Consider the following 54,039-nt stretch of genomic DNA (forward strand, 5'->3'; position numbering starts at 1 on the left):
CTAAGCGACGGTCCAGCGCCAAGATTGTCCCCACAGACCGTCTACACAATGATGCCGGTCGAGGTCTCTCAACCCCTCGGAAACGCTCGGGAAATCGTCGTCGGGGCAATGTTTAGATGTGTCTAAATGCCTCCCGATAGGTTTCGATCAGACTGTCTCTAAATCTCAGACCAGCGTCTGCAGTCACCCGAGCTTTTTCGATAAGCAGCGCAGCAATGCTATTATCCTTCGAAGAGAAGCGCACATTATGAAGGATTGATGCACCGACAGACCGACCCATAACTGGTCCATTGGTCGGCTCTGATTCTGCGATGGTCGGGTAAAATCTACCCTTGTTGGATGCCAAAATTGCGAATGTCTCGGGGTCTTCAGTCCAGCCCTTGCTGTCGAAGTCGTCCACATACAGCCCTGAGTCGAACTCGCTCGCCAGTAAGCCAACTATCGGGGGGTGTTCACCTTCCCCCACATCGAACGGACGAGCGTGAATGGCGAACAAGAGATTGCTCCCATCAACATCAACATAGCGGGCTTGAGAGCGTTTTCCGACTGCTTCGGCGATTGCCGTCTCCGAGGCTGGCAGCCCGTTTTCCCAGAAATTAAATCCGATCCGGTTGTCATCTCCCCATGTTGCCACCTGCACACGCGGATCGCCGTTGTCGTCTGCCACGATCTCCAATCCGACCCAACGCATGATCGATAGGAAGCAGGGCTTCCATCCGTATCCAAGCGCCTCCGTGAAGGTAATCTCCGGAAGAGAGCCGTTTTCGTATCCTATGCCCGCAAGCCAGTCCTGCGCGGCCTCAGATATAACGCCCTCTTCTGTCTCGTTTTCCCGAAGAAACTCCACCGCAATATTTTCCGGTAAGACGAAAACGCGCGACTCCACCGGAAACCCGATGAGGCCGATGGCAAGAGTTGGATTGGCCCAGTCAGTGTCGAGGCCAAGCGTTCCACCAGCCGTGTTGAACCGGCCAGCAATGATGTGATCCCTGTAGAACGGGCGCAATAAGGATGGCGGAAAGTTTGCAGCATCACCGTAAGGTGACGGCGCGATCGTAAGTATCTCATCGGCATCAAGTGCATCGACGCCGAACGGAGAATCTCTCAGCGTCGTCCACAAATCTGTAATGCGGGTGCGTTCTGCAACCGCAGTGCACAAAGCCGACGAGAAATGATCGAGAAGCGATTTTGCTGTTCGGTCGGCGGGATCAGACGGCAAGAAAGTGGGCGCGAAGGTCGTGCCATCGGCCAACACCCTCACTGCTCTCCGCCTCTCAGCGACGAGCACGTCTTCTCGGTCTGAACTTCCTAAGCACGCGCCCGCTGCGTGCGCGAGGCTCACAAAAGTTCTTGGCCGAGCGCCATATTCGCCATCTTTGGAAGGAGCAGGCGCATCCTCGCCGGGAAGCCGGAAATAGCGCTTCCGCTTCTCCCACACCCCTTCAAGACCAGAGGTTAGAACCATTTTTTGGGCTCCCAGCATTGGGTTGGCCGGGTTCACCTTCGCTGCGAGCTTGCCTAAATTTTCTGCGAACTTCGCCTTGTCCGCACCGAGCAACCGGGCCTTTGCCAGAATCTCAGATTCGAGCCGGTCCTCACCTCCCATTGAATTGGCATGAGCCCGCGCTTTGAACCGCTCGCGGCTATCAATGATATTGTCGCTCATCGAGAATCTCACAGAGAGGATTTATAGTTGGTAACGATGCTCGCCCCATCGGTGATCACCGCGAGCTTACGGCAACGGTCGGCGATTTGGGCTGAGATAGCCCCTTCACGAACCAGTCCCATAAGCCGTTGTTGCGAGATGGACAGACGATAGCAGCCACCGCCCACCGCTCGTTCGATATCGCCGTGGGCAAAGACTGCCGCTTGATGTTCGCGGCGAATGCCGCGCTGCTGAGAGCGCTTCGTTGCATGAACTGTGAGAACGGGCGGGAATGACGGGGGGGTGATCAGATGTTGCATCGCAAGTCTCCTTGAATGCGAACATTCTGCACCGGGCCACCCTGCGCCGCATGTCCAATCTGGCAATTTGTTTGGCATTATCAAGTGCCGTATCTGGCATCTAATATGGCATCATCTGGCAGTCAATCTGGCTTACTGAAACCGACCTGCTGGCAGTGCAGGTGCGCAAGATCAAGCTTGCTAAACCCAACCGCGTTCACCGCCTCAGCCAACGCGCGCGGCTGATACCCGCTGCCGTAGTTATCGGCCACCGCCGTGCCCTTGCCATCGGTCGTCCAGCCACCGAGCAGCAGGGCGACATCGCGGTCAATTTTCGCCTCACGCAGGCCGTCGCGAAAGTTGTGGCGGAACGAGTGGAAGCAGGTGAGTGGCGCTGCGGCACCGGCGTTTTCGAGGAAGCGCGAGAACCAGCGCGATATCGCGGTAGAGCGGTAACCCAAATGCCCGAACGGAAGCTCAGGGAACAGGTTCGTCTCGCCACATAGGCGCTGAGATTCAGCGAATGCCAGAAAGCCGCACCGGGTCAATTCGTCGTGGATCGGCACGATGCGCTCGCTGGCGTTGGTCTTCACGCGCTTCTCGTCGCCGGTCTGGCTGAGCCCGGAGGCCACCCGCAAGCACGGGATGCCGTCGATCTCCCGGATGTCGGAAACCTCAAGCTGGCAAATCTCATTGAGCCGCAGGCCGCTGAATAGCGCGATCAGCGGCACCCAAAATCGAGCGCGACGGGGGCGCTGGTCGCCGGGGACGGCGTAGCCGTTCGCGTCATCCCGGCACCCAGTGTAGATCGGCGCATCGAAGATGCAGCGAAGCTGCTCGGGCGAAAAGGGATTGCGCTTGTCGCGCTTCTTTACCGGGTCGCGGAGTTTCAGCCCCTTGAGCGGATTGCGGTCGAGATACCCCTCGTTCATCGCCCAGTTCATGACCCCGCCGAACCGGTTGATGTAGGCATTGAGGTTCGCGGTGCTGATGAGACGGCGCTCGCCCTTGCCCTTGGCCGCAGCGATCACCTCCGTGATCGTCATGTCTGGAAATCGTTGATGCGCGCTTTTTGGCATCTCGCGCAGGAGAGCCACGAACTCGCGGCATCCCTCGCGGGTGATCTCAGTGAGCGGCGTTTCTTCGCCAAACACCTCAATGACCCATTTCCGGGTCGTGGCGTGGGCGATCTGGGTCCGCTTGCTCCATGTGTGTTTGGGATCGGCGATGAAGCGATCATAGACATCGCCAATAGTGCGCGTGATCGGCGGCGTTGTGGGCGGCGAGGCAACCAAAGTTGATCGCATCGAAATCGCCGGATCGCCGACCGTGGTGGCGAGCAGTTTGGGATCGACTGCGCCACCGATTGAACAGCGAGCCTGCTCGAACTCGGCTTCAATATCAGCGGCAACCCGGTGGATGCGCCGGAGCGCCATCGCATAACTATCGGTGTCGAGCGACCGCCACACTTCCCGACCTTCCCATACCGTCAGTAGGACGGTTGGCACTCGTCGTCGGTAATAGAAAATGCCACGCTTCGAACACATGCCAATTGGTCGATTGTGGAGACGCCTCGTGTAGACCCCATGACGACGATTTCCCGAGCGTTTCCGAGGGGTTGAGAGACCTCGACCGGCATCATTGTGTAGACGGTCTGTGGGGACAATCTTGGCGCTGGACCGTCGCTCGCTGGAGCGGGCGAAGGGATTCGAACCCTCGACCCCAACCTTGGCAAGGTTGTGCTCTACCCCTGAGCTACGCCCGCTCTGGCGCCGTGTGCCGATCGCTGCGAGAGCCACCGGCTGGGTGAGGCGCGCTGTTAGCCCGGGGTTTCGAATGTTGCAACACCTAAATGTAAAGGCTTGGCTTAAAGCATCGAGCGCCCACATAAGGCGTGCAGCAGATCACCGGAGAATCCCCCTTGGCTACGCTTGGAATGTCCCCCGCCGAACAACAGGCCGTCGAGGCGTTCCGGCGCGACGTGGTCGAGCCGTCGATGGGGGCGCTGGTCATCATTGATTTCTGGGCGGAGTGGTGCGGGCCGTGCAAGGCGCTGACCCCCGTGCTGGAAAAGGTCGCCGCCGCCTATGCCGACAAGGGCGTGGTGCTGGCCAAGGTCGATACCGACAAGAACCAGTTCATCGCCGCGCAATTCCAGATCAAGTCGATCCCGACCGTCTATGCGATGTTCCAGGGCCAGCTGGTCGCCGACCTGACGCCGGCGCGGACCGAGAGCCAGTTGCGCGTCATGCTGGACCAGTTGCTGAAGCAGCTGCCGATCCCAAGCCCTGAAGCGGATGTGACCGCGCAGGTCGAGCCGCTGATCGCGATGGGCGAGGAGGTGCTGGCGGAGGGTGACGCCGAGCGGGCGCTGGGCATCTTCCGCCAGATCGCCGAGATGGCACCGGGCCATCCGGCGGTCCATTCCGGTTTCGTCCGCGCACTGGTGATGACCGGTGAACTGGACGAGGCCGAGCAGTGGCTCGAAAGCCTGGACCCGGCAATTGCCAAGGATCCGGCAATCGAGCGCGCGCGTGCCGCGCTGGCCCTGGCTCGCTCCGCGCCGCCGGTCGCCGACCTGTCGCCGCTGGAGGCCGCCGTGGCGGCCAATCCGGATGACATGGATGCGCGTTTCGCGCTGGGCAACGCGCAGGTGGCGGCCGGCCAGCGTGACGCGGCCGCCGACACGCTGCTGGCGATGGTCGCCGACGACCGCGCGTGGAACGAGGGTGCGGCGCGGCAGCAGTTGCTGAAACTGTTCGAGGTCGTCGGGCTGGAGGACCCTTGGGTGTCGGCGCAGCGCCGGCGTCTGTCGGCGATCCTGTTCGGATGACCGAGGCACCCGCCACCACCCGCCTGTCGGTATTTCCACTGCCCGGCGCGCTGCTGTTTCCGGGCATGCATCTACCGCTGCATATCTTCGAGCCGCGCTACCGGGCGCTGGTGTCGGACGCGATGGCGCGGGACCGGCGAATCGGTATGGTCCAGCCGCGCGGGGCGGGCGAGCCGGCGCCGCTGTTCGATATCGGCTGCGTCGGGCGAATCGCCGATGTCGAGGCGCTGGAGGACGGCCGCTACAATGTGATCCTGGAGGGGCTGTCGCTGTTCCGCATCGTCCGCGAGCTGGATGTGACGACGCAGTTTCGTCAGGTGGAGGCCGAATTGCTGCCGGCGAAGGCGGACGACGCGCTGTCGCTCGGTCGCCGGTCGTCGCTGGAAATCGAATCGCGCCGGTTTGCGGACGCGCAGGGGTTCGCGGTCGACTGGGATGCGGTGACACGGCTGGACGACGAGGCGCTGGTCAACGGCATTGCCCAGATCGCCCCGTTCGATTCGGCGGCCAAGCAGGCGCTGCTGGAGGCGGGTGATATCGAAACGCGCGCGGAGCTTATCATCCAGCTGATGCAGTTTTTCGGGCGGCACGACGGCGAAGACCGGGTGACGTTGCAGTGAGTGAGACGACGACCGGCAACGGCATCGACCCCTGGCTGCTTGGCAAGCTCGTCTGCCCGGTGACGCGGCAGCCGCTGCGGTATGACGCAGCGGCGGCGGAACTGGTGTCGGAGGCGGCGGGGCTGGCCTATCCCGTGCGCGACGGCGTGCCGGTCATGCTGGTGGAGGAAGCGCGGCGGATCGCACCGTCACTCGAACGCGGCGCGTAACGCGGCGGCATCGCCATTGAAGACGTTGACGTCCATGTCTGCCTGGGTCCCCGGCACACGGTACAGGCACGACGCACCCGGCCTGCAGTTGATCTCGCTGGAAAACTGCCAGAGCGTATAGCGTGGCCAGATGCGATGATCGGTCATGCCGTGGGTCGGGCGGAAACGCGCGATCCACAGCGGCGTCCGGCGCAGCAGGGGATTGGCGGCATATCGGTCGCTGATATGCCGGTAGGTCGAGTAATTGACGTACAGCGTGGCATAGTGCCCGGTCCTCGCCTGGACCCGGTGCAGGAAACGAAGGGCGTCCGGGATCGTCATCGACCGTTTCGGATCAAGATTTTCGATGTCGAGGGCGAGGAATCTGGCGTTTATCGCCTTGCCGGCCTCGACCAGTGCGTCTGCCTGCGCGATCGGGTCGCCGGGCAGACCCAGCAGGTAGATGCCGTAGAGCAGCCCCTGACGCCGTGCCTCCACCGCGCGTTCGCGGTAGCGGGCATCGGGTCGCATGCCGTACAGGGCGCGGTGGATCACCGCCTTGACGTGGGGATCCGTCTTCACCGCCTTCCAGTTGACGGCATTGCCAGCATAGGGATCGATGACGATGATCGGGTCCGGCAGCAGCCAGGGGCGATCGTCGACGCTTTGCGCCGAAGCCGCCGCCCCGAGCAATGCAAGCACGAACGCGGCAGCAAGTTTCCCGGTCATGGCAGATCCCCCTTCAGCGATGCGTCGGATCATACGCACCGATGGGGTCGGTCGTGAGACAACCGATCCGGTTCGGATCAGGCAGTCCGGTTCGGATCAGATCGTCATCCCCTCCAGCAGCTTCGGCAGGTCGCCGCTTTCGCCGCGTGCCTCGGCCATGAACCGCGCTTTCAGCGGCGGGATGGCGTTAACCGCGCTGATGCCGAAGCGACGGACCGCACTGGCGGTTCTGCCCTTCACGCCGAACAGGCGGGTCAGCGAATCGGTCGCCAGCGCCACCATGAAGGTGTCGACACCGCGCCAGCGCTGGTACCGATCGAGCAGCGCCGCGTCGCCGAGGTCGAGGCCGGTGCGCTTGCCGTCGACCAGTACCTCGGCCAGCGTGGCGACGTCGCGGAAGCCCAGGTTCAGCCCCTGCCCCGCGATCGGATGGATGCCGTGCGCGGCGTCGCCGACCAGCACCAGGCGTTCGCCGGTGATTCGTGCAGCGTGGTGGAAGCCGAGCGGATAGGTCGAGCGCGGCGACAGATCCGACAATGTGCCAAGGAACCCGCCCATCCGCTTCTCCGCCTCGGCCAGGAATCCGCGATCCGACAGCTTCAGCATGCCCGGCGCATCGTCGGCCGCGACGGTCCAGACGATAGCCGACCGTTGGCCGGTCGCATCGCCGGGCAGCGGCAACAAAGCGAAGGGACCAGCCGGATAGAAAATCTCGTAAGCGGTATCGTCATGCGGATGTTCGTGATGAAAGGCCGCGATGATCGCTGCGTGGTCATAGTGCCAGCGGGCGATGGTGATTCCGGCGGCGTCGCGCGTCGGGGAATTGCGCCCCTCCGCCGCGACCAGCAGGGGCGCGCGGACCACCGATCCGTCGTCGAGCGTCGCGGTGACGCCGGCGGTGGTGCGATCGACGTGCACCGCGCGACGCTGCATCCGGACATCGACATGAGGTGCGGCAGCGGCGGCATTATGGAGCGTCCGGCGGAGCAGCTTGTTTTCGTACATCGTGCCCAGCGCGCCATCGTCGGCATCGGGGACGAAATCGAGCGCGCCGGGCAACAACCCGTCGCTGACCCGGATCGAGCGAATCGCGCAGCCCTGCCCGCGCAGGGTCGCACCGACACCGATCGCATCGAGCAGCCGGTGGCTGGCGCTGGCCACCGCCGAGGCGCGGCCGTCGAACCCCTCGGCCAGCGTCACCGCCGGATCGGCCGGGTCGACGACGATCGAGGTCATCCCATGCGCGTCGAGCGCCAGCGCCAGCGTGGCCCCGACCATGCCCCCGCCGAGAATCAGGACGTCGGCGCTTTTGGCCTCCGCCACGGCATCGCGGCTTTCGGCGGTGTCGGTTTGGGCGGAGGACGGCGCGCTGGCGGATGTGGTCATGGCACCAATGTAGGCGCGGCATCGCCGCCTGCCAACGCCGCCGCGCGACGGACCGAGCCTTGACGGACGCACCCGCGGGGACGATGCATATCACGGTTAACTAGCGACATCGAAGGAACGATCATGGCGAGCCGCGCGCAGCCGGTCTTGTGGCGTGAAACGGTAAAGGCCGGGGCCGTGCGCAGCGGCGCGGTGATCGCCGCCGTCGCGCTGATGCTGGCCGCGCTGGTCATGGCGCTGGCGCTGGCCAGCTATCACGCGGGCGACCCGGCGATGAACACCGCGTCGGGCGGTCCGGCCCAAAACCTGCTGGGCCTGCCGGGTGCGTGGTTCGCCGATTTCGCGCTGTGGCTGCTGGGGCCGGTCGTCGCGCTGCTGCTGCCGATCGTGCCGATCGTGGCGATGCGGTTGTGGCGCGACCTGCCAGCGGGGCGCTGGGGCCGGATGGTGCGGATGGCGTTGCTGGGCACCGCCCTGATGGCGACGGCGCTGGCGTTCGTGTCCCGTTCGGCGGTCATGGCGTTGCCGGCCGGCTGGGGCGGTGTCGTCGGCCTTGGCGTGTCGGGTGCGATCCGCGCGGCCATCGGCCTGATCGGCGACCCGGTCATCGAATTATGGAGCGCGCGCGCGATCGGGCTGGTCGCGGCGATCGCAGGGACGATCATCTGGGCGCGCAGCCTGGAAATCGACTTCGGCGAGCGGCGCTGGGCCAGCCGGGCATGGCCGCGCGGCCGGTTGTCGGTGCGACGGCAGGCTGATCCGGGCGTCGATGACGTGGCGGATGACGATGACGTGCCGCTGACGCTGACCGCGCGCCCCGTCCCCCGCGCGCTGGCCGAGCCGGACACGCGCCCCGCGCCGGTCATCACCGACCGGTCGTCGGCGCCGGTCGTCGCCAAGCCCAAGGCGCGGCAGGACCGGCTGGACCTGCGCGACAACTACACGCTGCCGAGTCTCGACCTGCTCAGCCCCGCGCCGGCATCGTCCAAGACGCCGATCGACAAGGCGGCGTTGGAGCGCAACGCCCGGCTGCTGGAAAGCGTGCTCGACGATTTCCAGGTGAAGGGCGCGATCGTCGAGGTGCGGCCCGGCCCGGTCGTGACGATGTACGAGCTGGAACCCGCGCCCGGCATCAAGGCGAGCCGGGTCATCGCGCTGGCCGACGACATCGCCCGCAACATGAGCGCGATTTCCGCGCGTGTGGCGACGATTCCGGGGCGTACCGTCATCGGCATCGAGCTGCCCAACGCCAAGCGCGAGACGGTGGCGCTGCACGAACTGGTCGGCAGCCAGACGTTCGAGGATCAGGCGGCGCAATTGCCGATCATCCTGGGCAAGAACATCGCCGGCGACGCGGTGATCGCCGATCTGGCCCCGATGCCGCATCTGCTGGTCGCCGGTACGACGGGGTCGGGCAAGTCGGTCGGGCTGAACTGCATGATCCTGTCACTGCTGTACCGGCTGACGCCGGACCAGTGCCGGATGATCATGATCGACCCGAAAATGCTCGAACTGAGCATGTACGAGGATATTCCCCACCTGTTGTCGCCGGTCGTCACCGATCCGGCCAAGGCGGTGCGCGCGCTGAAATGGGCGGTCGAGCAGATGGAGGACCGCTATCGCCAGATGTCCTCGGTCGGGGTGCGCAGCCTTGCCAGCTTCAACGACAAGGTGCGCCAGGCCAAGGTCAAGGGCCAGCCGCTGGGGCGCAAGGTCCAGACCGGCTATCATCCCGACACCGGCCAGCCGATGTACGAGGAAGAAAAGCTGGAATACGACGTGTTGCCGCAGATCGTGGTGATCGTCGACGAGCTGGCCGACCTGATGATGACCGCGGGCAAGGAGGTCGAGTTCCTGATCCAGCGCCTCGCGCAGAAGGCGCGCGCGGCGGGCATCCACCTCATCATGGCGACGCAGCGCCCGTCGGTCGACGTCATCACCGGCGTCATCAAGGCCAATCTGCCGACGCGCATCAGCTTCCACGTCACGTCGAAGATCGATTCGCGCACCATTCTGGGTGAGCAGGGGGCCGAACAGCTGCTGGGCAAGGGCGACATGCTCTACATGCCCGGCGGCAAGGGCATCGTCCGCGTCCACGGACCCTTCGTGACCGACGACGAGGTTCACGCGATCGCCGATCACTGGCGGTCGCAGGGGCGGCCCGACTATATCCAGTCGGTCACCGAGGAGCCGGAGGAAAGCTTCGACCTGGAAGGTGCGCCTACGGGTGAGGATTCGGCGGAGGACCAGCAGTATCGTTCCGCAATCCAGCTGGTGTGCGAGAGCCAGAAGGCCTCGACCTCGTGGCTGCAGCGTCAGCTGCGGATCGGGTATAATTCGGCGGCGCGGCTGATTGAACGGATGGAGAAGGACGGCATTGTTGGCCGGCCCGACCATGTCGGCCGCCGCGAGGTGCTGCGCGATCGGGACGGGCATCCGGTCTGAGGATGTGGTTGCAGCACATGCCGGGGCCGGGCCGCTCCCCTGTCCTGCGCACTTCCCTTGCTCTCCCCCGCCGGCGCGGGGAAACGGGCCTGGCGACGGACAATTTGCCCAGGTGACGGCACCGTCCCGAAGGCGGATCGTTGACCGGGAATGACCAACACCACATCCCCGCCGCTGACCGTCTGGCATGACGGCGACTGCCCGCTGTGCCGGCGGGAGATCGCGCTGATGCGGCGGCTCGACACGCGCGGACGGATCGATTTCGTCGATGCCAGTGACGGCGACGCGACCTGCCCGATCGACCGCCGCGACCTGCTCGCGCGGTTCCATGCGCGCGAGGACGGGCGGATGCTGTCGGGGGCGGCGGCGTTTGCGGCGATGTGGCGGGCAATTCCGGTGCTGCGGCCATTGGGACTGGCGGCGCGCAACCGGCATGTCCTGCGGGTGCTGGAGGCGGCCTATGTCGGGTTCCTGCGCGCGCGCCCTGCCCTGCAACGTCTTGTCCGGCGCGTGGAGCGGACGGCGTGAGCGTGACGCCGATCGTACCCGGTCCGGGTCAGGAGAGCGTCTGGGCCTTCCCACGTCCGGCCATCGCACAAGCCTTTGCCGGGCATGTCGAGATCGTCCATGCGGGGCACCATCTGGTCGATACCCGCGCGAGCGTCCGCACGCTGGAGACAAGCCACCCGCCAAGCTATTATATCCCGCCGGCGGACATCGACATGTCGCTCATCCGGTCGAGCAAGCGGACCTCGTTCTGCGAATGGAAGGGTGTGGCGACCTATGTCGATGTGGTGATCGACGGACGGGTCTTTGCCGATATCGGCTGGCGCTATGCCGATCCGACACCGGGTTTCGCGCGACTGCGCGACCACATCGCGTTTTATGCCGATCCGTTCGACGAATGCCGCGTAGATGGCGAACGGGTGACGCCGCAGCCGGGCGGCTTTTACGGCGGCTGGATCACGTCACGCGTGACCGGGCCGTTCAAGGGCGTACCCGGCAGCCGGTTCTGGTAGCCATCTTCTGGTAGCCATCGCGGCGTGCGGCCATATCATGCCGTCATCAGTTCACGGCGGGTTCAACCGGCGGGGACCAGGGTTTGCGTCGTTCAGGAGATTTTGATGCGTTTCGTCACCGCCCTCATCGCGGCCTTCGCCGTTGCCGGCCCAGCCGCGCTGCTGGCCCCGCCCATCGCCGCGCAGGCGACGGGCGATCTTGCCCGCGTGCAGCAGCACCTGCGCTCGGTCGAATCGATGACCGCGACCTTTACCCAGGCCGATCGCGGCGGACAGGTGCTGACCGGCACGCTGACGCTGAAGAAGCCGGGCAAGATCCGGTTCCAGTATCAGAAGGGTGTGCCGATCCTGCTGGTCAGCGACGGGCGCGCGCTTTGGTTCATCGATTATTCGGTGAAGCAGGTGCAGGGCTTCCCGATCAAGAACTCGCCGCTCGGCGTCCTGCTCGATCCGACGCGCGATATCTCGCGCTATGCCCGGATCGTGCCGGGTGACGGCCGCGTCCTGAGCGTCGAGACGAACGATCCCAAGCATCCGGAATATGGCAAGATCACGCTGGTGTTCGCGCGCGATGCCGCCGCACCGGCCGGACTGTCGCTGCAAGGCTGGGTCGCGCTGGACAGCCAGGGCAATCGTACCACCATCCGCCTGACGAATCAGCGGTTCAATACACCGGTGAGCGACGGGACGTTCCGCTGGAACGATCCACGGAAGGGGCAGCAGCGAAACTGACGATTCCATTCATCTGCCCGACAGGTTGGCTGCCCTAAAGACCTATTGGCGGGTGTGAGCCGGTCCGGGATTTTCCCCCTGTTGCCCGGACATCACGTTCATACCTTGCCTGCGTGACGAACGCTGAGTCGGCCCCCGTTCCATGCCCCCGGAACGGGGGTCTTTGCGTTTCGGGCGGCCCCCTCGTTCCCTTGGTCGCGCGTTCCCCTGATTGCTTGTTCCGGGGCCGCCGGGTCGCTACATCCGCGAGGCCTCATGAAGATCGTATCCTGGAACATCAATTCGGTGCGCTTTCGCATCGCCATCGTCGAACAGTTCCTGCGTGAAGCGGAACCCGACATCCTGTGCCTGCAGGAAACGAAGGTGGTCGATGGCGACTTCCCGATCGCGGCGTTCCATGCACTGGGCTACCCCCATGTCATCCTGAACGGCCAGCGGATGCATCACGGCGTCGCGATCGTGTCGCGCGTGCCGATCAGCGCCGACGACCGCTTCGACTGGCAGGCGAACAACGAGGCGCGGCATGTCGGTGTCCGGCTCGACAACGGCGTGCGGATCGAGAATGTCTATGTTCCCGCCGGCGGCGACGTGCCCGACCGGGTGGCGAACCCCAAGTTCGGGCAGAAGCTGGACTTTATCGAACGCATGACGCGCTGGTCGGCGGGGCTGGATTGCCCGGCGTTGCTGGTCGGCGATTTCAACATCGCGCCGCTGGAGGCCGATGTGTGGAGCCACAAGCAACTGATCGACGTGGTCAGCCACACACCGGTCGAGGTCGCGGCACTGGACGCGCTGCGCCGGTCGAACAGATGGGTCGACCTGGGGCGGCATTTCCACCCCGCGCCAGCCCGCCTGCATACCTGGTGGAGTTACCGCGCCAAGGACTGGCTGGCGTCAGACCGGGGGCGGCGGCTGGACCATATGTGGGCGACCGAGAGCGTGGCGAAGGTGGCGACCGGCCATACCGTGTTCGAATCCTGCCGTGGGTGGCTGAAGCCGTCCGATCATGTGCCGATCATGACGGAGTTCGACTTTTGAGCGAACCCAACCCGAGGTCGGTGGCGCGGGCGATCGACGCCATGCGGCGTGGCTGGCCGATTGCCATTGCCGGCGCGGGCGAACCGATACTGACGCTGATGGCGATCGAAACCGGCGATGCGGTGCGGCTGGCCGCGTTCGATCCGACCGGGACGGCCGCCGTCCTGCTGTCCGCCGGGCGCGCGGCCACGCTGAAGCTGGCGAACCAGCGCGATGCGGCCGTGCCCGATGCCGCCGTGCTGGTCGACCGCGCGCCGTGGCTGGACTTTGCCGCCGCGACCGCGCTGGCCGATCCCCAGCACGACCTGGCGACGCCGCTGAAGGGGCCTTTCCGCGCGATTCCGACCGCGTCGCCGGTGGCGGCCGCCGCCGCGATCCGGCTGGCGCGGGTGGCGGGGCTGCTGCCCGCCTTCTTCACCGGCGGCGTCGATCCCGACGTGACGATCACGCCCGCCGACATCGACACGCATGAGGACGCGACCCGGCTGGCCATCGCCACCCGCGCGCGGTTGCCGGTGGCGGGTGCCGAGGACGCGGAGATCGTCGCGTTCCGATCACCCGAAAGCGCCGACGAGCATGTCGCCCTCCTGATCGGCCAGCCCAACGGTGAACCGCCCTTGGTCCGGCTGCACAGCGAATGCCTGACCGGCGACGTGCTGGGCAGCTTGAAATGTGATTGCGGGCCGCAGTTGCAAGCGGCCCTCGCCCGGATCGCGGAGAGCGGCTGGGGGATCCTGCTCTATCTGCGGCAGGAGGGGCGCGGGATCGGCCTGGTCAACAAACTGCGCGCCTACCAGTTGCAGGATCAGGGCTTCGATACGGTCGACGCCAATACGCGGCTTGGCTTTGCGATCGACGCGCGCGATTTCGGCGTGGCGGCGCGGATGCTGACTCTACTGGGGCAGGACCGGGTGCGGTTGCTGACCAACAACCCGGCCAAGGTCGCCGGGCTGGCGACGCACGGCGTGACGGTGATCGAGCGCGTCGCCCACGCCCTGCCCGCCAACCCGCACAATGCGCGCTATCTGGATACCAAGCGCGACCGGACCGGGCACCAGTTGTAGGCTTTGCCCGACGGGCGACCAACGTAGGACCCTGCCCATCCCGGCGAAGGCCGGGGCCAAATTGGGCAAATGTTTGCGCGCTATTCCTGCCGCAAACCCTTTTGGGCTTCGGCCTTCGCCGGGGTGGTGCCCGAAGTGACGGGCGATGCTGTTATCCCCAGCAACCGCGCGACCTCGGCATAGTCGTTCGCGATGGCATCGACGCCGATATCCAGCAGGCGCGCGTCGTGGCCGACCGCGCAGTGGCTGCCGGCGCACAGGCCGATGACATAGGCCCCGGAGGCAACCGCGCCGGTCGCGCCGACGGGGGAATCCTCGATGATCGCCATGCGCGCGATGTCGATGCCAAGCGCGTCGGCGGCGTGAAGATACAGGTCGGGCGCGGGTTTGCCGCGCGCTACATGCTCGCGACCGCTGTACAGGTGATCGCCAAACACGTCGCGCAGGCCGATGTGGCGCAGGTGACGGTCGATCCAGCGGGTCGGGCTGGACGAGACGATCGCGCGCGGCAGGTCGGCGGGCAGCGACCGGACAAAGGCCACCGCGCCCTCGACCGCGTCGATGCCCGATTCCATCACCCGCTCATCCTCGGCCGCGCGCGCGACGTGGAAGGATTCCGGCACCGAGCCGCCAATCCGGCGTTCGATCGCGAGCAGGAAATCCGGGCCGGCCAGTCCCATGAAATGGGCCATCGATTCGGCGGGCGTCGTCGGATAGCCGGCGGCGGTCAGGGCCTGGGCGATCTGGCGGTTGCTGAGCGATTCACTTTCGATCAGGACGCCGTCGAAATCGAACAGCAGCGCGTCGTACGTCATGCCAGTGTCTCCATACGCGGGCCGAACAGCGCGCTGCCGATCCGGACATGGGTCGCGCCGATTGTGACCGCCGTTTCGTAATCGTCGGACATACCCATGCTGAGCGCGGGCAGGTCGTGGTCACGCGCCAGTTTCGCCAGCAGCGCGAAATAGGGGGCCGGTTCGATATCGGCCGGGGGCAGGCACATCAGGCCGATGACCGGCAGGCCGGCGTCGCGCGCGGCATCGACCAGCGCGGGCAGGTCGGCGACCGCGCAGCCGCCCTTCTGCTCCTCGTCGCCGATGTTCACTTGCACGAAACAGTCGGGGCGCCTGCCCGTCTTTTCCATCGCCCTGGCCAGGGCGGTCACGAGCGAGGCGCGGTCGACGACATGGATCACATCGAACAGGGCAACCGCCTCGTCCGCCTTGTTCGACTGCAACTGGCCGATCAGATGGAGTTGGACGTCCGGGTAGGTCGCGCGGAGGTCAGGCCATTTGGCGGCGGTTTCCTGCACCCGGTTCTCACCGAACATCCGGTGCCCGGCCTCCAGCAGCGGCAGGATCGCGGCGGCATCGCGGGTTTTCGACACGGCGATCAACCCGACCTCCTCCGGCTTGCGGCCGGCGAGCAGGGCTGCCTTGCCAATGCGGTCCCGGATGGTGGGCAAGTCGGTGCGGGTGGTGTCGTCTGGCGTCATGCGCGCTGCTATAGGGTCGGGCGTGCGCGACCGAAACCCTTTGCCGACGCTGTGGTTGATGACCGACGAACGGATGGGCGACGCGCTGTGGCCGGCGCTGCGCGCACTGCCGCCGGGGTCGGGGGTGGTGTTCCGCCACTATGCCACGCCGTCCTTCGCGCGCCGCGCGCTGTTCGTGCGGGTGCGGCGGATCGCGCGGGCGCGGCGGCTGGTGCTGGTGGCGGCGCGATCCGTCGGGCTGGGCCGGTGCGACGGGGTGCATGGGCATGGGCGGGAGCGGGGGCCAGGTATCCGTACTTGGCCGGCGCATCGGCGGGCCGAGGCGCTGGCCGGGGTTCGGGCGGGGGCGGATGCGCTGTTCGTGTCGCCGGTCTTCGCGACCCGGTCGCACCCGGGGGCCGCTGCGCTGCGGCTGGGTCAGGCGGTGCGGATCGGGCGTGGCCTTGGACGACCGGTCATCGCGCTGGGTGGCATGACCGCGATGCGGTTTCGTCGGATCCGGCGGTACGGGTTCGACGGTTGGGCGGCGATCGACGGTGTGACGCCGCAAACGGGCCGGACCCGAACCACGTCATGACCGGTCGAAAGGTTACAAAGGTTACACCCGCAGCAGGGGGTAACCGTCACGCCCGCATCAGAAGCGGAACGCGGTTCCGACATAGACGGCCTGGCTGTCACGATGCGCCTCGTCGGTGCGGGCAAGCCGTTCGCGGTCGGAACGGTAGCGGACACCGGCGGTGACATCGAGATTGCGGGTCAGCGAATAGGCCCCGCCGACGTCGACCGAGTAGCTTTTCACGTCGTCGACCAGCATCGGCACGGTGCCGAGCGGACGATCCGCCCCCGCCTTCATACCGCCGGTGAACCGGTTGCCGGCGTAGTTCAGGCCGATATCGACCCGCTCGCGGCTGCCGGGTGCGCCGCCGAGATCGACCTTGCCGACGTCACCGGTGACGGCAAGACGCTTCCAGCCGACACCGACGCCCAGATTATAGGCGATCGGCGCGATGCCGACGGTCGGCGCGACGGCCGCGACCTGCGTGCCGACGGCACGGTTGGTCCGCGCGCGCACCGCGACGGTAATCGCCCGGTCGCCTTCGCGGCTGTCGGACGGCGTGAACCGGAAACTGCGGGTATCGAGCGCACCGCGGGCAAACAGCGCGGCGAGCTTGGGGTCGGCGGCGGATGGCGTGAACGACCCGAGCGACCGGGTCGACATGGCACGGCGGGCGTCGCGATTGGCCTGTTCGGTCGCACCGAAAGCGGGCGCAACGATGAACGCGGTGGTGACCAGCACCCCCGCCGTTATCCCTGCAATGATCCGCCTTGCGACCAAAACCCATCCCCTTGAGAACCGCATTAACGCCTGTTTTGCGATTTCGCTTCCGCAATTTCACCCGTCGCAACCGTTTTTGCAGGAGTGTGGCAATCCGCACACAGACCCCCTGCCCGGCGCATGGCGACCGGCCGGCCGGGGTGGCGTCCTTGCGATATGCTTGCGGGGTCCGGCGCGCACCTGTACAGCCCGAAACCATCCCGACGTCTTGCCAGGAATTACCGATGATCCGCCTGTCGCGCACCGCAATTCTGGCCACCGCCATCCTGTCGCTTTCCGCCTGTGGCGGCGGACGCGCGACCAGCGGCGCGCTGGCCCCGAGCCAGGTCACGACGATCGGCGTCAACAGCTATCTGTGGCGCGCCAGCCTGGAAACGCTGACGTTCATGGGCCTGACCCAGACCGACTCCAATGGCGGCGTGCTGGTCACCGACTGGTATGTGAACCCGCAGGCCCCGACCGAGCGGATGAAGGTGACGGCGACGATCCTCGACCAGGACCTGCGCGCCGATGCGCTGCGCGTGTCGGCGGTGCGCGAGGTGAACCAGGGCGGCCAGTGGGTGTCCGCCCCGGTCAAGGCGGCCACCGTGCAGAAGCTGGAAGACGTCATCCTGACCCGTGCGCGCGACCTGCGTCGCACCGCGATCACGGGCTGAGCGCACCATGGCCTCGCGCTTCAACGCGCTGAAGGCGGACGCGGCCTGGCAGAAGATCTGGGACGACCGCCGCACCTTCGCGGCCGACGACATGTCGGCCAAGCCGCGCAGCTATGTGCTGGAGATGTTTCCCTATCCGTCGGGCCGCATCCACATGGGGCACGTCCGCAATTACACCATGGGCGACGTGCTGGCGCGCTATCGCCGGATGATCGGACACGAAGTCCTGCATCCGATGGGGTGGGACGCATTCGGCATGCCGGCGGAAAACGCGGCGATGGAAAAGGGCGTGCATCCGGGCACCTGGACGCTCGCCAATATCGAGACGATGAAGGCGCAGCTGAAGCGGCTGGGCTTTGCGCTCGACTGGACGCGCGAACTGGCGACCTGCAAGCCCGATTATTACGGACATGAGCAGGCGCTGTTCCTCGACCTGTATGCGGCCGGTCTGGTCTATCGCAAGGAATCGGCGGTCAACTGGGATCCGGTCGACATGACCGTGCTGGCCAACGAGCAGGTCATCGACGGGCGCGGCTGGCGATCGGGCGCGCTGGTCGAGCGGCGCAAGCTGAGCCAGTGGTTCCTGAAGATCACCGACTTCGCCGACGAATTGCTGGAGGGCTTGGACCGGCTTGAGCATTGGCCGGACAAGGTCAAGCTGATGCAGGAGAACTGGATCGGCCGCAGCCGCGGGTTGCAGTTCCGGTTCGCGCTGTCGGACGGTGGTTCGGTCGAGGTATTCACGACCCGGCCCGACACGATCTTCGGCGCGAGCTTCGTCGCGGTCGCCGCCGATCATCCGATCGCGCAAAGGCTGGCCGCCGGCAATCCGGCGGTCGCCGACTTCATCGCGCTGTGCAAACAGGGCGGCACGACCGCGGCCGAGATGGATACGCAGGAAAAGCTGGGCTTCGATACCGGCCTTACCGCGACGCATCCGTTCGATCCGGCGATCACCCTGCCCGTCTACATCGCCAATTTCGTGTTGATGGAATACGGAACCGGCGCTGTGTTCGGCGTGCCGGCGCACGACCAGCGCGATCTGGATTTTGCACGGAAATATGCACTGCTGGTAACGCGGGTCGTCGCCGACGGCGATGCGACCGATCCGATATTCGAGAGTATGACAGCGTTTACCGGTGGTGGGCCGCTGGTCAATTCGCGCTTCCTCGACGGCCTCGGGATCGAGGAAGCCAAGCGGGTCGTTATCGGTCGGGCCGAGAGCGAAGGCTGGGGCACCGGCACCACCGTCTACCGCCTGCGCGACTGGGGTGTGTCGCGCCAGCGTTACTGGGGCACGCCGATCCCGATCGTGCATTGCGACGCCTGTGGCCCGGTCGGCGTGCCGAAGGAGCAGTTGCCGATCGTCCTGCCCGACGACGTGACGTTCGACGTGCCGGGCAACCCGCTCGACCGGCATCCGACGTGGAAGCATGTCCCCTGCCCCAGCTGCGGCGCACCGGCGCGGCGCGAGACGGATACGCTCGACACCTTCGTCGATTCGTCGTGGTATTTCATTCGCTTCGCCAGCCAGCCGAAGGACAGGCCTTTTGACAAGGCGATCGCCGAGAAGTGGCTGCCGGTCGGCCAGTATATCGGCGGGGTCGAGCATGCGATCCTGCACCTGCTGTATGCGCGGTTCTGGACGCGCGCGTTGAAGCATATCGGGTTGCTCGACGTTGCGGAGCCGTTCGCCGGGCTGTTCACGCAAGGCATGGTGACGCACGAGACGTACCGGGCGCAGGACGGCCGCTGGCTGTCCCCGCCCGAAGTGCGCGACGGCATCGAGATCGCGACCGGTGAGGCCATCGAGGTCGGGCGCGTGACCAAGATGTCGAAGTCGAAGAAGAACACGATCGACCCCGAGCCGATCGTCGACCAGTACGGGGCCGACGCGACGCGGTGGTTCATGCTGTCCGACTCGCCGCCAGAGCGCGACCTGCCGTGGAGCGATGCCGGGATCGAAGGGTCATGGCGCTTCGTTCAGCGGCTGTGGCGGCTGTTCGACGGCGCGGCGCCCGGAGAGGGCCGCGACCCGGCGCTCGATCGGAAGCTGCACCAGACGATCGCCGGCATCGCCGACGATATCGAGGCGCTGTCGTTCAACAAGGCGGTCGCCAAGCTGTACGAACTGGTCAACGCGATCGAGAAGGCCACGCCATCGGCGTCACGCAGCGAAGCGGTGTCCAAGGCGATGCTGCTGGTCGCGCCAATGGTCCCGCATCTGGCCGAGGAGGCTTGGGCGGCAGCGGGTCATGCCGGCCTGATCGCCGATGCGGCGTGGCCGAGCGTCGACCCCGCCCTGCTGGTCGAGGACGAGGTGACGATGGCGATCCAGGTCAACGGTAAGCTGCGCGATACGCTGACCTTCGCCAAGGGAACGCCCCGAGACGCGCTGGAGGCGGCGGCGCTGGCGTCGGACAAGGTCATCCGGGCAATGGACGGCAAGCTGGCGAAGAAGGTGATCGTCGTGCCGGATCGCCTTGTGAACATCGTCGCATGAGGCGTCTTGCCCTTCTGGCGCTGATGACACTCAGCGGCTGTGGCCTGAAGCCGCTCTATTCGGGTGGCAGCAGCGGCGTGGTTGCCGCGACGTTGGCCGATGTCACGGTTGCGCCGATCCCGGGTCGCGCCGGCTGGCTGACCGGCAACGCACTGCGCGATCGGCTGCGCGCGTCCGGTACGCCGCGCTACCGGCTGGACGTGCGGCTGGACGACCAGATCACCGGGCTGGGTACGCGGCGGGACGACAGCGTCAGTCGCGAACGGCGGACGCTGCGCGCACGCTATCAGCTGGTCGACCTGAGCAACGGCAGCGTGGTGCTCGACCAGTCGGCGCGGTCGGATGCGGGGATCGACGTGGTCCAGTCGGAATATGCCACCATCGCGGCGGAAAATACCGCGCTGGAGCGGCTGTCGGGGATCATCGCCGACCAGATCGTCACACGGGTGGCGTTGTACGCCCAGCGGCGCGCGTCGGCACCGTGAAGGCATCGGCGGCGCAGATCAGGGCCGCACTGGAATCTCCCAAGCCCGATATCCGGTTGTTCCTGCTGCATGGTCCCGACGCAGCGGGCGCGGCCGTGCTGGCAAAGCGACTGGCCACCGCGATGGGAGCCGACGCCGAGCGCGTCGATTTCGACGGCAGCCAGTTGAAGTCCGATCCGTCGCGACTGATCGACGAGGCGGCGTCGATGTCGTTGTTCGGCGGCGCGCGGCATATCCGGGTCAGCGGCGCGGGCGAGGAATCGCTGGAGGCGTTCACGTCCCTGCTGACCGCCGACATGGCCGGCAATCCCGTGGTCGCCATCGCGCCGACCGTGAAGGCGACCGCGAAGATCGTGAAGCTGGCGATCGAATCGCCGCGCGCAATGGCCTTTGCCTGCTATCCGCCGACAAGCGCCGATTTCGAGCGGCTGGCGGCCACGCTGGTCCGTGACGCCGGGCTTCGCGCGACACCGCCGGTCCTGCATCGCCTGTCGGGGCTGGCGGGGGGCGATGTCGCGGTATTGGCGCAGGAGGTCGAGAAGCTGGCGCTGTACCTGGATGCCGCGCCGGATCGACCGGCGGACCTGACCGACGACGCGCTGGATGCGCTGGGTGCCGATCTGGGCGAGACCGAGTTGTCCCGCGTCGTTGAGGCGGTGATCGCGGGGCGACCGGGTGTGCTGGGCGAGGAACTGGTGAAACTGCGCGAGGCGGGCACGTCGCCGATCCCGTGGCTGCGGCAGCTGACCCGGCGGCTGGTCGTGCTGGCGGACATTCGCAGCGACATGGAGGCGGGGGCGAACCCCGACAGCGCGATCAAGCGGCAGCGGATCCACTTCAGCGAGGAAGCCGCCACCAAGGCCGCGATCCGCCGCTGGTCGCCGCTGATGCTGGCAAAGGCCATCGCACAGGTACGCGAGGCCGAACGCGCGGTCATGGCCCCCGGCAACCCCGGTCCGATCGCGGCCGAAACGGTGGTGACGCGGATCGCGCAGGGCATCGAACGGCGGCGATAGGTTCGGCTGTTCCTAGATGGAATCGCCGGTCAGGCGCTGGCAGACCATGTCGAGCTGGTCGAGCGTGGAATAGGACAGGGTCAGCGTGCCCCCCGATTCGCCATAGACGATCCGTACGGTCAGACCGAGCAGGTCGCCCAATTGATGCTCCAGCGCGGCGATATCGGCATTCGGTGCCGCCATGTCCGGACCAGTACCGGTCTTTGCGGAGTCGCGTGGCTGACGTTCGCGCGCCGGTTGCTTGGCGGTGCGGGCGAGTTTTTCGGTGTCGCGGACCGACATGCCCTTTGCCGCGACCTGTTCGGCCAGCGTCTCGACATCGCGCGAACCGAGCAGCGCGCGGGCATGACCCATCTGCAACGACCCGTCGATCACCCGGTCCTGCACCGAAGCGGGCAGTTCGAGCAGGCGCAGCAGGTTGGCGACATGGCTGCGCGATTTGTGGACGATCTTGGCCAGCACCTCCTGCGTGTGGCCGAACTCGCCGGCGAGCCGCTGATAGGCCTGCGCTTCCTCGATCGCGTTCAGATCCTGACGCTGGATATTCTCGATCAGCGCGACTTCGAGCGTTTCCGAATCGCTGAAATCGCGGATGACGACCGGCACCTCGTGCAGGCGCGCGCGCTGGGCCGCACGCCAGCGACGTTCGCCGGCGACGATCTGATAATCCTTGCCGTGCGGACGGACGACGATCGGCTGGATGACGCCGCGCGACGCGATCGACGCGGCCAGTTCATCGAGCAGGGTTTCGTCGAAGCGACGGCGCGGCTGGTCCGGGTGCGGCGACAGCGCGCTGACGGGCAGCATGCGGACACCGGGCGATGCCGTGCTGCCCGGAGTGACCGGTTCCTCACGGGCAATATCGCCCAGCAGCGAACTGAGTCCACGGCCGAGGCCCGACCGGCCGCGTTTCGCAGCGTCGCTCATGCCGCCACCGCTTCGGTGCGCGGCAGACGACCGATCAGTTCGCGAGCAAGCGCGATATAGGCCTGCGATCCGACGCAGCGATGATCGTAGATGAGCGCGGGCAGGCCGTAGCTCGGGGCCTCCGACAGGCGCACGTTGCGCGGGATGACCGTGTCGAACACGACCCGGCCGAGAACCGCGCGGACATCGGTCGACACCTGCTCGGTCAGACGGTTGCGGCGATCATACATGGTCAGCGCGACGCCGAGGATCGACAGGCCGGGATTGAATCGCGAGCGGATCCGTTCGACGGTGCTGAGCAACTGGCTCAACCCCTCCAGCGCGAAGAACTCACATTGCAGCGGCACCAGCAGCGAATCCGACGCGACCATCGCGTTGATGGTCAACAGGCCCAGCGACGGCGGGCAGTCGATGAGGATGATGTCCCAGGTTCCCCGCGACCGGGCGATGGCGCGATCCAGACGGTGCGTCCGTTCGTCCAGCTCGACCAATTCGATCTCGGCACCCGACAGATCGACGGTTGCCGGGATGACGTCCAGACCGGGCACACAACTTTGCACGACGGCCTCGTCCAGCGTGGCCGATCCGATCAACAGGTCGTAGCTCGACTTCGTTCGCTGCTGCTGGTTGATGCCAAGGCCGGTGGAGGCATTGCCCTGCGGATCGAGGTCGATCAGCAGGACGTGTTTGCCGGTCGCCGACAAGGCGGTTGCCAGGTTGATCGCGCTGGTGGTCTTGCCCACCCCGCCCTTCTGGTTCGCCACCGCAATGCACGTCATCTGGCGCGTACCCCTGTCATTACGACGATTGAAGAGTCCGCGTCAGTCAGACTTTGTTCCACGTGGAACACAAACGACCAACGCTGACGCAGGCTTATCATTTCGGACGGGTCAAAGCGACCGCGTGGAAGCAGCCAAAGTGTCTTTTCATCGGACACATGCGCGGCGATCTTCAGGATCATGTCGATCGATGCGACCGCGCGCGCCGAGATGACTGCGGCGGCCATCCCTGGCACCGCCTCGATCTTGGTGGCATGGACCGTGACATGCGCGTCGATCGCCAGCGTCGTAGCGGTGTCTTCCAGAAACAGTGCGCGCTTTCGCCGTGGTTCGACAAGGACCATCGGCGCGGACCGCACGACCGCAACCGCCAGACCGGGAAAGCCGCCGCCGGTGCCGATATCGACCCATGCGCCGTCCGCAGCTCTGGCGAGATCGACAAGTTGCAACGAATCGACGATGTGCCGTGACCACAGTGTGGCGACGGTGGACGGTGCGATCAGGTTTTGCCTGCTGTTTTCGTCAGCGACGATCTCGACCATTCGACCAAGCGACGCGGTGTCTTCCGCCCCGAACCGCGACCCGGTCCAGGCCCGTGCTTCATCCTCGGTCACGCGGCGGCTCCCCGTCGGCTATGCAGCAGGATCGCGGAGAGCGCCGCCGGCGTGATGCCGCGAATCCGTCCGGCCGCGGCTAACGTCGCGGGCCGCGCGGTTTCCAGGCGCTCGACCATCTCGTTCGAGAGACCGGGGATCGTCGCGAAACGCAGCGTATCCGGCAACAACCGCCCCTCCTCCGCCCGCAGGGCCGCAACCTCGATCGCCTGGCGTTCGAGATAGGGTGCATAGCGCGCGTCCTCGATCACCTCGGCCGCAACGTCGGTGTCTATGCCGATCGCAGCCCCCGGGGCGACGGCATCCACATCCAGCGCGCCGATCCGCAACCAGTCGAACGCGCTGCGGCGCGTGCCGTCCTGGCTGACGCAATCATTGGCGGCGAGGTCCGACGACGTGCGCTGAACGTCCAGCGCGGCGCGGAATCGCCGGCGATGATCCTCGTGACGGTCGACCTGCGCGATACGGTGGGGCGACAGACAGCCGACCGTCCGGCCGATCATCGACAGCCGGGTGGTGGCGTTGTCCGACCGCAGCGACAGGCGAAACTCCGCGCGAGCGGTCAACATCCGATAGGGTTCGGTCACGCCCTGCAACACGAGATCGTCGATCATCACGCCGATATAGCTGGAAGCGCGATCAAGGATCATCGGCGCATCGCCGCGAACCGCCAGCACGGCGTTGATGCCGGCGACGATGCCCTGCCCTGCCGCTTCTTCGTAACCGGTCGTACCGTTGACCTGGCCCGCGAGATACAGGCCCGGCACGTCGCGCACCGCCAGCGTCGCCGACAGGCTGCGCGGATCCAGATAGTCATATTCGACGGCGTAACCCGGCTCCACGATCGTTGCTCGTTCCAGCCCCCGGATCGTCGCCAGCATCGCCGCCTGCACATCGGTCGGCAGCGACGTGGAAATGCCGTTGGGGTAGACGGTCGCATCGTCCAGCCCCTCCGGCTCCAGGAAGATCTGGTGCCCGTCGCGGTCGCCGAACCGATGGACCTTGTCCTCGATCGACGGACAGTAGCGGGGACCGGCCCCGTCGATCGCCCCGGAAAACAGCGGGGATCGGTCGAGTCCACCCCGGATGACGTCGTGCGTCGCGGCCGTCGTCCGGGTGATGGCGCAGGAGAGTTGCGGCAGATGCCGGTGCCGGGTCAGCGGCGACAGCGTCCAGTGATGGTCGTCTGACCGCTGCTCCTCCAGGCGACTCCAGTCGATCGTGCGACCGTCGATCCGTGGCGGTGTGCCGGTCTTCAGACGACCGATCGGCAATCCGCGATCCCGCAGCTGTTCCGATAACGGCAGGGCCGCGCGCTCGCCAATTCGCCCACCGGTAGCGCGGTCATCACCCCGGAAGATCTTGCCGGCGAGAAACGTACCGGAGGCGAGAATCACCGCGCGGGCGTGGACGATCGTACCATCCGCGAGGACTATTCCGGCCACGCGATCGCCGTCGAAGTGGAGAGCGGTTGCTTCCCCCCGGACAATCGTGAGGGTCGGCTCAGCAGCGACCGCCTGTTGCACGGCGGCGGCGTAACGGCGTCGATCGGCCTGGACGCGCGGGCCGCGAACCGCCGCGCCCTTGCTCTGATTGAGCATCCGGTGATGGATGGCGGCGGCATCCCCGGCCCGTGCCATGACGCCGTCGAGCGCATCGACTTCGCGGACGATATGCCCCTTGCCCAGCCCGCCGATCGCCGGGTTGCAGGACATCGCGCCGATCGTGGCCGGGTCGAAGGTTATCAGCGCCACAGGAGCGCCCATGCGGGCGGCAGCGCAGGCGGCCTCGACACCGGCATGTCCGCCGCCGACTACAACGATTTCGATCATGACGTCGCTTAGCGTGAAGCGATGCCCCGGGTCAAAACTGTTCCACGTGGAACATCACTTGCCGATGCAGAATTGCCCGAACAGGCTGTCGAGCATGGCTTCGGTCGCGTCGCTTCCGGTGATCGCGGCGAGCGTGCGCAGCGTCATGCGCAGGTGTTCGCCGATGATGAGCAGATCGTCCGACGCACCATTGCGCAACGTGCGTTCCGCCTGCGTGACCAGCTGGCGCTGACGCTGGTTCAGCGCGACGGTCCCGGCCGACGGAAGCGTCGTGCGGGCGATCGACGCGATGGCGGACCACAACCGGTCGATCGTGTCGCGGCGATCGCGGCGTACCGCCATCGCCCGCCCGCGCGGCAGCACCGCGCGTTCGGGCAGGTCGGCGCGCGTGTGGAGCCACAGGGCGTCCGCGCGTGGCGGTGCATCTTCACCCAACCACAGGATGATGTCAGCCGCATCAATGACGCCCCGTGCGCGGGCGATGCCGATCGCCTCGATCATATCGTCGGTGGATACGGCCAGCCCGGCGGTGTCGCTGATCCGATAGGCGATCCCGTCACGGACGACGGCGGTTTCGATGACGTCGCGCGTCGTGCCGGCGATCGGTGATACGATGGCCGCGTCCCGCTCGACCAACAGGTTGAGCAACGTCGACTTGCCGGTATTAGGTGGCCCGGCCAGCACCACCCGCACGCCATCGCGCAGCCGCTCGACCGGCGGTTGGGCAAGGATGACCGCCATGTCGTCGGCCAGGCCGGTCATCCCCGCCACGACCGCTGCCATGTCCGCTGCACCGCCGACGTCATCCTCGTCGGCAAAATCCAGTTGCGCCTCGACCTGCGCCGCCAGCGCGACCGCGCGACGTGCCCAGCCGGCGACCGCCTGGCTGACGCGCCCTTCGGTCGCGGCGACGGCCATCGTCCGCTGCGCCTCGGTCTCGGCCTGTAGCAGATCCCCCAGCCCCTCGGCCTGGGTGAGGTCCATCCGGCCGTTGAGGACGGCGCGGCGGGTGAACGCCCCCGCCTCCGCCGCGACCAGTCCGGGCAGGGCTGCGAGCGCCCGCTCGACCGCCGCCACGACCGCGCGGCCACCATGGACGTGAAGTTCGACCAGATCCTCACCCGTCGCACTGTCCGGCCCCGGAAAGACAAGGACGAGCGCGCGATCGAGCAGGGCCCCGCCGGCATCGCGCAGTGCGCGCAGGCCGGCCTGACGTGGTGGCGGCAACCGCCCTGCCAGCGTGGTCGCCGCGGCCAGCGCAGACGGGCCACTGATCCGCAGGATCGCGATCGCTGCCGGTGGCAGGCCGCTGGATACCGCAAAGATGGTCGTCGTCACCCGCCGGTCTTTCCCGCCGTTTCGAACATCCGCCGCCAGAAGGTCATCCCCGCCTCCCCCATCGGGGCCCAGTTGCGTATCATCGATTCCATCATCTCGGGCTTCATGCCCCCCTCCATCGTCTCCATCAGCGATGCGACGTAGCGGTCATGCAACGGCGTCAGGTCCGGCAGGCCCATCGCCCGCCGCGCTTCCTCCGGCGTGCATTCGACTTCGATGTTCATCTTCATGGACGTGGATCCTTGAGTGAGGCGGGCAAGCCCGGCATGTGCGGTGCATGTATGCCGCCGATCGCGCCCCGATCGCAACGGCCGTTGGACCGATCCTGTCAACCGGATGCTGGAGCGCATCAACCCGTAGCCGATGGACGACGCCAATTTTCTGCAATCCCACCGGGGTCGCGTTGGTGGAGGCCTTGCGCGCGCAACCCCTGCCCCATCGTCATACCATGCCACCGGATCGTCGGAACCAGCGGTGCCCTCGGACCGTATAGCGCGGGTGCGGGACCGGCCATCACGGCGTGGCGCCTGCGGCACGAACACCGATATTGACGGAGCCTTTCGATGACCAAGACGATCGCGATCACGACGCCGGACGGCGACCGGACCTTCGATGCCTATGTCGCCGAGCCGGCAGACACGCCACGCGCCGCGATCGTCGTCATCCAGGAAATCTTCGGGGTGAATGCCGGCATCCGCCGCAAGTGCGACATGCTGGCGGAGGCTGGCTATCTGGCGATCGCGCCCGACCTGTTCTGGCCGATCGAGCCGGGCGTCGAGTTGGACCCAGATGTTGCACCGGAAATGGAGCGCGCGCTGTCGCTGATGGGCCAGTTCGATCAGGACGCCGGCATCCGTGACATCGAGGCGACGATCCGCACCGCCCGCGGGATGCTGGGCGATGGCGGCAAGGTCGGCGCGGTCGGATATTGCCTGGGCGGGCGGCTGGCCTTCATGACCGCCGCGCGCACCGACATCGACGCGAGTGTGGGCTATTACGGCGTCGGCATCGACGGACTGCTGGACGAAGCCAGGGCGATCGCCAATCCCGTCCTGCTGCATGTGCCGGTCGAGGACCACTTCGTCGACAAGGCCGCGCAGGCCAAGATGCACGAGGGACTGGACGACCATCCCAAGGTCACGCTGTACGACTATGCCGGTGAGGACCATGGCTTCGCGGCGGCGTTCGGCAAGCGACGGTCGGAGGAGGCGGCGGCACTGGCCGACGAGCGTACGGCGGCGTTCTTTGCCGAGCATCTCGGGTAGGTTGCTCAAGGACTTTTGCGCGGACACGGGCAAAGCCCGTGTCGTTGGTCGGGGCCTCGGCCCCGCCGGCCGGACAAAAAAGGAGCCGGCAACGCATCTGCGTTGCCGGCCCCTTTTTTGTCACTGATTCATGCTGTCGAAGAAATTCTCGTTGGTCTTGGAATCCTTCATCTTGTCGAGCAGGAATTCCATCGCGTCGATGGTGCCCATCTGCATGAGGATGCGGCGCAGCACCCACATCTTGCTGAGCTTGCCCTTGTCGACCAGCAGTTCCTCCTTGCGAGTACCCGACTTGCCGACGTCGAGCGCCGGGAAGATCCGCTTGTCGGCGACCTTGCGGTCCAGCACGATCTCGGAGTTGCCGGTGCCCTTGAACTCTTCGAAAATCACCTCGTCCATGCGGCTGCCGGTGTCGATCAGCGCGGTGGCGATGATCGAGAGCGAACCGCCCTCCTCGATGTTACGCGCGGCGCCGAAGAAGCGCTTCGGCCGCTGCAAGGCGTTGGCGTCGACACCGCCGGTCAGCACCTTGCCCGACGACGGCACGACCGTGTTGTAGGCGCGACCCAGACGGGTTATCGAGTCGAGCAGGATCACGACGTCCTTCTTGTGCTCGACCAGCCGCTTGGCCTTTTCGATCACCATTTCGGCGACCTGGACGTGGCGCTGCGCGGGTTCGTCGAAGGTCGAGGATACGACCTCACCTTTCACGCTGCGCTGCATGTCTGTCACTTCCTCGGGACGCTCGTCGATCAGCAGGACGATCAGGAAGACCTCGGGGTGGTTGTCGGTGATCGCCTTGGCGATGTTCTGCAACAGCACCGTCTTGCCGACGCGCGGCGGGGCGACGATCAGCGAGCGCTGGCCCTTGCCCTGGGGCGAGACGATGTCGATCACCCGCGCCGACTTGTCCTTGATCGTCGTATCCTGCGGGTCGAGGGTTAGTTTTTCTTCCGGGTACAACGGCGTCAGGTTATCAAAGTTAACGCGGTGGCGCACCACATCCGGGTCATCAAAGTTAACCGTAATAAGCTTGGTTAACGCGAAATAGCGTTCGCCGTCCTTGGGACCGCGGATCTCGCCCTCGACCGTGTCACCGGTACGCAGGCCGAACTTCCGCACCTGGTTGGGCGAGATGTAGATATCGTCCGGCCCGGCCAGATAGTTGGCCTCCGGCGAGCGCAGGAAGCCGAAGCCGTCGGGCAGAACCTCGATCGTGCCGAGGCCCATGATCTGGTCGCCATTGTCGGCCTGAACCTTCAGTATCGCGAACAGCAGGTCCTGCTTGCGCAGCGTCGATGCGCCCTCGACCCCCAGTTCCTCGGCCATGCTGACCAGTTCGGCGGGCTTCTTCTTCTTCAGGTCTTTGAGATGCATGGGAGTGTCTTCCGAATGCGGATCGTCGGGGAACAGGCGCTGGTCGGCGAAGGATACGCGACACGGGAACGCAGGTGGAGACGGCGGCACCAGTGGACGGCAGGACGCCGCGCTGCTGATGCTGTCCGGTGGCGTTAGGATTCGGCTGCGGCCAAGTCAAGCCGCCGCTTGGCCGGCAGGCGGCAGCACTCTGCCGCCCCCCGCCCCGCACATATTACGCTCCGCACGTCTGACAGACGTATCGTCAGAACGGCTTGATGATGACCAGTACGACGATCAGCGTGACAGCGAGCGCCGGAACTTCGTTGATCATCCGCAAGTGGCGACCGGTCAGCGTCGGCTTGCCCGCCGCCAGCTTCTTCGCATAGCTGACGGTCCAGCCGTGGTAGCCGGTCAGCAGCACGACAAGCAGCAGCTTGGCATGGAGCCAGCCAAGGCCCCCCGCCCCGTCGAGCAGCCCCAGATTGACCGCCAGCGCAAGGCCCAGGACCCAGACGACGATCATCGCCGGGGTCAGGATGATCGACCGGATCTTGCCCTCGCGCTCGATCCACGCGGTGGCCTCATCCATGCGACCGGCGGCCAGCGCCTCCTGATGATAGACCAGGTAGCGCGGCAGCATGAACAGCCCCGCCATCCAGAAGATCACGAAGATGAGATGCGCGGCCTTCACCCAGTCATAGGCCGCACCCAGAAAGCCAGTCATGCCATATTCCTCACGCCGGGTTCCTCACGCGGGCGATCAGCCGCTCGACATGCGCGATCGGCGTGTCGGGCAGGATGCCGTGTCCAAGATTGAAGATGTGGGGCCGGTCGGCGAACGCGGAAAGGATCCGGTCGATCGCCGCGTCCAGCGTCTCGCCGCCGGTGATGAGCGCCAGCGGGTCGAGATTGCCCTGCACCGGCATCCCTTCGGGCACATGTGCGGCGGCCCATTCGGGATCGACTGTCTCGTCCAGACCCAGCGCGTGGACTCCGGTTTCACGGGCATAAGCGGGCAGCTTGCCCCCTGCCCCCTTGGGAAAGCCGATGATCGGCACGCCGGGACAGCGCGCGGTCAGCCCGGCGACGATCCGCGCATTGGGGGCGATGACCCAGCGCTCGAACTGCGCCGGGGACAGGCTGCCGGCCCAGCTGTCGAACAGTTGCACCGCCTCGACCCCGTTCTCGATCTGGCGGGCGAGATACTCCACGGTCATGTCGGCGATGGCGTCGACGATCGCGCCGAACGCCTGCGGATCGCGATAGGCGAAGCGGCGCGTCTCGCCCTGATCCTTGCTGCCCTTGCCGGCGACCATATAGGTTGCGACGGTCCAGGGCGAACCCGCAAAGCCCAGGAAGGTGGTCTGTGGCGGCAAAAGCCCCGCTACCTTGGCAACGGTGCCATAAACCGGTTCGAGGCGCTCTGGGACAGCCTCCAGCGCGGAAAACAGGTGGTCGACCAGCGGCGGCTCCAGCCGAGGCCCCTCGCCCACCCCGAAACTCAGATCCTGGCCCAGCGCCCATGGCACCATCAGGATGTCGGAGAACAGGATCGCGCCGTCGAAACCGAACCGCCGGATCGGCTGCACCGTCACTTCGGCGGCGCAGTCGGGATCGGTGGCAAGCGCCAGGAAGCCGCCCTTCTCCGCCCTGAGCGCGCGATATTCCGGCAGGTAGCGTCCGGCCTGTCGCATGAGCCAGATCGGCGGGACGGCCGGTCTGTGCCCCTTTAGGACGGCGAGCAGGGGCTTGATCGGCAGGTCGGTGGACGGATCGAGGGTCAGAACGACCTCCCTTCTTCAATAAAAGAAGAATCTAATGAGGATGTAGATGCTGTTGGCGCGTGGATAACGCGACTTATGCGGTCATGCCCATATTGCCAACAGCTTGACTCATGCCGCCCCACGGCGGGCCGCAGATTCGGATAGCGTCATCCCCGTTATCCACAGGCTGTGGGTGAAGGCGTCTCCTGTGTGCGGGACTGTGGATGGAATCGGACTTGTCCACGGTCGAACCCCGGGTTGGACGCGGTCGCGACTTACGCTACCCCTTGCCCCCATGTTATCCACAGAACGCTCCCGCGCCGGCTCCGGGTGGCCGGCATGACCCGGCTTCACCTCCACCTGTTGTCGGACTCGACCGGCGAGACGCTGGAGAACATCGCGAAGGCGGCGCTGGCGCAATATGACGACGTCGAGACCGTCCGCCATTTCTGGCCGATGGTGCGGACCGAGACGCATCTGGAGCGCATCCTGCAGGAAGTGGCGCAGAATCCCGGTCTCGTCATCTTCACGCTGGTGAACCCGGCGACGCGGCGGATCCTGGAGCAACGCTGCCGGACGCTGGGCCTGCCCGCCGTCGCCCCGCTCGATCCGGTCAACGATGCGCTGTCGGGATTGCTGGGGCAGCAGGCCAAGGCGCGCCCCGGTCGCCAGCATGTCCTCGACGCCGCCTATTTCGCGCGGGTCGACGCGATCCAGTTCACCATCGCGCATGACGACGGCATCGCGTGGGAGGAATGGGAGGAGGCCGACATCCTGCTGGCCGGGGTGTCGCGATCGTCCAAGACGCCGACGTCGATCTACCTCGCCAATCGCGGGTTCAAGACCGCCAACATCCCGATCGTGATCGAAAGCCCGCCGCCGCCCTTCCTGTTCACGCTGAAAAAGCCGCTGGTCGTCGGGCTGACGACCAGCGCCGACCGGCTGATCCAGATCCGTCGCAACCGATTGCTGTCGCTGAACCAGGCGCCCGAGACGCCGTATGTTAATCAGGACGCGGTGACGCGCGAGCTGGCCTATGCCCGGCGGATGTTCGCCGACAATGGCTGGCCGGTGATCGACGTTACCCGCCGCTCGATCGAGGAGACGGCGGCGGCGATCATCGCGCTGGTCAACGACCGGGGTGATGGCCGACGCGAGGGGGATTCGCATGACTGACTTGCGGTTGATCCTTGCCTCCCAAAGCGCCAGCCGGCGGGCGATGCTTTCAGCGGCGGGCGTCCCGTTCGACGCGGTCAATGCCGGCGTCGACGAGGATGCGGCCAAGGCGGCGCTCGCGCATCTGTCGGCGCGCGACCTGGCCGACGCGCTGGCCGAACTGAAGGCGCTGAAGGTGTCGCAGCGGACGCCGGAGCATCTGGTGCTGGGCAGCGATTCCGTCGTGGCGCTCGACGACGGGACGCTGCTCGACAAGCCGGTCAGCCGCGACCAGGCGGCGGCGCATCTGCGGATGATGGCGGGCAAGCGGCACACGCTGTGGAGTGCGGCCGTCATCGCCGAGGGGGGACGCGCGGTGTGGCGGCATGTCGAGCCGGCGCGGATGCATGTCCGGCCATTGTCCGATGCGTTCATCGACACCTATCTGGATGCCGAATGGCCGGCGATCGCAGGATGTGTCGGCTGCTACCGGATCGAGGGACCGGGCGTGCAGCTGTTCGACAAGGTCGAGGGCAGCCAGTTCACCATTCTCGGCTTGCCGCTGATGGCGGTACTGGCCCATTTGCGGATCAGGGGTGTATTGCCGGCATGACCTTTACCAACGACGCGACGCGACCCTATGCCGAAGTGATCGGTGACCCGATCGCCCATTCCAAATCGCCGCTGATCCACGGTTTCTGGCTGGAGGTGCTGGGCATCGACGCGGACTATCGCGCGACGCATGTCACACCCGAGGCCCTGCCCGGCTATTTTGCGCAGCGGCGGGCCGATCCGCACTGGCGCGGCTGCAACATCACCATCCCGCACAAGCTGGCGGCGCTCGATCATGTCGAGGATCGCGGCGGGGTTCGCGGGACGATCGGCGCGATCAACCTGGCGTTGCGGGTGGACGCCCTGGATGATGAGGGGGACGCGATCATCGGCACCAATACCGATGCGGGTGGCTTCTACGCACCGATCGCCGGGCTGGACCTGAGCGGCGCACCGGTGACGGTGATCGGCGCGGGCGGTGCGGCGCGCGCGATCCTGTTCGCGCTGTCGAAGATCGGGGTGGGGCCGGTGACGATCCTGAACCGCAACGTGCTGAAGGCGGCGGCTTTGCTCGCGACCTTCGGGCTGAAGGGGCAGGCCCTGCCGCTGAACGCCGGGATCGGCCCTTGCGCGCTGCTGGTCAACGCCAGCGCGCTTGGCATGGCGGGGCAGCCGCCGCTCGACGTCGACCTGTCGGCGCTGCCGGAAGACGCGGTCGTATACGACGTGGTCTATGCGCCGCTGGAAACCGCGTTGCTGAAGGCGGCGCGCGCCCGCGACCTGGAGACGGTCGACGGGCTGGACATGCTGATCGGTCAGGCCGCGCTGGCGTTCGAGATGCTGTTCGGGGCGGAACCGCCGCGCGACCGGGACGAGGATCTGCGGGCGTTGCTGACCAAATGATCCGCTCCCTATGATCCGTCTGGGCCTGACCGGGTCGATCGGCATGGGCAAGTCCACGGTCGCGGCGATGTTTCGCGAATCCGGCGTGCCGGTGTTCGATGCCGACGCGGCGGTTCACGCCTTGCAGGGACCGGGTGGGCGTTTGCTGCCCGCGATCGAGGTGGCGTTCCCCGGTACCACCGGTCCCGCCGGCGTCGACCGGGCGCGGCTGGGCGCGACGGTATTCGGCGACGACTCGGCGATCCGCCGGCTGGAGGCAATCGTCCATCCGGCGGTGGCGCAGGAGCGGGCGGCGTTTCTGGCGGCCCATGCGGATGCGCCGCTGGTCGTGTTCGACATACCGTTGCTGTTTGAAACCGGCGGCGAGCGCGGCGTTGACCGGATCGCCGTGGTATCCGCCGCCGCCGATGTCCAGCGCGCGCGCGTGCTGGCAAGACCCGGTATGACCACGGAAAAATTCGCGGCGATCCTGGCCCGGCAGACCCCTGATGCGACCAAGCGGGCGCGGGCCGACTTCGTCATTCCGACCGATGTGCCACTGGCTGAAACCCGCGATGCGGTGGCCCGCGTGATCGCTTGCCTCCTGCCGAATGAAGGTGAATAACACCCTATGCGCGAAATCGTGTTCGATACCGAAACGACCGGCCTCAGCTTCGCTGGCGGCGACCGCATGGTGGAGATCGGCTGCGTCGAACTGGTCAACCGGGTCGAAACCGGCCGGACCTTCCACGCCTATTATCACCCCGAACGCAACATGCCGGCCGAGGCGCAGGCGGTGCACGGCATCAGCGAGGCGTTCCTGGCCGACAAGCCGGTGTTCGCCGATGCCGTCGACGACCTGATCGACTTTCTGGGCGACGCGCCGCTGATCGCGCACAATGCCGGGTTCGACTTCTCGTTCCTGAACGGCGAACTGAAACGCTGCGGCCGCCCGGTCGTCAACGCCAAGACGCGGATGATCGACACGTTGCAGATCGCGCGCAGCAGGCATCCCGGTGCCAAGCACACGCTGGATGCGCTGTGCAACCGGTTCGGTATCGACCGCAGCCACCGTATCGTCCACGGCGCGCTGCTGGACGCGCAACTGCTGTCGCAGGTCTATGTCGAGCTGATGGGCGGGCGGCAGATCGGGCTTGGCCTGGATTCAAGCGATCCGGCGGGTCAGGTCACGACGTCTGTCGTATCTGCCCCACGGGCTGCCCGTCCGACCCGGGTTTTTGCACCGACCGAGGGAGAATTGGTCGCACATCGGGCGTTTATTGATAAGCTCACCGATCCGATTTGGGGGGCCGCGGCGTCCGGATGACGCCAGCCGGTATGAAGTCCAACAGGATGATGCCGGTCGTGAACACCTAAGGAGACGAATATGGATATCCGGGTTTCTGGTCATCAGGTCGATACGGGCGAAGCACTGAAGCTGCACGTTCAGGACCGGCTCCAGGGTATCGCCGACAAGTATTTCGCGCGGGCGATTTCCGCGCAGGTCACCTTCGGCAAGGGACCGCACGAAGCTTTCAGCTGCGATATTGTCGCGCATGTGATGCAGGGACTGGTCCTGAAGGGCCGGCATGATGCGCAGGACGTGTACAAGGCGTTCGATGCGTCGGCCGACAAGATCGAAAAGCAGCTGCGCCGCTATATGCGCCGCCTGAAGGACCGTCATGCCGGCGCGGCCGCCAGTGCGGCCGAACAGGAAACGCTGGGCTATGACAATGCCGGCTATACGCTGTTCCAGGAGCAGCAGAACGAGGACGATGCCGGCGACGCGCCGCTGATCGTGGCCGAAACGCGGGTGGACGTGCCCGACGCCAGCGTGTCGGACGCGGTAATGATGCTCGACCTGCGCAACACGTCGGCGCTGTTGTTCAAGAATGCCGGGACCGGTGCGTTCAACATGGTATACCGGCGGGGCGACGGCACAATCGGCTGGGTCGAGCCGCACCGCGCCGCCTGACCTATCCCTGCCCATCAAGGCGCGCTACAGCCCCGCCGAGTGCCGGGGGGCCGTAGCGCGTGAGTTCAGACTGCATCATGACCGACCTGAGTGACCTGTTGCGTCCCGATGCCGTTTTGATGGACGTCGCCGCCGCCAACAAGAAGACGATCTTTCAAACGCTGGCGACGGCGATCGCGCCACAGGTCGGCATCGACCCCCGCGCGATCGTCGACGTCGTGACGCTGCGGGAAAAACTGGGGTCGACCGGGTTCGGCAACGGTGTAGCGATTCCGCATGGCAAGATGGCGGGGCTGACGCAGGTCGTCGGTGCGTTCGCGCGGCTGGCGCAACCAGTCGAGTTCCAGTCGGTCGACGGCCTGCCCGTCGATCTGGTCTTCGTCCTGCTGTCGCCGGTCGGGGCGGGGGCGGATCATCTGAAGGCCTTGGCGCGCGTGTCCCGCCAGTTGCGGGATCGCGCGTTCTTGGCCAAGTTGCGCGGGGCCGGCTCGCCCGACGCGCTGTATGCGCTGTTCACCGCGGACGAGGCCCGTGATGCCGCCTGATCCGGCACCCGGTGCGGCGGGCGCGGGAGCCGATGCACATTTTCGTGCGCTGGAATCGCTGTATGCGACCGCGCCGATCAACCGCCTGTTTGAATCGCGGCTGGAAATCGTCGAGGCGGGCGTGGCACGGATCCACTTCCTGCTCGACGAGCGGCATTTTCATGCCGCCGGCGCGGTCCACGGCACCAGCTATTTCAAGATGCTCGACGATGCCGCCTTCTATGCGTGCAACAGTCTCGTCACCGATCGTTTCCTGCTGACGACCGCGTTCAACCTGTTGTTCACCAGGCCGTTGCCGGCGGGACCGGTCATTGCCGAGGGACGCTGGATCAGCGGCAAGCGTCGGGTTTTCGTCGGTGACGCGCGGTTGATCGACGCGCAGGGGGAGGAGGTGTCGCGCGGTACCGGCACCTTCATGACGTCGCAGATCCGGCTTGGCGGATTGCCCGGATACCGGCGCGCGTGAGCGACCGGTTGCCCAGCGATGTCGTCGTCGGCGCGCTGCTGCGCCGGGTGAACGGGGCGGGTGGATTCGGCCTGGTGCTGGCAAGGGGGGACGCTCAGGCGGGCGGCATTCTCGTCGTCCTGCTGGAACGGGGAATGCCAGTACGGGTGGTCGAACACGGGCTGGGACCGGCCGGCGATACCGTGCTGATCGACTCCACGCCGGAGGACCGCCCCCATGGGCCGGGGGGCGACGCCGGCGACGAGTCCGGAAGCGCGCCGGGACCGGATTTTCTAAGCGCCTATCTGAACCGACGACGCGCACGCGACCCGGATCTGTGGATCATCGAGGTGGATATCGCAGCGGCAGAACGCTTCGCCGCTGATGCGCTGCTCGGTAATTGACTATTTACGCCTGTGGAACAAAAGCACGGTCAACGAAATTCAGCGTTGTGCCGGCCGTGTGCGATACGGGCGGTGACGCAGTCGGGGGGCAGCCCGGGCGGCAGGATCTGATCCCACCGTGTCCGCGAGCCACACGCACATTAAAATGTTTTGATGACCATATTGCAGCGCGTCGCGACCTTCGCGACGATGACCCTTTCGATCGCCGGGCTGGTTGCCACCAGCACACCCGGCTGGGCCTCCGAACTCGATCGGACACCCGTCACGGCTTCATCGACCGTATCTGCCCCCTTCAACGCCGGACCCGGCGCGGCGGTTCCCGTATCGACACCTGTGACGCCGGCCCCTGCGCCGCTGCAGATGGTCCAGTCGCTCCCGGCAACGATGCCGGTCGAAGCACCGACCACTGATACCGAAGATTTCTCCTCGCTCGCCGATGCTGTTGCCGCTCAGGACGGCGCCGTCGCCGATGAAGCGCTTCGCTGCCTGGCCGGCGCGATCTATTTCGAATCCAAGGGTGAGCCGCTTGCCGGCCAGCTGGCGGTAGCGGAAGTCATCATCAACCGCGCCAAGTCCGGCCGTTTCGCCGACAACATCTGCGGCGTCGTCAAGCAGCGCGGCCAGTTCTCGTTCGTGCGCGGCGGGCAGATGCCGTCGATCGACGCGACCCGCGCTGCCTATCGCACCGCGCTGGCCGTGGCAAAGGTCGCGATCGCCGATGCCTGGGACAGCCCGGCCCCCAAGGCCCTGTTCTTTCACGCCGCCCGTGTTCGTCCCAGCTGGGGCCTGACCAAGATCGCGGCGATCGGCAACCACATCTTCTACCGCTGATCGGTCGGGTCGATGCGGCCCGACACACGATCCGACAGCGCCATCGCCCCGCATCCGGGGCGGTGGCGTTGTCGTGTCGGCTTGCCTTGTTCGCATGATGTTCTAATCAGGCGTGATGCTCGATACGCCGTCTTCCTGCCGTGATGCGCCGGACTCCGCCCCCGATTCCGCGCTGTGCGCCGCCGAGGTCGCGCGCGGCACCACCCGCATGCTGCTGCGTCATGATCTGATCGCGATTGGTGAAGTGGCGCTCGACAATGGCCGGCGGGCGGATCTGATGGCGATCGACGCTCGCGGGCAGATCGTCATCGTCGAGATCAAGGTGTCGCGCGCGGACCTGATGGGGGATGCGAAATGGCCGGACTATCTGGGCCAGTGCGATCGCTATTACTGGGCGGTGCCGGCCGGGTTCGATCTTGCGCCGCTGAACGGGGTCCAGTTTCTGCCCGAACGGACCGGGATCATCGTGGCCGATCGCTATGATGCGGAAATTGTGCGGCCGGCGCATACCACGGCGCTTGCCGCCACGACGCGCAAACGCTGTACGCTGGCGTTCGCGCGCCGGGCGGCGCGTCGCCTGATCGGAATAACCGACCCCGATGCCGACGGTCTGACGTTCTGAGACGACATACGCCCGGTCCTGGCGCGTGACACCGATCCGGCCTGCCTGGCCGCAGCGTCAATGACGGGACCGGGACTGCGACATCCTATAGCGTCGGGCCGGATACCGCCTTGCGGGTCTTCTTGGGCGCGTCTTCCAGCGTTTTCAGCAACGCCGGGTTGCGCGCGTCCTGACGGGCATAGTCGCGTGCGGACAGGCCGGCCATGTTGTCGGTCTGATCGGGATCGGCCCCGGCGGCAAGCAGCGTTCGGACCATGCCGATGTCGCGTCGCTGCACCGCGCGGATCAAGGGCGTTTCACCGGCACCATTACCGAGATTGGGGTTCGCCTTCGCGTCGATCAGCAGCGAGATCATGCCGGGCTGGCCGTTTTCGATCGCGAGGATCAACGGCGTATTGCCCTTGCCGTCGCGCAGGTTGGCGTCCGCGCCCTTTTGCAGCAGATAGCGCAGATAGACGTCGTCGCCGCGCTTCACGACGATGTGCACCGCCCCCTCGCCCGTCGTCACGTCGCGGGTGTTGATGATCGTGCTGCCGGGCTTGCCCAGCATCTGGAGCACGTCATTGCCCTTGCCCTCGCGCACGGCGGTCAGGAACTTGTAGCTTTCGGACTGCTGCTGGGCGACGGCGGGAGTCGCCACGGCAAGCGGGGCGAGCGCGAGCAGCGCGGCGAGAAACGGACGGTTGGACATGAGCGATGGTCCCGTAGAGGTAAGACGGCATACTTGCGTACCGCCCGGTAACAGATCAAGGCTGGCGACGTCATGAACATGCGTCGTACCGTTCGTATTTCCGGAGCCGTTCTGGCGACGGCCCTCCTGCTGACCGGTTGCGGGGAGCCGGCGACGCCGGCGCAACCGCCGCTGGCCGGTGCGCGGATCGGCGTGCCCTTTACGCTGACCGACCAGAATGGCCGCACCGTCACCGACCGCAATTTCGCCGGCAAATACCGGATCATGTATTTCGGCTATACCTTCTGCCCCGATGTGTGCCCGGTCGACGTGCAGGTCATCGGCGCGGCGGTGCGGAAACTGGATAGCGCGAACCCGGCGCTGGCCGCGCGGCTGGTGCCGGTGTTCGTGACGGTCGATCCGGCCCGCGATACGCCGGCGGTCATCAAGAGCTTCGTCAGCGCGTTTCACCCGCGCATGGTCGGCCTGACCGGCTCGCCGGCGGCGATCGCCGCGCTGGCCAAGGGGTACGGCGTGTATGTCGCCAGGGGCAAGACATCGCCGGGTGGCGGATATATGATGGACCATAGCCGTACCGCGTTCCTGATGGATCCGGCGGGCAAGCCGCTCGCGCTGCTGCCGACCGAGCAGGGTGCCGACGCGGTCGTGGCAGAGATCGAGAAGTGGGCGAAATGAGCGGGCGGTATTGGGACGACACGCCGCTGGAAAAGCTGGATCGCGGCCAGTGGGAGTCGCTGTGCGACGGATGTGGCAAATGCTGCATCCACAAGCTGGAGGATGAGGAGACGGGCGAATTGCTGGCGACCAACGTCGCCTGCCGCCTGCTCGACCGGTCCACCGCGCAATGTTCCAACTATCGCCACCGCAAGGCCTATGTGTCCGAATGCGTGCGGCTGACGATGAACAATGTGCGCGCGATCGACTGGTTGCCGGCCACCTGCGCGTACCGGCTGCGCGCCAACGGTCAGCCGCTGTACGACTGGCATTATCTGAAGTCCGGCGACCGCGAATCGGTCCACCGTGCCGGCCAGTCGGTGCGTGGCTGGACGATCAGCGAGGACGATGCCGGCGACCTGGAGAACCATCTGGTCGACCGCGAGCTGTGACGGCTGTGGGGGGCGAGGGGACGTTCGACGTCGTCCGCCATCCGACCGCCCGGCGCGCGCGACTCGCCTTCGATCCGGCGACCGGGCGCGCGCGGCTGGTGATCCCGAAGCGCGCCGCGCTGAAGCCCGCGCTGGCCTGGGCCGAGGGGCAGCGCGACTGGATCGCCGCGCAACAGGCCCGGTTGCCGCAGGCGGTACCGTTCGCGCCCGGCACCACGCTGACCGTCGCGGATACGGCGCTGACCATCGACTGGATCGAGGGTGGACGACGCGCGGTGGCGCGCGTCGGCGACCGCCTGGTCACCGGCGGGCCGGTCGAAACCCTGCCACGCCGCATCGAAACCTGGCTGAAGCGGGCGGCGCTGGCGCTACTGACCGAGGAAACGGCGGACTATGCCGCCAGGGCCGGTGTGTGCGTCACGCAGGTCGCGGTTGGCGATCCGCGTGGTCGCTGGGGCAGCTGCGCCGCCGACGGGGCGATCCGCTATAGCTGGCGGCTGATCCTCGCGCCCGGCTGGGTCCGCCGGGCGACGGTCGCGCACGAGGTCGCGCACCGGATCCATATGAACCACGGCCCCGATTTCCATGCGCTGGTCGCGGTGCTGTACGAGCGCGACCCGACCCCGGCGCGCGCCTGGTTGCGCGCGAACGGGGCGGGGCTTCACTGGGTCGGGCGGTCGCCGGGATAGGTTGGCGGCGCGCGGCGCGGGGCCGGCGGCGGGGTGCGGGATGAATCGCGGCCGGTGACCCGGTCGATCCAGTCCTGATTCAATTGCTGTGGCGGCTGGCGCTGTTCGGGCGCGTCGCCGTCTTCCGTGGGGGACGGAGGCGCTGGGCGCAGGACTTCGCTGGTCGTGGTTTCGGTCTGGACGCCGCCGTCCTGCACGGGTTGCTCGGATGGCACCGCGTCGACCGGGCCGCCATCCTCGTCGACATAGGTGCCGTTGTCGGGCTGGCCGTAATAGCTCTCCTCATCCGGCTCCAGCTGCCATTCGGGCAGCGTGACCTGCGTATCGAACTGCTCGATCGGGCGGCTGGCGGTGGCGGGCTTCATGAACGCGGCCCAGGCGCGGGCCGGCGCGGTGCCGCCGTGGAGGCCCGCGATCGGCTTCGCATCGTCGCGCCCCATCCACACGCCGGTGGTGATGCCGCTGGAAAAGCCCATGAACCAGCCGTCCTTCGACGCGGTGGTCGTGCCGGTCTTGCCCGCGACCGGGCGGCCGATCTGCGCGGCGCGGCCGGTGCCGGTGTTGACCGCAGTCTGGAGCAGGTCGGTCATCTGCGCGGCGACATAGGGGGCGACCAGCACATGGCTGCGATCGACCTCGTGCGTGTAGATCGTCTGGCCGTTCGCGGTGACGCGGGTGATGCCATAGGGGGTGACGGCCACGCCCTTGGCCGCGACGCTGGCAAAGGCGCGGGTCATGTCGATCAGGCGCACCTCCGACGTGCCCAGCACCATCGACGGGTGGGTGTTGACGGTGGTCGTGATACCGAACCGCCGGGCCATGTCGGCGACCGTCGAGAACCCGACCTCCTGTCCCAGCTTGGCGGCGACCGTGTTCAGCGAATAGGCAAAGGCGGTCCGCAGGGACACGGGGCCGGAATTGCGGCGCGAATCGTTGCGCGGCGTCCAGCCGCCGATGGTGACGGGTTCGTCGACGATGCTGTCCTCGGGCTTGTGCCCCGCCTCCAGCGCGGCGAGATAGACGAACAGCTTGAACGCCGATCCCGGCTGGCGCACCGCCTGGGTCGCGCGGTTGTAGATCGACGCGACATAATCCTTGCCGCCGACCATCGCCCGCACCGCGCCGTCGCGGTCGAGCGCGACGAGCGCCCCTTGCGCGCCGGCCGGCGCATTGGCGCGGATCGCCGCGTCGGCGTCGCGCTGCATCCCCAGGTCTAGCGTGGTCCAGACCTCCAGCGGAGCCTGTTGCTCGTCGATCAGCATGTCGAGCTGCGGCAGCGCCCAGTCGGTGAAATAGCGTACGCTGTTCTGGCGCGGCTCGGGCGCAAGCTTCAGTGCCTCGGGATCGGCCTCCGCCGCCTCGCTCGCGCTGATCGCGCCCGTTTCGACCATCGTCTTTATGACAACGCCGGCGCGGCCGACCGCGGCCTCGGCATCGGCGGTGGGGGAGTAGTTGGACGGGGCCTTGACCAGTCCGGCGATGACCGCGGCCTCGCTCAGGCTCAGATGATCCGCGCCGTGGCCGAAGAATTTCCGCGCCGCCGCGTCGATACCGTAAGCGCCGCCGCCGTAATAAACCTTGTTCAGATACAGTTCGAGGATCTGGTCCTTGGTAAACTTGCGCTCCATCGCCAGCGCGAGGATCCATTCGCGGAACTTGCGGCCGAACTTCTTGGTGCTCGACAGAAAGACGTTGCGCGCCAGCTGCTGCGTGATGGTCGACCCGCCCTGGACCCAGCGGCCGCGCTCAAGCCGGATCTGTACCGATCGGGCGATGCCGATCGGATCGACGCCGGGATGGCGGCGGAAGCGGCGATCCTCGACCGAGACGGTCGCGTCGCGCATGACCGCCGGGATCTGGTTGTAGGGCAGCCATTCGCCGAAGCTCGGCCCCATCGACACGATGACGCTGCCGTCGGCGGCGTGGACGCGGATCATCTGGCCGTTGGGCGAGGATTTGAGCTGGTCGAAACTCGGCAGCTGCGACCGGGCGATATAGACCGCCACGACGAGCGCCACGAGCGCGAGGACGAACAGCGTGAGCAACAGCTTGATCGAAAGGATCAGCCGGCGACGCCAGGGGGAGCGAACGGTGCGGGAACGGGCCATGGATGCCGATGGGAATAGGCGCTATCGCCTACCCCCACAAGCGGTTCGCGTACGCGATCAGGTCGGTTCGTGCTCGCTGCGCGGTACGAAGGTCAGGCAGATCGAATTGATGCAGTATCGCTGACCGGTCGGTGGCGGTCCATCGGGGAAGACATGACCCTGATGGCTGTCACAGCGCGCGCACCGGGTTTCGATGCGGACCATGCCGTGGCTGCGGTCGCTGTGGTCAGTGACCGCGTCGGGCGCGATCGGCTGCGTGAAGCTGGGCCAGCCCGAGCCGGAGTCATATTTGTCGGCGCTGTCGAACAGGTCCAGGCCGCAGGCCGCGCACTGATACACGCCGTCCGCCTTGTTGTTGGTCAGCGCACCGGCAAAGGCGCGTTCGGTGCCGCCCTGACGCAGCACATGAAATTGTTCGGGGGTCAGGCGGTCGCGCCATTCGGCGTCGGAAAGATTCATCTGGTCCATGCAGCCCATGTCGGGATGCGCGGGCACAGGTTCAACCTGCGACCCGGGTTCCCTGCGCGATCATCCGGACAAGCGACGGGGCGAACCGGGCGGCGGGCAGCATCATCGGCGCAAACCGGCTTTCGGCCAGGTCGCGGACAAGGCCGGCGATGCCGACCGGTCGGCGCAGCGAGCGGGCGAACGCGCTCTGCCAGCCGAGTGCTGCCGCCGGGCCGCCGTCGCAATACGCGGCGGATGCCGCGATCCCGCTGGCGATGGCGATGCCCATGCCCTCGCCCGCCAGCGACGGGATCACCCCGGCCTGGTCGCCAAGGCGGAACAGGTTCGGCTGGCCGGTGGTCGCGCGCCAGCCATAGGGGACGTTGGCGATCGCATCGATCCGGTCGGTCGGGTCGATGAACGCCAGCCGTTCGCCCAGTGCCGGACAGTCGCGTCCGAGCGCATCGAGCAACGCCGCCGGGCTGCCCGCCGCCTGCAATCGCGACCGGTGGACCGCGAGGCACAGGTTCGCCCGGCCGTCCTCCTGCATCGCGATGCCGGCATAGCCGCGATCGAACAGGTGCAGCTCGATCGCCGTTCCCACCAGCCGTGACAGGGCCGGTGCGGGGCCGAGATGGACGCGCAGGCCAAGCGTCGGATCACGCCCGCGCGCCGTTTCGGGACGGGCGAGACCGCGAATGTCCGCCTTGCCGCTGGCGAGGAACAGCGCGTCGGCGGCGATCCGCGCGCCATCGGCGAGCCGCGCGGTCGTGCCGTCGATATCGCGCACGGTCACGCCGCGCTCGACCGCCGCGCCGTCGCGGATCGCCTGCGCCAGCATCACCGTGTCGAGCCGGTGACGCGACACCGCCAGCGCCGGGCGGGGCAGGGGGGCGCGGGCGACCTGGCCGCCGGCGAACAGCGCGACATGGTCGAGGTGATGCGGATTGAGCGTGTCCGGGTCGATGCCCAGCGTCGCCAGGCTGTCGAGCGTGCGCCAGCTCATGAATCCGCCGCACAGCGCATTGCCGGTCTCGCGGCTCCGCTCGACCAGCAGGTGCGGGACGCCCGCCCGCGCGAGCAGGATCGCGGTCGTGGCCCCGGCGGGACCGCCGCCGACGATCAGCGCCGGCGTTCGACGCATAAGCGAAAAGGAAAATGGCGGGTGACGCGGGCGTCGGCGATACCGGCTTCGGCAAGGATCGGCGGCCATTCGCCGGGGCGATAGCTGCGCGCGATCGACAGCGTGCCGTCGTGGCGGACGATTCGGTGCCAGCGGAACAGCGTGGCAAGGATCGGGAAACCCCAGTGCGCGAAACCGTGGCGGTGCAGGTCGTTGACCAGCCAGCCGGCGCGGGCGTGTCCTTCCATGAACCGCAGGAATGCGACGAGCTGGTCGTGGCTCATGTGATGCGCGACCAGACTGCTGACGATCACGTCCCACGGTTCGTGCGCCAGGGCGGCGTAATCCCCGGTGCGATAGTCGATCGCGAGATCGGCCGGCGTGTGGGCGGCGGCGGCGAGTGCGCTGCGGGGGTTGAGGTCGATACCGACCAGATCGACCGTCAGGCCGCGCCGCCGCGCCCAGCGCGCAATCCGGCGCAGCATGTCACCGTCGCCATAGCCGACATCGAGAATGCGCAGATGCGTTCGCCCCTTCGCCACCGCCGCCAGGAAGGCGAGGGTGGGCCGCGCGGCCATCGTCACGACGTTGACCCGCGCGAGATCGGCGACGACGGCGGCATAGACCCGTGGATCCAGATCGTCGGCGTCCATCAGCTCCTCGGCCTGCGCGCGGACGGCCAGCGTCACGGCGCGCTCCGGAAGCCGAAGCCCTCGGCGGCAAGGCCCGGGCCGAAGGCCAGCGCGACGCCGCGCGCGACCGGTGGCCCGTCCAGTAGGCGGGCGAGCACGAACATCAGCGTCGCCGACGACATGTTGCCATTATCGGCCAGCACCGTGCGCGATGTGGCCAGCGCGTCCGGCGGCAGATGCAGGCTGTTGGCGACCGCGTCGAGAATCGACCGGCCGCCGGCATGGACCGCCCAGCCGTCGATGGTCGCCGGATCCTGACCGCCGGTCGCCGCCGCCGCAAAATCCGCGTCGGCCAGCGCGGTGGCGATCCGCCCGGGCACTTCGCCCGACAGGTGCATCGCAAAGCCGCGATCGGTGATGTCCCAGCGGATCAGGTCGTGCGAATCGGGCAGGGTGGTCGCAAACGGCGTCTCGATCGCAAGGCCCGCCGGCTCCGCGCTGACCAGTGCCGCGGCCGCGCCGTCCCCGAACTGCAGCATCGCCAGCAACGGTTCGATCGCGGTGGCGGGTTGCAGGTGCAGCGTCGACAGCTCGACCGTCACCACCAGCACGCGGGCGGCGGGATCGGACCGGACGATGTGGCGGGCGCTGCGCAGTGCGGCGACGGCCGCATAACAGCCCATGAAGCCGACCAGCAGCCGTTCGACCGCTGGCGACAGGCCCAGCCGGCGGGCGATGATCTGGTCGATGCCGGGGGCGACGAAGCCGGTACAGCTGGCGACCACGAGATGGGTGATCCCGTCCAGCGGCGTCTGGTCCGCAAGCGCGGCGATCGCCGACAGCGCAAGGTCGGGCGCGGCGGCGGCATAGATGGCCATGCGGTCGGCGGTGCCGGGATGGGGATTGTCGGCATAGAATCCGCCTGCGTCGACCGGCGACCCGCCATCGGCCGATACCGGCAGCACCGACCAGCGATGGCCGATGCCCGACCGTGTGGCCATCCGTTCGAACAGGCGCGCGGACGCTGGTTCGATCCGCGCACGCGCCCAGGCGATAAAGGCCTGATGGACGTCGTGACCGGGCACGGCGGTGCCGATGGCGTTCAGATATACGGATTCGGAAAACGGGGAACGAGCGGGGGAAACGGCCAACGGGAACTCCACACGGGATACGCAATCCACAGCAACGCATCGCGAGAAGCTATGGATGCAAGCGGCGCTATGCCACCGTCCTGGCCCCCGGGGGGGATAACATTTCGTTCATGAATGGTGCGGCCAAGAAGACTCGAACTTCCACGGGCTTTCGCCCACAACGACCTCAACGTTGCGCGTCTACCAATTCCGCCATGGCCGCCCATGTCCCCGCCGGACACGCCGGCAGCAGGTAGGCGAGCGCCACTAGCAAAGCGATCCGCCACACGCAACGTCTTTGCGCGCTTCGGCCATTCGCCGGAACCGATGCGCGTCAGATGGCCTTGGGATCAATCTTCATGCTGCCATCTTTTCCGCTGCCGGTCGGCTGACCGCGAAGGACGAGATCGCGCACCTGTTCGGGCCGGGGCATCGCGGTGAAGGACGGATAGGCAAAGGTCGTGCCGTCCACATCCTGCAACGACACGGTATAGGTTCCCGTCTTGTCGACCTGCCCCATCAGCGACGGCGTCACGCTGACCACGCGCCCGGCATCGGACAGGGCCATGATGTAGCCGCTTGCCTCGCCATCGGCGCGGTAGACGCCATATTCGGGGTGTGCGCTGCCCTCACGGCACCATGTCGCCGCGCGGGCCGCCGTGGCGGCCTCTGTCCTGGCCGCGACACTGGCGCCGAGCAGGGACATCAGCATGTCCGCGCCGTTCGCCTTTGCCACCTTGGCCTTTACAAAGGCCAGCGGCGCGGGGCAGGCCTTGATGGGAACGGCGGCGGGGGCGGGGTCGCCGCCCGTGGTCGGCCAGCGGATGGCGGCGATCACGTCGGTCAGGCGGGCATCGAGCTGGGCCGCCTTCAGCGTCGTGGCGCTCATACGGATGGCGACGATCCACCCGCCGACCGGGACCACCGCAAGCGCGGTGCTGCGGTACGGACCGTCAGGCACGGCATAGACCTGTCGCAGCGACGATGCGGACCGGGCGGTTCCGGCGGCAAACGCGACCGGTTCGATCGTCGCCGGGGCGGCGTGGCGGTAGATATCCCTGCCCTCCAGCGCAGTGCGCGACCGGTCGAACCACAGGCTGGGATCGGCGACCGGCGATCGGAATATATAGATGGTGACGAACACGCTCTTGTCGGGCAGCTCGAACTGCGCGGCGACGTCATGCTCGGTTTCGGTTGCATCGGTCAGCGTGGTGCGGGGCATGCCGGCGATGTCCCGCGTCAGGATCAGGCCCGTGGGGGCGTGTTTCCAGCCCTTGTCGGCCGGCACGGGCAGGTCGCGCGCGGCTGCCGTCGTTGCGCAGGCCAGGGCCATGGCCACCATCAATCGCATCATCGCACCATCCTCCGTGGATGTCCGCAGCGTGGTCTGCGCGCGTTTTGCGGGCAAGGGTCTTTTTCGCCGGCCCCGCCGATGGGTTATGGCGAAGTGCGCCATGGTCTAGGAGGGCGGGATGATGCGTGTTTTTCAGACCGATCGCCGTGCCGAGACCCTGCGGGTGCTGGTGCTGGCGTGGCCGGTGATCCTGACCAGTCTGAACTGGACCATCCTGCACGTCACCGATGTCGTCGTCGTCGGGCTGGTGAGTACGCATGAGGTGGCCGCGCTGGGGGCGAGCAGGACACTGACCTTTGTCGGCATCGTCGCAGGGCTGGCGTGGCTGTCGGGCATATTGGTCGAGGCGTCGCGCGCCGATGGGGCGGGCGACGGTGTCAGGACGGCGGCGGTGCTGCGGCAGGGGCTGGTGCTTGGCCTGTTGCTGGGGCTGGCGATGGGGGCGTTGCTGTTCTTTGCCGCCGCGCCGTTGCTGGCCGTCGCCGGTGTCGCGCCGGCCATGGTCGATCCGGCGGCGCGGGTGGTGCGGGTGATGGCGCTGGCCTATCCGTTCCAGTTGCTGATCGTGGCGGCGAGTTTCTTTCTCGAAGGGGTCAGCCGGCCGCGCCGGGTCGCGGCGGTCAACCTGACGATCCTGCCGCTGAACGCGCTGCTCGCCTGGGCCTTGTCGGGTGGGCATCTGGGACTGCCGGCGCTCGGCGCGGCCGGGGCGGCGGGCGCGACGGCGATCGCGTCGGCGATCGGCGCGGTGGCGATGGTCGCCGGCGCGGTGACGCTGCCCGGTCGCCACGCCGTGGCCCTGCGCGACCGGGGTGCCGCGGTGTGGCACGGCACCACCGCCGGCGTCGTCGCGCTGGCGCGGTTCGGGATCGTGCCGGCGCTGGCGTCGGGGCTGGAGCTGGCCGGCTTCGCAATCCTGATCGCGCTGTCGACGCGGTTCGGCGACCAGACCGCGCACGCCTTCCAGATCGTGTTCTCGGTCCACAACGTCACCTTTGCGTTGGCGCTGGGACTCGGGTCGGCGGCCGGCGTGCGGACGGGCAATGCGGTGGGCGAGGGGGTGCCGGCCGCCGCCGTGCCGCGCGCGTTGATCGCACTTCTGCTGACGGTGATCGCGATGGGGGCGTGCGCGCTGGCGTTGATGGTCGGGGCAAGGCCGATCGTCACCGCGTTTCCGGCGTCGGCGACCACGCAGGCGATGGCGCTGGCAATGCTGATGCTGTGGGCGCCGTTCATCGTGTTCGACGGGGTTCAGGTCGTGCTGGTCTATGCGTTGCGGTCGCTGGGCGATCAGGTGGCCGCCGGGATCAACAGCATCGTCGCCTATTTCCTCGTCACCGGCGGGGTCGGGCTGTGGCTGGTCCATGCCGGTCACGGACCGATGGCGCTGGTGTGGGCGTCCGGGATCGGCATGGTCACCGCCGCGACGCTTCACGGCGGCCGGTTCGCGATCCTCAGCGCGCGGTTGCGCGTTCGCCCGCAAAACTGAGTTCGAGCCGTTTGGAGCTGGCCGGCACGTCGAGCTTGGCCGAATTGAAGTCGATCGACGCCCCGGGCGCCAGCGAGCGTTGCTGCGGCGTGATCGTCCAGTTGAAGACGAGTTTGCCTTGTGCGTCGCGCAGTTCGGCGTTGATGTCGGGCACGCGTTGCCGCGCCGAGGAGGGGTTGGCGATCTGGCCGCTGACCGCGAACAATTCGCTACCGTTTTCCAGCTCGCGCCGCTCGATCGGGTTGTCCTTGATCCGGAGCGGCGATTCGGTAGTGCCGATCGGCAGGCCGAGGCTGGCGGCGATGTTCGGCGCACCCGACCACAGGATCGCGCCGGCCCCGGCGATCATCAACGCGCCCGCGCCCATCGCCGCGATGGTCCAGCGTTTCGCCGGGTTGCGGCGCGCGCGGAACGGGGGCGTGTGGGCGAAAGCGTCGAACGAATCGCCCGGCATCGCGATGGCGGGTTCGGCCCAGGGCGGCGGCGTTGCCGGCACGGTCGCGCTGGTGGCCGGGCGGGCGGGCATGGATGGCGGCGTCGGGGCTGTCGCGGGAGCGGGCGGCGCGGCGGCGGCCACCGGCGATGAGTCGATCGGCCGGGGCGCGACCGCGGACGGGATCGGCTGACCCGGCGGCAGCGGTTCCGGCGGCGCGATCGGTGCGCGCAGCGGCAGTTCGACGGTGACCCCGTCCTGAAACCAGCTATGCTTGCAATTGGCGCAACGCACCTGTCGTCCGTCGACGCCGATCGCGCTGTCCGGCACCAGATAGCGGGTGCTGCATTCGGGGCATTGCAGGATCATGCGGACGCTTCACGAGAGGGTCGCCGGATAGGCCACCTGGTCCGTAAATCTAAACACGCCATGGGCCGGCAAGGCAAGTCCCGCCCGGTGCGGTCCGTCGCCGGAAACACTGGCGGAAACGAAACACCCGCGAAAACGACGCCGGCTTGAAGCGCGACCGCCAGTCGTGCGATGGCACTTGAGGGTAAACGTATAACAGGGAGCGGCCACGGCCCGTCGCGCAATGGCGAACATCGTGCAGTTCGAAAATGTTGGGCTGCGCTATGGCACCGGCCAGGAGACGCTGTCCGACGTCAGTTTCGCGCTGGCCGCCGGCGCGTTCCACCTGCTGACCGGTCCCAGCGGTGCCGGCAAGACGTCGCTGCTGCGGCTGCTGTACCTGGCGCAGCGGCCGAGCCGGGGGATCATCCGCCTGTTTGGCGAGGATGCGGTGATGATGCCGCGCGACCGCCTGCCCGGATTTCGCCGGCGCATCGGCGTGGTGTTCCAGGATTTCCGGCTGGTCCCGCACCTGTCGGCGTGGGACAATATCGCGCTTCCCTTGCGCGTCGCGGGCGTGGTCGAGGCCGATATCCAGCAACCGGTGCGCGAAATGCTGGCCTGGGTCGGGCTGGCCGACCGCGCGCAGTCGCGGCCCGCCACGCTGTCGGGCGGCGAGCAGCAGCGTGTCGCCATCGCCCGCGCGGTCATCGCCCGGCCGGAAATGCTGGTGGCGGACGAGCCGACCGGCAACGTCGACCCCGACATGGCCGAACGCCTGTTGCATCTGTTCGAATCGCTCAACCGGCTGGGGACGACGGTCGTCGTGGCGACGCACGATTATCACCTGCTCAACCGCTTTCCCGCTGCGCGGATGATGCGGCTGGACAAGGGGCGGCTGATCGACCCGACCGGCAGCCTGCGCTATCCCCCCGCCGTCGGCGTGCCGGCATGAGCGGGGTTGCAAGCGGTGCGGTAACGGGGGGCGGCAGTACCGCCGAACGCCGCGTGCTGGACGAGGCGTCGGGCGTCCGGGCGATGACCTGGGTCATGGCGATCATGGTGTTCCTGACCGTGCTGGCGACCGCGCTGGGGCTGGCCACGCTGGAGGCGCGGGGGATGCTCGACCGGCAACTGGCGGGGCGGATGACGATCCAGATCGTCGAGGGCGATACCGCCCGCCGCGACGCGGTGGCGGCGCGGGTAACGGCGCGGTTGAAGGACCTGTCCGACGTGGCGCGGGTGCGCGTGGTCGATGACGCGACGCTGGCCCGGCTGCTCGAACCCTGGCTGGGAGCGGAGGCGGGCAGCGCCGAGCTGCCGATGCCCGCGCTGATCGACGTCGACCTGCGGACGTCCGATGCGGCCGCCGCGCAGCGGGTGGCGGCGGCGGTGCGCGCGGTCGCGCCGGGGGTCGCCGCCGACCGGCACGAACGCTGGATGTCGCCGGTCAGCGGCGTGATGACGACGCTGGCCGCGCTGGCCGGCGGGCTGGTCGTGCTGATGGCGGTGGCGACGGGCGCGGTCGTGCTGCTGGCGGTGCGCGCCGCGCTGGAGGCGCATCGGGCCACGATCGAGGTGATGCACATGCTGGGGGCGACCGATGTCCAGGTGGCGCGGCTGTTCCAGCGGCGACTGGCGCTCGACGCGCTGGTCGGCGGGATCGGCGGCGGGATCGTCGCGCTGGTCGTGACCGGGCTGGTCGGCGGGCAGGTCGCGGGGCTGGGATCGGACCTGCTGGGCGGGGTGACGATGACGGGCGGCGACTGGGTGATCCTGGCGCTGGTACCGTTCGGCTTCGTCGTGCTGGCGATGCTGACCGCGCGGCGGGCGGTGCTGACCGATCTGCGGCGGTCGCTGTGATCAGCCGGTTCCTTGCCGTTCTCGCGATCGCGTGGTCGCTGGGGTTCGCGGTCTTCATGCTCGCGCTGCCGGGGCCGCTGGAGGGGACGACCACGGATGCGATCGTCGTGCCGACCGGTGGTCCCGGGCGGATCGACCGTGGACTCGACCTGCTCGCACGCAAGCAGGCCAAGCGGATGTTGGTCACCGGTGTCGGGCCGGGCGTCCGGGCAATCGACCTGGCGCTGGCGAACAAGGCGTCGACCCGGCTGTTCGCCTGCTGCGTCGACCTGGGCGCGGACGCGGTCGATACCCGGTCGAACGCCGAGGAGACCGCCACATGGGTACGCCGGCATGATTACCGGACGGTCCGGCTGGTGACGTCGGACTGGCACCTGACCCGCGCGCGGATGGAACTGGCCGCGGTGGTCGGGCCGCATGTCGTGATTCTTGGCGACGGGGTGGCGAGCGATCCGCGGCTGGGGATGCTCGTCAACGAATATAACAAGCTGATCCTGCGTCGGATCGCACTGTGGATCGGAATGGGATCATGATCGCCTGGTTGCGGACATTGCTGTTCCGGATCGTGTTCTATGGCGGGTCGGTCGTCATCGTCGGCACGGCACCGCTGGTCGCCAAGGCGTTCGGGCAGGCGGTGCTGGTGCGTCATGCGCGGGTCTGGTCGCGCTTCCACCATTGGTGCGCGCGCGTCCTTCTGGGGATCCGCATCGTCATCGAAGGGCAGCGGCCGCGCGAGCCGGTGCTGTACGCGGTCAAGCATCAGGGGATGTTCGAGACGATCGAGGGGTGCGACCTGTTCGGTGGGCCGACCATCGTCATCAAGCGCGAACTGACCAACATCCCGGTCTGGGGCTGGGTCGCGCAGGCCTATGGCGCGATCGTCGTCGACCGGGAGGGGTCGGCGAAGATGCTGCGCCAGATGATGGCGGAGGCGACCGTGGCCAAGGCAACCGGCCGCTCGATCCTGATCTTTCCCGAAGGCACGCGGGTGTCGCCGGGCGAACAGCCGCCGCTGCGCTCCGGGTTCGCCGGTCTGTACCGGGTGCTGAAGATGCCGGTCGTGCCGGTGGCGATGGACAGCGGCGTGCTGGTACCGCGCAAAGGGGCGAAGCGGGCCGGCGTGATGACCTTCCGCTTCGGGGCGGCGATCCCGCCGGGGTTGCCACGCGAGGAGATCGAGGCGCGGGTACACGCGGCGATCAACGCGCTGGACATTCCGGCCTAGGCCGTTTGTCGTTCCCCCGCCTGGGCGGGGACGTAGCGGTTCCTTTAGTCGTGCCTGCGACCGAAATCCTCGGCGGCGTCGTCCTGGCCCTGCTCGACGATGCTGCGGCGGATCGCGCGGGTGCGGGTGAACAGGTCGAACAGCTCGTCGCCCTTGCCCCAGCGGATCGCGCGCTGGAGGTGGCTGAGATCCTCCGAGAAGCGTTGCAGCATTTCCAGCACCGCTTCGCGATTGGTCAGGAAGACGTCGCGCCACATCGTCGGGTCGGACGCGGCGATGCGGGTGAAGTCGCGGAAACCGCCGGCGGAATATTTGATGACCTCCGAACTGGTCACCTCCTCCAGATCGCTGGCGGTGCCGACGATGGTATAGGCGATCAGGTGCGGCAGGTGGCTGGTGACCGCCAGCACGCGGTCGTGATGGTCGGGGGCCATCGTCTCGACCTCCGCCCCCAGCCGCTGCCAGAATGTGGCGACGCGCGTCGCGGCGGTCTCGGGCATGCCCTCCAGCGGGGTGACGATGCACCAGCGCTTGTTGAACAGCGTGGCGAAGCCCGCCTCCGGCCCGCTGCGTTCGGTGCCGGCGACCGGGTGGGCGGGAACGATGATCGCGGCCGGCAGGGCC

Annotated in this window: 61 protein-coding genes and 2 tRNA genes (1 of these 63 only partly in view); 35 read left to right on the forward strand and 28 right to left on the reverse strand. The window is 67.2% G+C overall.

The window, feature by feature from the left end:
• Nucleotides 1–112 precede the first annotated feature (112 nt).
• The 4 genes from ASE75_RS15645 to ASE75_RS14530 form a co-directional block, all read right to left on the reverse strand.
• Nucleotides 113–1,666: a hypothetical protein gene (locus ASE75_RS15645; RefSeq protein ID WP_156340543.1), complete on the reverse strand. Its 1,554-nt coding sequence runs from the start codon at nt 1,664–1,666 to the stop codon at nt 113–115.
• Nucleotides 1,667–1,674: 8 nt separating this feature from the next.
• Nucleotides 1,675–1,965, reverse strand: a complete 291-nt coding sequence (locus ASE75_RS15650; protein WP_156340545.1) for a hypothetical protein — start codon at nt 1,963–1,965, stop codon at nt 1,675–1,677.
• A gap of 122 nt (nt 1,966–2,087) precedes the next feature.
• Nucleotides 2,088–3,491: a DUF6538 domain-containing protein gene (locus tag ASE75_RS14525; RefSeq protein WP_082464019.1), complete on the reverse strand. Its 1,404-nt coding sequence runs from the start codon at nt 3,489–3,491 to the stop codon at nt 2,088–2,090.
• Nucleotides 3,492–3,634: 143 nt separating this feature from the next.
• Nucleotides 3,635–3,709, reverse strand: a tRNA-Gly gene (locus tag ASE75_RS14530).
• 171 nt (nt 3,710–3,880) lie between these two features.
• Between ASE75_RS14530 and ASE75_RS14535 the strand changes: the two genes are divergently transcribed.
• Genes ASE75_RS14535 through ASE75_RS14545 form a run of 3 tightly spaced genes read left to right on the forward strand, consistent with a single transcriptional unit; the run spans nt 3,881 to nt 5,606 of the window.
• Complete coding sequence (locus tag ASE75_RS14535; RefSeq protein ID WP_055934938.1) at nt 3,881–4,777, forward strand: tetratricopeptide repeat protein; 897 nt, start codon at nt 3,881–3,883, stop codon at nt 4,775–4,777.
• Entirely contained in the window at nt 4,774–5,397 is a 624-nt protein-coding gene (locus tag ASE75_RS14540; RefSeq protein WP_055934941.1) for an LON peptidase substrate-binding domain-containing protein, read from the forward strand. The genes ASE75_RS14535 and ASE75_RS14540 overlap by 4 nt, the downstream gene beginning before the upstream one ends.
• Nucleotides 5,394–5,606 carry a Trm112 family protein gene (locus ASE75_RS14545; protein WP_055934944.1) on the forward strand — a complete coding sequence of 71 codons (213 nt, stop codon included), beginning with the start codon at nt 5,394–5,396 and terminating at the stop codon, nt 5,604–5,606. The genes ASE75_RS14540 and ASE75_RS14545 overlap by 4 nt, the downstream gene beginning before the upstream one ends.
• Here the strand turns inward: ASE75_RS14545 and ASE75_RS14550 are convergent.
• Together ASE75_RS14550 and ASE75_RS14555 are read right to left on the reverse strand one after the other, a co-directional pair.
• Nucleotides 5,586–6,314 (reverse strand): GH25 family lysozyme, encoded by a 729-nt coding sequence (locus ASE75_RS14550; protein ID WP_055934947.1) that lies wholly within the window; start codon nt 6,312–6,314, stop codon nt 5,586–5,588. The genes ASE75_RS14545 and ASE75_RS14550 overlap by 21 nt on opposite strands.
• A gap of 96 nt (nt 6,315–6,410) precedes the next feature.
• Nucleotides 6,411–7,700: a UbiH/UbiF/VisC/COQ6 family ubiquinone biosynthesis hydroxylase gene (locus ASE75_RS14555; RefSeq protein ID WP_082464021.1), complete on the reverse strand. Its 1,290-nt coding sequence runs from the start codon at nt 7,698–7,700 to the stop codon at nt 6,411–6,413.
• Between the two features lie 123 nt (nt 7,701–7,823).
• Here ASE75_RS14555 and ASE75_RS14560 point away from each other — a divergent pair, with 123 nt between their 5' ends.
• The 6 genes from ASE75_RS14560 (at nt 7,824) to ribA (ending at nt 13,998) form a co-directional block, all read left to right on the forward strand.
• Nucleotides 7,824–10,145 carry an FtsK/SpoIIIE family DNA translocase gene (locus ASE75_RS14560; protein WP_055934950.1) on the forward strand — a complete coding sequence of 774 codons (2,322 nt, stop codon included), beginning with the start codon at nt 7,824–7,826 and terminating at the stop codon, nt 10,143–10,145.
• A 150-nt stretch (nt 10,146–10,295) separates the two neighbouring features.
• The gene (locus ASE75_RS14565) at nt 10,296–10,673 is read left to right on the forward strand and encodes a thiol-disulfide oxidoreductase DCC family protein (RefSeq protein WP_055934953.1); all 378 of its coding nucleotides are present in this window, start codon (nt 10,296–10,298) and stop codon (nt 10,671–10,673) included.
• Nucleotides 10,670–11,164: a DUF427 domain-containing protein gene (locus tag ASE75_RS14570; RefSeq protein ID WP_055934956.1), complete on the forward strand. Its 495-nt coding sequence runs from the start codon at nt 10,670–10,672 to the stop codon at nt 11,162–11,164. Before ASE75_RS14565 ends, ASE75_RS14570 begins: the two co-directional genes overlap by 4 nt.
• Before the next feature lie 105 nt (nt 11,165–11,269).
• Entirely contained in the window at nt 11,270–11,896 is a 627-nt protein-coding gene (locus ASE75_RS14575) for a LolA family protein (RefSeq protein WP_055934959.1), read from the forward strand.
• Nucleotides 11,897–12,151: 255 nt separating this feature from the next.
• Nucleotides 12,152–12,934 carry an exodeoxyribonuclease III gene (locus ASE75_RS14580; protein WP_055934962.1) on the forward strand — a complete coding sequence of 261 codons (783 nt, stop codon included), beginning with the start codon at nt 12,152–12,154 and terminating at the stop codon, nt 12,932–12,934.
• Between the two features lie 41 nt (nt 12,935–12,975).
• Nucleotides 12,976–13,998, forward strand: coding sequence for a GTP cyclohydrolase II (gene ribA, locus ASE75_RS14585; RefSeq protein ID WP_055935127.1), 1,023 nt, complete (start codon nt 12,976–12,978; stop codon nt 13,996–13,998).
• 80 nt (nt 13,999–14,078) lie between these two features.
• Here the strand turns inward: ribA and ASE75_RS14590 are convergent, their stop codons facing one another.
• Both ASE75_RS14590 and ASE75_RS14595 read right to left on the reverse strand, forming a co-directional pair.
• Nucleotides 14,079–14,813, reverse strand: a complete 735-nt coding sequence (locus ASE75_RS14590; protein WP_082464023.1) for an HAD family hydrolase — start codon at nt 14,811–14,813, stop codon at nt 14,079–14,081.
• Nucleotides 14,810–15,493, reverse strand: coding sequence for a YggS family pyridoxal phosphate-dependent enzyme (locus ASE75_RS14595; RefSeq protein WP_055934964.1), 684 nt, complete (start codon nt 15,491–15,493; stop codon nt 14,810–14,812). The genes ASE75_RS14590 and ASE75_RS14595 overlap by 4 nt, the downstream gene beginning before the upstream one ends.
• A 58-nt stretch (nt 15,494–15,551) precedes the next feature.
• Between ASE75_RS14595 and ASE75_RS14600 the strand changes: the two genes are divergently transcribed.
• Nucleotides 15,552–16,070 (forward strand): thiamine phosphate synthase, encoded by a 519-nt coding sequence (locus tag ASE75_RS14600; protein WP_082464024.1) that lies wholly within the window; start codon nt 15,552–15,554, stop codon nt 16,068–16,070.
• 57 nt (nt 16,071–16,127) lie between these two features.
• On the opposite strand, the gene ASE75_RS14605 is transcribed toward ASE75_RS14600, so the two are convergent.
• Nucleotides 16,128–16,790: a hypothetical protein gene (locus ASE75_RS14605; RefSeq protein WP_156340547.1), complete on the reverse strand. Its 663-nt coding sequence runs from the start codon at nt 16,788–16,790 to the stop codon at nt 16,128–16,130.
• A 263-nt stretch (nt 16,791–17,053) separates the two neighbouring features.
• Between ASE75_RS14605 and ASE75_RS14610 the strand changes: the two genes are divergently transcribed.
• The 4 genes from ASE75_RS14610 to holA are packed head-to-tail and all read left to right on the forward strand — an operon-like array spanning nt 17,054 to nt 21,489.
• Nucleotides 17,054–17,485: a DUF3576 domain-containing protein gene (locus ASE75_RS14610; protein ID WP_055934970.1), complete on the forward strand. Its 432-nt coding sequence runs from the start codon at nt 17,054–17,056 to the stop codon at nt 17,483–17,485.
• 7 nt (nt 17,486–17,492) lie between these two features.
• Complete coding sequence (gene leuS / locus ASE75_RS14615) at nt 17,493–19,988, forward strand: leucine--tRNA ligase (protein WP_055934973.1); 2,496 nt, start codon at nt 17,493–17,495, stop codon at nt 19,986–19,988.
• Nucleotides 19,985–20,473 (forward strand): LPS assembly lipoprotein LptE, encoded by a 489-nt coding sequence (gene lptE / locus ASE75_RS14620; RefSeq protein WP_055934976.1) that lies wholly within the window; start codon nt 19,985–19,987, stop codon nt 20,471–20,473. The genes leuS and lptE overlap by 4 nt, the downstream gene beginning before the upstream one ends.
• Entirely contained in the window at nt 20,470–21,489 is a 1,020-nt protein-coding gene (gene holA / locus ASE75_RS14625) for a DNA polymerase III subunit delta (RefSeq protein WP_055934979.1), read from the forward strand. The genes lptE and holA overlap by 4 nt, the downstream gene beginning before the upstream one ends.
• 12 nt (nt 21,490–21,501) lie before the next feature.
• Here holA and ASE75_RS14630 read toward each other — a convergent pair whose 3' ends face one another.
• From ASE75_RS14630 to ASE75_RS14655, 6 genes are read right to left on the reverse strand one after another with little or no spacing between them, the layout of a single operon-like run.
• A complete protein-coding gene (locus ASE75_RS14630; protein WP_055934982.1) occupies nt 21,502–22,416 on the reverse strand; it encodes a ParB/RepB/Spo0J family partition protein in 915 nt (304 codons plus the stop codon).
• A complete protein-coding gene (locus tag ASE75_RS14635; protein WP_055934985.1) occupies nt 22,413–23,195 on the reverse strand; it encodes a ParA family protein in 783 nt (260 codons plus the stop codon). Before ASE75_RS14635 ends, ASE75_RS14630 begins: the two co-directional genes overlap by 4 nt.
• Nucleotides 23,192–23,809: a 16S rRNA (guanine(527)-N(7))-methyltransferase RsmG gene (locus ASE75_RS14640; RefSeq protein ID WP_055934988.1), complete on the reverse strand. Its 618-nt coding sequence runs from the start codon at nt 23,807–23,809 to the stop codon at nt 23,192–23,194. Before ASE75_RS14640 ends, ASE75_RS14635 begins: the two co-directional genes overlap by 4 nt.
• Nucleotides 23,806–25,641, reverse strand: a complete 1,836-nt coding sequence (mnmG, locus tag ASE75_RS14645; RefSeq protein ID WP_055934991.1) for a tRNA uridine-5-carboxymethylaminomethyl(34) synthesis enzyme MnmG — start codon at nt 25,639–25,641, stop codon at nt 23,806–23,808. The genes ASE75_RS14640 and mnmG overlap by 4 nt, the downstream gene beginning before the upstream one ends.
• A 54-nt stretch (nt 25,642–25,695) precedes the next feature.
• A complete protein-coding gene (gene mnmE, locus ASE75_RS14650) occupies nt 25,696–26,979 on the reverse strand; it encodes a tRNA uridine-5-carboxymethylaminomethyl(34) synthesis GTPase MnmE (protein WP_055934994.1) in 1,284 nt (427 codons plus the stop codon).
• Nucleotides 26,976–27,209 carry a DUF6489 family protein gene (locus tag ASE75_RS14655; RefSeq protein ID WP_055934997.1) on the reverse strand — a complete coding sequence of 78 codons (234 nt, stop codon included), beginning with the start codon at nt 27,207–27,209 and terminating at the stop codon, nt 26,976–26,978. Before ASE75_RS14655 ends, mnmE begins: the two co-directional genes overlap by 4 nt.
• A gap of 51 nt (nt 27,210–27,260) precedes the next feature.
• Between ASE75_RS14655 and ASE75_RS15265 the strand changes: the two genes are divergently transcribed.
• Nucleotides 27,261–27,530 carry an MGMT family protein gene (locus tag ASE75_RS15265; RefSeq protein ID WP_235512827.1) on the forward strand — a complete coding sequence of 90 codons (270 nt, stop codon included), beginning with the start codon at nt 27,261–27,263 and terminating at the stop codon, nt 27,528–27,530.
• A gap of 12 nt (nt 27,531–27,542) precedes the next feature.
• Nucleotides 27,543–28,244 (forward strand): dienelactone hydrolase family protein, encoded by a 702-nt coding sequence (locus ASE75_RS14660; protein ID WP_055935000.1) that lies wholly within the window; start codon nt 27,543–27,545, stop codon nt 28,242–28,244.
• A gap of 120 nt (nt 28,245–28,364) precedes the next feature.
• Here ASE75_RS14660 and rho read toward each other — a convergent pair whose 3' ends face one another.
• The 3 genes from rho to hemE form a co-directional block, all read right to left on the reverse strand.
• Nucleotides 28,365–29,621, reverse strand: a complete 1,257-nt coding sequence (gene rho / locus ASE75_RS14665; protein WP_055935003.1) for a transcription termination factor Rho — start codon at nt 29,619–29,621, stop codon at nt 28,365–28,367.
• Between the two features lie 244 nt (nt 29,622–29,865).
• Nucleotides 29,866–30,327 (reverse strand): CopD family protein, encoded by a 462-nt coding sequence (locus ASE75_RS14670; RefSeq protein ID WP_055935006.1) that lies wholly within the window; start codon nt 30,325–30,327, stop codon nt 29,866–29,868.
• A 10-nt stretch (nt 30,328–30,337) separates the two neighbouring features.
• The gene (hemE, locus tag ASE75_RS14675) at nt 30,338–31,363 is read right to left on the reverse strand and encodes a uroporphyrinogen decarboxylase (RefSeq protein WP_055935009.1); all 1,026 of its coding nucleotides are present in this window, start codon (nt 31,361–31,363) and stop codon (nt 30,338–30,340) included.
• 342 nt (nt 31,364–31,705) lie between these two features.
• On the opposite strand from hemE, the gene ASE75_RS14680 reads away from it, so the two are divergent.
• The 11 genes from ASE75_RS14680 to ASE75_RS14730 all read left to right on the forward strand — a co-directional run bounded on the left by ASE75_RS14680 (nt 31,706) and on the right by ASE75_RS14730 (nt 38,777).
• Nucleotides 31,706–32,542 carry a pyruvate, water dikinase regulatory protein gene (locus ASE75_RS14680; protein WP_055935013.1) on the forward strand — a complete coding sequence of 279 codons (837 nt, stop codon included), beginning with the start codon at nt 31,706–31,708 and terminating at the stop codon, nt 32,540–32,542.
• Complete coding sequence (locus ASE75_RS14685) at nt 32,535–33,134, forward strand: Maf family protein (protein ID WP_082464025.1); 600 nt, start codon at nt 32,535–32,537, stop codon at nt 33,132–33,134. Before ASE75_RS14680 ends, ASE75_RS14685 begins: the two co-directional genes overlap by 8 nt.
• Complete coding sequence (locus tag ASE75_RS14690; protein ID WP_055935018.1) at nt 33,131–33,976, forward strand: shikimate dehydrogenase family protein; 846 nt, start codon at nt 33,131–33,133, stop codon at nt 33,974–33,976. The genes ASE75_RS14685 and ASE75_RS14690 overlap by 4 nt, the downstream gene beginning before the upstream one ends.
• 10 nt (nt 33,977–33,986) lie before the next feature.
• A complete protein-coding gene (coaE, locus tag ASE75_RS14695; protein ID WP_055935021.1) occupies nt 33,987–34,580 on the forward strand; it encodes a dephospho-CoA kinase in 594 nt (197 codons plus the stop codon).
• Between the two features lie 6 nt (nt 34,581–34,586).
• On the forward strand, nt 34,587–35,282 hold the full coding sequence (dnaQ, locus tag ASE75_RS14700) for a DNA polymerase III subunit epsilon (protein WP_055935024.1): 696 nt from the start codon (nt 34,587–34,589) through the stop codon (nt 35,280–35,282).
• A gap of 60 nt (nt 35,283–35,342) precedes the next feature.
• The gene (gene hpf / locus ASE75_RS14705; RefSeq protein ID WP_055935028.1) at nt 35,343–35,930 is read left to right on the forward strand and encodes a ribosome hibernation-promoting factor, HPF/YfiA family; all 588 of its coding nucleotides are present in this window, start codon (nt 35,343–35,345) and stop codon (nt 35,928–35,930) included.
• A 77-nt stretch (nt 35,931–36,007) separates the two neighbouring features.
• A complete protein-coding gene (locus ASE75_RS14710) occupies nt 36,008–36,475 on the forward strand; it encodes a PTS sugar transporter subunit IIA (protein WP_055935031.1) in 468 nt (155 codons plus the stop codon).
• Nucleotides 36,465–36,941 carry a PaaI family thioesterase gene (locus ASE75_RS14715; protein ID WP_055935034.1) on the forward strand — a complete coding sequence of 159 codons (477 nt, stop codon included), beginning with the start codon at nt 36,465–36,467 and terminating at the stop codon, nt 36,939–36,941. The genes ASE75_RS14710 and ASE75_RS14715 overlap by 11 nt, the downstream gene beginning before the upstream one ends.
• Nucleotides 36,938–37,324: a DUF1491 family protein gene (locus ASE75_RS14720; protein ID WP_055935037.1), complete on the forward strand. Its 387-nt coding sequence runs from the start codon at nt 36,938–36,940 to the stop codon at nt 37,322–37,324. The genes ASE75_RS14715 and ASE75_RS14720 overlap by 4 nt, the downstream gene beginning before the upstream one ends.
• 189 nt (nt 37,325–37,513) lie before the next feature.
• Nucleotides 37,514–38,155 (forward strand): cell wall hydrolase, encoded by a 642-nt coding sequence (locus ASE75_RS14725; RefSeq protein ID WP_235512824.1) that lies wholly within the window; start codon nt 37,514–37,516, stop codon nt 38,153–38,155.
• A 115-nt stretch (nt 38,156–38,270) separates the two neighbouring features.
• Nucleotides 38,271–38,777 (forward strand): MmcB family DNA repair protein, encoded by a 507-nt coding sequence (locus ASE75_RS14730; protein WP_055935043.1) that lies wholly within the window; start codon nt 38,271–38,273, stop codon nt 38,775–38,777.
• A gap of 85 nt (nt 38,778–38,862) precedes the next feature.
• Here ASE75_RS14730 and ASE75_RS14735 read toward each other — a convergent pair whose 3' ends face one another.
• Nucleotides 38,863–39,468 (reverse strand): ankyrin repeat domain-containing protein, encoded by a 606-nt coding sequence (locus ASE75_RS14735; protein WP_055935046.1) that lies wholly within the window; start codon nt 39,466–39,468, stop codon nt 38,863–38,865.
• 72 nt (nt 39,469–39,540) lie between these two features.
• Here ASE75_RS14735 and ASE75_RS14740 point away from each other — a divergent pair, with 72 nt between their 5' ends.
• Genes ASE75_RS14740 through ASE75_RS14750 form a run of 3 tightly spaced genes read left to right on the forward strand, consistent with a single transcriptional unit; the run spans nt 39,541 to nt 41,263 of the window.
• Complete coding sequence (locus ASE75_RS14740; protein WP_055935049.1) at nt 39,541–40,143, forward strand: SCO family protein; 603 nt, start codon at nt 39,541–39,543, stop codon at nt 40,141–40,143.
• Entirely contained in the window at nt 40,140–40,574 is a 435-nt protein-coding gene (locus ASE75_RS14745) for a YcgN family cysteine cluster protein (protein ID WP_055935052.1), read from the forward strand. The genes ASE75_RS14740 and ASE75_RS14745 overlap by 4 nt, the downstream gene beginning before the upstream one ends.
• A complete protein-coding gene (locus tag ASE75_RS14750) occupies nt 40,571–41,263 on the forward strand; it encodes a M48 family metallopeptidase (protein WP_443025355.1) in 693 nt (230 codons plus the stop codon). The genes ASE75_RS14745 and ASE75_RS14750 overlap by 4 nt, the downstream gene beginning before the upstream one ends.
• Here the strand turns inward: ASE75_RS14750 and ASE75_RS14755 are convergent.
• The 7 genes from ASE75_RS14755 to ASE75_RS14785 all read right to left on the reverse strand — a co-directional run bounded on the left by ASE75_RS14755 (nt 41,236) and on the right by ASE75_RS14785 (nt 48,036).
• Entirely contained in the window at nt 41,236–43,371 is a 2,136-nt protein-coding gene (locus ASE75_RS14755) for a transglycosylase domain-containing protein (RefSeq protein WP_055935058.1), read from the reverse strand. The genes ASE75_RS14750 and ASE75_RS14755 overlap by 28 nt on opposite strands.
• 57 nt (nt 43,372–43,428) lie before the next feature.
• Complete coding sequence (gene msrB / locus ASE75_RS14760; RefSeq protein WP_055935061.1) at nt 43,429–43,839, reverse strand: peptide-methionine (R)-S-oxide reductase MsrB; 411 nt, start codon at nt 43,837–43,839, stop codon at nt 43,429–43,431.
• A gap of 31 nt (nt 43,840–43,870) precedes the next feature.
• The gene (locus tag ASE75_RS14765; protein ID WP_055935064.1) at nt 43,871–44,962 is read right to left on the reverse strand and encodes an NAD(P)/FAD-dependent oxidoreductase; all 1,092 of its coding nucleotides are present in this window, start codon (nt 44,960–44,962) and stop codon (nt 43,871–43,873) included.
• Entirely contained in the window at nt 44,941–45,630 is a 690-nt protein-coding gene (locus ASE75_RS14770; RefSeq protein ID WP_055935066.1) for a methyltransferase domain-containing protein, read from the reverse strand. Before ASE75_RS14770 ends, ASE75_RS14765 begins: the two co-directional genes overlap by 22 nt.
• Nucleotides 45,627–46,724: a type III polyketide synthase gene (locus ASE75_RS14775; RefSeq protein ID WP_055935133.1), complete on the reverse strand. Its 1,098-nt coding sequence runs from the start codon at nt 46,722–46,724 to the stop codon at nt 45,627–45,629. The genes ASE75_RS14770 and ASE75_RS14775 overlap by 4 nt, the downstream gene beginning before the upstream one ends.
• 115 nt (nt 46,725–46,839) lie before the next feature.
• Nucleotides 46,840–46,926 (reverse strand) — tRNA-Leu (locus ASE75_RS14780).
• A gap of 111 nt (nt 46,927–47,037) precedes the next feature.
• A complete protein-coding gene (locus tag ASE75_RS14785; protein WP_235512826.1) occupies nt 47,038–48,036 on the reverse strand; it encodes a hypothetical protein in 999 nt (332 codons plus the stop codon).
• Nucleotides 48,037–48,178: 142 nt separating this feature from the next.
• On the opposite strand from ASE75_RS14785, the gene ASE75_RS14790 reads away from it, so the two are divergent.
• Nucleotides 48,179–49,546 (forward strand): MATE family efflux transporter, encoded by a 1,368-nt coding sequence (locus tag ASE75_RS14790; protein ID WP_055935139.1) that lies wholly within the window; start codon nt 48,179–48,181, stop codon nt 49,544–49,546.
• Here ASE75_RS14790 and ASE75_RS14795 read toward each other — a convergent pair.
• On the reverse strand, nt 49,512–50,348 hold the full coding sequence (locus ASE75_RS14795) for an MJ0042-type zinc finger domain-containing protein (protein ID WP_055935069.1): 837 nt from the start codon (nt 50,346–50,348) through the stop codon (nt 49,512–49,514). The two genes, ASE75_RS14790 and ASE75_RS14795, sit on opposite strands and share 35 nt — an antisense overlap.
• Nucleotides 50,349–50,571: 223 nt before the next feature.
• Between ASE75_RS14795 and ftsE the strand changes: the two genes are divergently transcribed.
• Genes ftsE through ASE75_RS14815 form a run of 4 tightly spaced genes read left to right on the forward strand, consistent with a single transcriptional unit; the run spans nt 50,572 to nt 53,415 of the window.
• Nucleotides 50,572–51,282, forward strand: a complete 711-nt coding sequence (gene ftsE, locus ASE75_RS14800) for a cell division ATP-binding protein FtsE (RefSeq protein WP_055935072.1) — start codon at nt 50,572–50,574, stop codon at nt 51,280–51,282.
• Nucleotides 51,279–52,190, forward strand: a complete 912-nt coding sequence (locus ASE75_RS14805) for a cell division protein FtsX (RefSeq protein WP_055935075.1) — start codon at nt 51,279–51,281, stop codon at nt 52,188–52,190. The genes ftsE and ASE75_RS14805 overlap by 4 nt, the downstream gene beginning before the upstream one ends.
• Nucleotides 52,187–52,723 carry a YdcF family protein gene (locus ASE75_RS14810; protein WP_055935079.1) on the forward strand — a complete coding sequence of 179 codons (537 nt, stop codon included), beginning with the start codon at nt 52,187–52,189 and terminating at the stop codon, nt 52,721–52,723. The genes ASE75_RS14805 and ASE75_RS14810 overlap by 4 nt, the downstream gene beginning before the upstream one ends.
• Nucleotides 52,720–53,415, forward strand: coding sequence for a lysophospholipid acyltransferase family protein (locus ASE75_RS14815; protein ID WP_055935082.1), 696 nt, complete (start codon nt 52,720–52,722; stop codon nt 53,413–53,415). Before ASE75_RS14810 ends, ASE75_RS14815 begins: the two co-directional genes overlap by 4 nt.
• Nucleotides 53,416–53,459: 44 nt before the next feature.
• Here ASE75_RS14815 and ASE75_RS14820 read toward each other — a convergent pair whose 3' ends face one another.
• A protein-coding gene (locus ASE75_RS14820) for a prephenate/arogenate dehydrogenase family protein (protein ID WP_055935085.1) crosses the window boundary here: on the reverse strand, nt 53,460–54,039 show its 3' portion. Its footprint extends 329 nt past the window's final position; the window shows 580 of its 909 coding nt (coding positions 330–909); the start codon falls outside the window, past its right edge — the gene reads right to left on this strand; the stop codon is at nt 53,460–53,462.

The organism is Sphingomonas sp. Leaf17, from assembly GCF_001421505.1.
GTDB lineage: Bacteria > Pseudomonadota > Alphaproteobacteria > Sphingomonadales > Sphingomonadaceae > Sphingomonas.

Excerpts from the sequence above, each read along its gene's own strand:
- ASE75_RS14690 (WP_055935018.1), top strand. The coding sequence starts at position 33,131 with ATGACCTTTACCAACGACGCGACGCGACCCTATGCCGAAGTGATCGGT.
- ASE75_RS14740 (WP_055935049.1), top strand. The coding sequence starts at position 39,541 with ATGAACATGCGTCGTACCGTTCGTATTTCCGGAGCCGTTCTGGCGACG.
- ASE75_RS14555 (WP_082464021.1), bottom strand. The coding sequence starts at position 7,700 with ATGACCACATCCGCCAGCGCGCCGTCCTCCGCCCAAACCGACACCGCC.
- ASE75_RS14595 (WP_055934964.1), bottom strand. The coding sequence starts at position 15,493 with ATGACGCCAGACGACACCACCCGCACCGACTTGCCCACCATCCGGGAC.
- ASE75_RS14805 (WP_055935075.1), top strand. The coding sequence starts at position 51,279 with ATGAGCGGGGTTGCAAGCGGTGCGGTAACGGGGGGCGGCAGTACCGCC.
- ASE75_RS14790 (WP_055935139.1), top strand. The coding sequence starts at position 48,179 with ATGCGTGTTTTTCAGACCGATCGCCGTGCCGAGACCCTGCGGGTGCTG.
- ASE75_RS14590 (WP_082464023.1), bottom strand. The coding sequence starts at position 14,813 with ATGACGTACGACGCGCTGCTGTTCGATTTCGACGGCGTCCTGATCGAA.
- ASE75_RS14815 (WP_055935082.1), top strand. The coding sequence starts at position 52,720 with ATGATCGCCTGGTTGCGGACATTGCTGTTCCGGATCGTGTTCTATGGC.
- lptE (WP_055934976.1), top strand. The coding sequence starts at position 19,985 with ATGAGGCGTCTTGCCCTTCTGGCGCTGATGACACTCAGCGGCTGTGGC.
- ASE75_RS14535 (WP_055934938.1), top strand. The coding sequence starts at position 3,881 with ATGTCCCCCGCCGAACAACAGGCCGTCGAGGCGTTCCGGCGCGACGTG.
- ASE75_RS14735 (WP_055935046.1), bottom strand. The coding sequence starts at position 39,468 with ATGTCCAACCGTCCGTTTCTCGCCGCGCTGCTCGCGCTCGCCCCGCTT.
- ASE75_RS14540 (WP_055934941.1), top strand. The coding sequence starts at position 4,774 with ATGACCGAGGCACCCGCCACCACCCGCCTGTCGGTATTTCCACTGCCC.
- ASE75_RS14600 (WP_082464024.1), top strand. The coding sequence starts at position 15,552 with ATGACCGACGAACGGATGGGCGACGCGCTGTGGCCGGCGCTGCGCGCA.
- ftsE (WP_055935072.1), top strand. The coding sequence starts at position 50,572 with ATGGCGAACATCGTGCAGTTCGAAAATGTTGGGCTGCGCTATGGCACC.
- ribA (WP_055935127.1), top strand. The coding sequence starts at position 12,976 with ATGCGGCGTGGCTGGCCGATTGCCATTGCCGGCGCGGGCGAACCGATA.
- ASE75_RS15265 (WP_235512827.1), top strand. The coding sequence starts at position 27,261 with ATGCCGCCGATCGCGCCCCGATCGCAACGGCCGTTGGACCGATCCTGT.
- ASE75_RS14715 (WP_055935034.1), top strand. The coding sequence starts at position 36,465 with ATGCCGCCTGATCCGGCACCCGGTGCGGCGGGCGCGGGAGCCGATGCA.
- ASE75_RS14610 (WP_055934970.1), top strand. The coding sequence starts at position 17,054 with ATGATCCGCCTGTCGCGCACCGCAATTCTGGCCACCGCCATCCTGTCG.
- ASE75_RS14565 (WP_055934953.1), top strand. The coding sequence starts at position 10,296 with ATGACCAACACCACATCCCCGCCGCTGACCGTCTGGCATGACGGCGAC.
- ASE75_RS15650 (WP_156340545.1), bottom strand. The coding sequence starts at position 1,965 with ATGCAACATCTGATCACCCCCCCGTCATTCCCGCCCGTTCTCACAGTT.
- ASE75_RS14655 (WP_055934997.1), bottom strand. The coding sequence starts at position 27,209 with ATGAAGATGAACATCGAAGTCGAATGCACGCCGGAGGAAGCGCGGCGG.
- ASE75_RS14730 (WP_055935043.1), top strand. The coding sequence starts at position 38,271 with ATGCTCGATACGCCGTCTTCCTGCCGTGATGCGCCGGACTCCGCCCCC.
- ASE75_RS15645 (WP_156340543.1), bottom strand. The coding sequence starts at position 1,666 with ATGAGCGACAATATCATTGATAGCCGCGAGCGGTTCAAAGCGCGGGCT.
- ASE75_RS14670 (WP_055935006.1), bottom strand. The coding sequence starts at position 30,327 with ATGACTGGCTTTCTGGGTGCGGCCTATGACTGGGTGAAGGCCGCGCAT.
- ASE75_RS14745 (WP_055935052.1), top strand. The coding sequence starts at position 40,140 with ATGAGCGGGCGGTATTGGGACGACACGCCGCTGGAAAAGCTGGATCGC.
- ASE75_RS14680 (WP_055935013.1), top strand. The coding sequence starts at position 31,706 with ATGACCCGGCTTCACCTCCACCTGTTGTCGGACTCGACCGGCGAGACG.
- msrB (WP_055935061.1), bottom strand. The coding sequence starts at position 43,839 with ATGGACCAGATGAATCTTTCCGACGCCGAATGGCGCGACCGCCTGACC.
- leuS (WP_055934973.1), top strand. The coding sequence starts at position 17,493 with ATGGCCTCGCGCTTCAACGCGCTGAAGGCGGACGCGGCCTGGCAGAAG.
- dnaQ (WP_055935024.1), top strand. The coding sequence starts at position 34,587 with ATGCGCGAAATCGTGTTCGATACCGAAACGACCGGCCTCAGCTTCGCT.
- ASE75_RS14660 (WP_055935000.1), top strand. The coding sequence starts at position 27,543 with ATGACCAAGACGATCGCGATCACGACGCCGGACGGCGACCGGACCTTC.
- ASE75_RS14550 (WP_055934947.1), bottom strand. The coding sequence starts at position 6,314 with ATGACCGGGAAACTTGCTGCCGCGTTCGTGCTTGCATTGCTCGGGGCG.
- ASE75_RS14710 (WP_055935031.1), top strand. The coding sequence starts at position 36,008 with ATGACCGACCTGAGTGACCTGTTGCGTCCCGATGCCGTTTTGATGGAC.
- rho (WP_055935003.1), bottom strand. The coding sequence starts at position 29,621 with ATGCATCTCAAAGACCTGAAGAAGAAGAAGCCCGCCGAACTGGTCAGC.
- coaE (WP_055935021.1), top strand. The coding sequence starts at position 33,987 with ATGATCCGTCTGGGCCTGACCGGGTCGATCGGCATGGGCAAGTCCACG.
- ASE75_RS14685 (WP_082464025.1), top strand. The coding sequence starts at position 32,535 with ATGACTGACTTGCGGTTGATCCTTGCCTCCCAAAGCGCCAGCCGGCGG.
- ASE75_RS14630 (WP_055934982.1), bottom strand. The coding sequence starts at position 22,416 with ATGAGCGACGCTGCGAAACGCGGCCGGTCGGGCCTCGGCCGTGGACTC.
- ASE75_RS14525 (WP_082464019.1), bottom strand. The coding sequence starts at position 3,491 with ATGTGTTCGAAGCGTGGCATTTTCTATTACCGACGACGAGTGCCAACC.
- hpf (WP_055935028.1), top strand. The coding sequence starts at position 35,343 with ATGGATATCCGGGTTTCTGGTCATCAGGTCGATACGGGCGAAGCACTG.
- ASE75_RS14725 (WP_235512824.1), top strand. The coding sequence starts at position 37,514 with ATGACCCTTTCGATCGCCGGGCTGGTTGCCACCAGCACACCCGGCTGG.
- ASE75_RS14560 (WP_055934950.1), top strand. The coding sequence starts at position 7,824 with ATGGCGAGCCGCGCGCAGCCGGTCTTGTGGCGTGAAACGGTAAAGGCC.
- ASE75_RS14635 (WP_055934985.1), bottom strand. The coding sequence starts at position 23,195 with ATGACGTGCATTGCGGTGGCGAACCAGAAGGGCGGGGTGGGCAAGACC.
- mnmG (WP_055934991.1), bottom strand. The coding sequence starts at position 25,641 with ATGATCGAAATCGTTGTAGTCGGCGGCGGACATGCCGGTGTCGAGGCC.
- ASE75_RS14575 (WP_055934959.1), top strand. The coding sequence starts at position 11,270 with ATGCGTTTCGTCACCGCCCTCATCGCGGCCTTCGCCGTTGCCGGCCCA.
- ASE75_RS14580 (WP_055934962.1), top strand. The coding sequence starts at position 12,152 with ATGAAGATCGTATCCTGGAACATCAATTCGGTGCGCTTTCGCATCGCC.
- ASE75_RS14785 (WP_235512826.1), bottom strand. The coding sequence starts at position 48,036 with ATGGCCCTGGCCTGCGCAACGACGGCAGCCGCGCGCGACCTGCCCGTG.
- ASE75_RS14795 (WP_055935069.1), bottom strand. The coding sequence starts at position 50,348 with ATGATCCTGCAATGCCCCGAATGCAGCACCCGCTATCTGGTGCCGGAC.
- ASE75_RS14765 (WP_055935064.1), bottom strand. The coding sequence starts at position 44,962 with ATGCGTCGAACGCCGGCGCTGATCGTCGGCGGCGGTCCCGCCGGGGCC.
- ASE75_RS14755 (WP_055935058.1), bottom strand. The coding sequence starts at position 43,371 with ATGGCCCGTTCCCGCACCGTTCGCTCCCCCTGGCGTCGCCGGCTGATC.